This is a genomic window from Pseudomonas sp. LB3P93, from assembly GCF_054898025.1.
Map to the genome: position 1 here is coordinate 3,611,179 of NZ_CM142713.1, position 55,839 is coordinate 3,667,017.

55 protein-coding genes (2 of these 55 cut by a window edge) are annotated in these 55,839 nt (G+C 60.6%); 25 read left to right on the plus strand and 30 right to left on the minus strand.

The features are described from left to right. The 10 genes from pqqC to ACYZT8_RS16280 all read right to left on the minus strand — a co-directional run. Positions 1-704, minus strand: partial view of a pyrroloquinoline-quinone synthase PqqC gene (gene pqqC / locus ACYZT8_RS16235; protein ID WP_461974151.1) — the 5' portion only. 49 nt of this gene lie to the left of the window's left edge; only the first 704 of its 753 coding nucleotides appear in the window; the start codon lies at positions 702-704; its stop codon lies off the left edge, out of view. Between the two features lie 124 nt (positions 705-828). Next, complete coding sequence (gene pqqB, locus ACYZT8_RS16240) at positions 829-1,743, minus strand: pyrroloquinoline quinone biosynthesis protein PqqB (RefSeq protein WP_461974153.1); 915 nt, start codon at positions 1,741-1,743, stop codon at positions 829-831. 53 nt (positions 1,744-1,796) lie between these two features. Next, positions 1,797-1,868, minus strand: coding sequence for a pyrroloquinoline quinone precursor peptide PqqA (gene pqqA / locus ACYZT8_RS16245; protein WP_010455123.1), 72 nt, complete (start codon positions 1,866-1,868; stop codon positions 1,797-1,799). Between the two features lie 291 nt (positions 1,869-2,159). Beyond that, positions 2,160-3,680 carry an acetaldehyde dehydrogenase ExaC gene (gene exaC, locus ACYZT8_RS16250; protein WP_461974155.1) on the minus strand — a complete coding sequence of 507 codons (1,521 nt, stop codon included), beginning with the start codon at positions 3,678-3,680 and terminating at the stop codon, positions 2,160-2,162. A gap of 253 nt (positions 3,681-3,933) precedes the next feature. Beyond that, positions 3,934-5,709 (minus strand): PQQ-dependent methanol/ethanol family dehydrogenase, encoded by a 1,776-nt coding sequence (locus ACYZT8_RS16255; RefSeq protein WP_461974157.1) that lies wholly within the window; start codon positions 5,707-5,709, stop codon positions 3,934-3,936. A 245-nt stretch (positions 5,710-5,954) separates the two neighbouring features. Further along, positions 5,955-6,896: a quinoprotein relay system zinc metallohydrolase 1 gene (locus ACYZT8_RS16260; RefSeq protein ID WP_461974159.1), complete on the minus strand. Its 942-nt coding sequence runs from the start codon at positions 6,894-6,896 to the stop codon at positions 5,955-5,957. A gap of 15 nt (positions 6,897-6,911) precedes the next feature. After that, complete coding sequence (locus ACYZT8_RS16265) at positions 6,912-7,673, minus strand: quinoprotein dehydrogenase-associated SoxYZ-like carrier (protein WP_461974161.1); 762 nt, start codon at positions 7,671-7,673, stop codon at positions 6,912-6,914. Next, positions 7,673-8,548, minus strand: coding sequence for a substrate-binding periplasmic protein (locus tag ACYZT8_RS16270; protein ID WP_461974163.1), 876 nt, complete (start codon positions 8,546-8,548; stop codon positions 7,673-7,675). Before ACYZT8_RS16270 ends, ACYZT8_RS16265 begins: the two co-directional genes overlap by 1 nt. Before the next feature lie 3 nt (positions 8,549-8,551). Further along, a complete protein-coding gene (pedF, locus tag ACYZT8_RS16275) occupies positions 8,552-9,013 on the minus strand; it encodes a cytochrome c-550 PedF (protein ID WP_461974165.1) in 462 nt (153 codons plus the stop codon). A 377-nt stretch (positions 9,014-9,390) separates the two neighbouring features. Beyond that, positions 9,391-9,513 (minus strand): hypothetical protein, encoded by a 123-nt coding sequence (locus tag ACYZT8_RS16280; protein WP_461974167.1) that lies wholly within the window; start codon positions 9,511-9,513, stop codon positions 9,391-9,393. 159 nt (positions 9,514-9,672) lie between these two features. On the opposite strand from ACYZT8_RS16280, the gene ACYZT8_RS16285 reads away from it, so the two are divergent. From ACYZT8_RS16285 to ACYZT8_RS16310, 6 genes are all read left to right on the plus strand, one after another. After that, positions 9,673-10,857, plus strand: a complete 1,185-nt coding sequence (locus ACYZT8_RS16285) for an ABC transporter substrate-binding protein (RefSeq protein WP_461974168.1) — start codon at positions 9,673-9,675, stop codon at positions 10,855-10,857. Between the two features lie 40 nt (positions 10,858-10,897). Then, the gene (locus ACYZT8_RS16290) at positions 10,898-11,872 is read left to right on the plus strand and encodes a YVTN family beta-propeller repeat protein (RefSeq protein WP_461974170.1); all 975 of its coding nucleotides are present in this window, start codon (positions 10,898-10,900) and stop codon (positions 11,870-11,872) included. Beyond that, positions 11,869-12,600, plus strand: a complete 732-nt coding sequence (locus ACYZT8_RS16295; protein WP_461974172.1) for an ABC transporter ATP-binding protein — start codon at positions 11,869-11,871, stop codon at positions 12,598-12,600. The genes ACYZT8_RS16290 and ACYZT8_RS16295 overlap by 4 nt, the downstream gene beginning before the upstream one ends. Then, positions 12,597-13,388, plus strand: coding sequence for an ABC transporter permease (locus ACYZT8_RS16300; RefSeq protein ID WP_461974174.1), 792 nt, complete (start codon positions 12,597-12,599; stop codon positions 13,386-13,388). The genes ACYZT8_RS16295 and ACYZT8_RS16300 overlap by 4 nt, the downstream gene beginning before the upstream one ends. 229 nt (positions 13,389-13,617) lie before the next feature. After that, positions 13,618-14,175 (plus strand): PQQ-dependent catabolism-associated CXXCW motif protein, encoded by a 558-nt coding sequence (locus ACYZT8_RS16305; protein WP_461974176.1) that lies wholly within the window; start codon positions 13,618-13,620, stop codon positions 14,173-14,175. Between the two features lie 56 nt (positions 14,176-14,231). Continuing rightward, positions 14,232-14,897: a response regulator transcription factor gene (locus ACYZT8_RS16310; protein WP_094471953.1), complete on the plus strand. Its 666-nt coding sequence runs from the start codon at positions 14,232-14,234 to the stop codon at positions 14,895-14,897. A gap of 140 nt (positions 14,898-15,037) precedes the next feature. On the opposite strand, the gene nahK is transcribed toward ACYZT8_RS16310, so the two are convergent. From nahK to ACYZT8_RS16330, 4 genes are all read right to left on the minus strand, one after another. Further along, on the minus strand, positions 15,038-17,632 hold the full coding sequence (gene nahK / locus ACYZT8_RS16315; protein ID WP_461982490.1) for a hybrid sensor histidine kinase/response regulator NahK/ErcS': 2,595 nt from the start codon (positions 17,630-17,632) through the stop codon (positions 15,038-15,040). Beyond that, complete coding sequence (nosP, locus tag ACYZT8_RS16320) at positions 17,601-18,764, minus strand: nitric oxide-sensing protein NosP (RefSeq protein WP_461974178.1); 1,164 nt, start codon at positions 18,762-18,764, stop codon at positions 17,601-17,603. Before nosP ends, nahK begins: the two co-directional genes overlap by 32 nt. Before the next feature lie 278 nt (positions 18,765-19,042). Continuing rightward, positions 19,043-20,227 (minus strand): porin, encoded by a 1,185-nt coding sequence (locus ACYZT8_RS16325; protein WP_461974180.1) that lies wholly within the window; start codon positions 20,225-20,227, stop codon positions 19,043-19,045. Between the two features lie 209 nt (positions 20,228-20,436). After that, positions 20,437-21,243, minus strand: coding sequence for a sulfite exporter TauE/SafE family protein (locus ACYZT8_RS16330; RefSeq protein ID WP_461974182.1), 807 nt, complete (start codon positions 21,241-21,243; stop codon positions 20,437-20,439). Positions 21,244-21,405: 162 nt separating this feature from the next. Here ACYZT8_RS16330 and ACYZT8_RS16335 point away from each other — a divergent pair, with 162 nt between their 5' ends. Continuing rightward, complete coding sequence (locus ACYZT8_RS16335) at positions 21,406-22,269, plus strand: MBL fold metallo-hydrolase (RefSeq protein WP_461974184.1); 864 nt, start codon at positions 21,406-21,408, stop codon at positions 22,267-22,269. 46 nt (positions 22,270-22,315) lie between these two features. On the opposite strand, the gene bkdR is transcribed toward ACYZT8_RS16335, so the two are convergent. Beyond that, positions 22,316-22,804, minus strand: coding sequence for a Bkd operon transcriptional regulator BkdR (bkdR, locus tag ACYZT8_RS16340; RefSeq protein WP_025111414.1), 489 nt, complete (start codon positions 22,802-22,804; stop codon positions 22,316-22,318). A 185-nt stretch (positions 22,805-22,989) separates the two neighbouring features. Between bkdR and ACYZT8_RS16345 the strand changes: the two genes are divergently transcribed. The 5 genes from ACYZT8_RS16345 to ACYZT8_RS16365 all read left to right on the plus strand — a co-directional run bounded on the left by ACYZT8_RS16345 (position 22,990) and on the right by ACYZT8_RS16365 (position 29,219). Beyond that, the gene (locus ACYZT8_RS16345) at positions 22,990-24,225 is read left to right on the plus strand and encodes a thiamine pyrophosphate-dependent enzyme (RefSeq protein WP_461974187.1); all 1,236 of its coding nucleotides are present in this window, start codon (positions 22,990-22,992) and stop codon (positions 24,223-24,225) included. Position 24,226: 1 nt separating this feature from the next. Next, positions 24,227-25,285 carry an alpha-ketoacid dehydrogenase subunit beta gene (locus ACYZT8_RS16350; RefSeq protein ID WP_461974189.1) on the plus strand — a complete coding sequence of 353 codons (1,059 nt, stop codon included), beginning with the start codon at positions 24,227-24,229 and terminating at the stop codon, positions 25,283-25,285. Next, positions 25,286-26,557: a dihydrolipoamide acetyltransferase family protein gene (locus ACYZT8_RS16355; protein WP_461974190.1), complete on the plus strand. Its 1,272-nt coding sequence runs from the start codon at positions 25,286-25,288 to the stop codon at positions 26,555-26,557. Positions 26,558-26,573: 16 nt separating this feature from the next. Further along, positions 26,574-27,956, plus strand: coding sequence for a dihydrolipoyl dehydrogenase (gene lpdA, locus ACYZT8_RS16360; RefSeq protein WP_461974192.1), 1,383 nt, complete (start codon positions 26,574-26,576; stop codon positions 27,954-27,956). A 243-nt stretch (positions 27,957-28,199) separates the two neighbouring features. Further along, the gene (locus ACYZT8_RS16365; protein WP_461974194.1) at positions 28,200-29,219 is read left to right on the plus strand and encodes a branched-chain amino acid aminotransferase; all 1,020 of its coding nucleotides are present in this window, start codon (positions 28,200-28,202) and stop codon (positions 29,217-29,219) included. 53 nt (positions 29,220-29,272) lie between these two features. Here ACYZT8_RS16365 and ACYZT8_RS16370 read toward each other — a convergent pair whose 3' ends face one another. The 3 genes from ACYZT8_RS16370 to ACYZT8_RS16380 form a co-directional block, all read right to left on the minus strand. Beyond that, positions 29,273-30,109 (minus strand): TIGR03915 family putative DNA repair protein, encoded by an 837-nt coding sequence (locus ACYZT8_RS16370; RefSeq protein ID WP_461974196.1) that lies wholly within the window; start codon positions 30,107-30,109, stop codon positions 29,273-29,275. Further along, positions 30,106-31,326, minus strand: a complete 1,221-nt coding sequence (locus ACYZT8_RS16375; protein ID WP_461974198.1) for a putative DNA modification/repair radical SAM protein — start codon at positions 31,324-31,326, stop codon at positions 30,106-30,108. The genes ACYZT8_RS16370 and ACYZT8_RS16375 overlap by 4 nt, the downstream gene beginning before the upstream one ends. 80 nt (positions 31,327-31,406) lie before the next feature. Then, entirely contained in the window at positions 31,407-32,156 is a 750-nt protein-coding gene (locus ACYZT8_RS16380) for an ArsR/SmtB family transcription factor (protein WP_461974200.1), read from the minus strand. Between the two features lie 82 nt (positions 32,157-32,238). On the opposite strand from ACYZT8_RS16380, the gene ACYZT8_RS16385 reads away from it, so the two are divergent. Beyond that, entirely contained in the window at positions 32,239-33,363 is a 1,125-nt protein-coding gene (locus ACYZT8_RS16385; protein ID WP_461974201.1) for a cytochrome P450, read from the plus strand. Between the two features lie 183 nt (positions 33,364-33,546). Next, complete coding sequence (locus ACYZT8_RS16390) at positions 33,547-34,290, plus strand: SDR family NAD(P)-dependent oxidoreductase (RefSeq protein WP_461974203.1); 744 nt, start codon at positions 33,547-33,549, stop codon at positions 34,288-34,290. 33 nt (positions 34,291-34,323) lie between these two features. On the opposite strand, the gene ACYZT8_RS16395 is transcribed toward ACYZT8_RS16390, so the two are convergent. Continuing rightward, the gene (locus tag ACYZT8_RS16395) at positions 34,324-35,205 is read right to left on the minus strand and encodes a LysR family transcriptional regulator (RefSeq protein ID WP_461974205.1); all 882 of its coding nucleotides are present in this window, start codon (positions 35,203-35,205) and stop codon (positions 34,324-34,326) included. Positions 35,206-35,321: 116 nt separating this feature from the next. On the opposite strand from ACYZT8_RS16395, the gene ACYZT8_RS16400 reads away from it, so the two are divergent. The 3 genes from ACYZT8_RS16400 to ACYZT8_RS16410 all read left to right on the plus strand — a co-directional run bounded on the left by ACYZT8_RS16400 (position 35,322) and on the right by ACYZT8_RS16410 (position 37,604). After that, the gene (locus tag ACYZT8_RS16400; RefSeq protein WP_461974207.1) at positions 35,322-36,353 is read left to right on the plus strand and encodes a D-cysteine desulfhydrase family protein; all 1,032 of its coding nucleotides are present in this window, start codon (positions 35,322-35,324) and stop codon (positions 36,351-36,353) included. A 369-nt stretch (positions 36,354-36,722) separates the two neighbouring features. Further along, entirely contained in the window at positions 36,723-37,100 is a 378-nt protein-coding gene (locus ACYZT8_RS16405) for a DUF6124 family protein (protein ID WP_461974209.1), read from the plus strand. A gap of 213 nt (positions 37,101-37,313) precedes the next feature. After that, on the plus strand, positions 37,314-37,604 hold the full coding sequence (locus ACYZT8_RS16410; RefSeq protein ID WP_461974211.1) for a pyocin S6 family toxin immunity protein: 291 nt from the start codon (positions 37,314-37,316) through the stop codon (positions 37,602-37,604). 71 nt (positions 37,605-37,675) lie between these two features. On the opposite strand, the gene ACYZT8_RS16415 is transcribed toward ACYZT8_RS16410, so the two are convergent. After that, on the minus strand, positions 37,676-38,014 hold the full coding sequence (locus ACYZT8_RS16415) for an FKBP-type peptidyl-prolyl cis-trans isomerase (RefSeq protein WP_461974213.1): 339 nt from the start codon (positions 38,012-38,014) through the stop codon (positions 37,676-37,678). A gap of 164 nt (positions 38,015-38,178) precedes the next feature. Here ACYZT8_RS16415 and ACYZT8_RS16420 point away from each other — a divergent pair, with 164 nt between their 5' ends. Beyond that, positions 38,179-39,252, plus strand: coding sequence for a diguanylate cyclase domain-containing protein (locus tag ACYZT8_RS16420; protein ID WP_461974215.1), 1,074 nt, complete (start codon positions 38,179-38,181; stop codon positions 39,250-39,252). Between the two features lie 10 nt (positions 39,253-39,262). Here the strand turns inward: ACYZT8_RS16420 and ACYZT8_RS16425 are convergent, their stop codons facing one another. Continuing rightward, positions 39,263-39,571: an RcnB family protein gene (locus ACYZT8_RS16425; protein ID WP_461974217.1), complete on the minus strand. Its 309-nt coding sequence runs from the start codon at positions 39,569-39,571 to the stop codon at positions 39,263-39,265. Positions 39,572-39,720: 149 nt separating this feature from the next. On the opposite strand from ACYZT8_RS16425, the gene ACYZT8_RS16430 reads away from it, so the two are divergent. Together ACYZT8_RS16430 and ACYZT8_RS16435 are read left to right on the plus strand one after the other, a co-directional pair. Continuing rightward, the gene (locus tag ACYZT8_RS16430) at positions 39,721-40,326 is read left to right on the plus strand and encodes a DJ-1/PfpI family protein (protein ID WP_461974219.1); all 606 of its coding nucleotides are present in this window, start codon (positions 39,721-39,723) and stop codon (positions 40,324-40,326) included. Between the two features lie 199 nt (positions 40,327-40,525). Beyond that, positions 40,526-42,337 carry a monovalent cation:proton antiporter-2 (CPA2) family protein gene (locus tag ACYZT8_RS16435; protein WP_461974220.1) on the plus strand — a complete coding sequence of 604 codons (1,812 nt, stop codon included), beginning with the start codon at positions 40,526-40,528 and terminating at the stop codon, positions 42,335-42,337. 120 nt (positions 42,338-42,457) lie between these two features. Here the strand turns inward: ACYZT8_RS16435 and hcnC are convergent, their stop codons facing one another. The 5 genes from hcnC to ACYZT8_RS16460 all read right to left on the minus strand — a co-directional run bounded on the left by hcnC (position 42,458) and on the right by ACYZT8_RS16460 (position 47,449). After that, a complete protein-coding gene (hcnC, locus tag ACYZT8_RS16440; protein WP_461974222.1) occupies positions 42,458-43,708 on the minus strand; it encodes a cyanide-forming glycine dehydrogenase subunit HcnC in 1,251 nt (416 codons plus the stop codon). After that, positions 43,701-45,110 carry a cyanide-forming glycine dehydrogenase subunit HcnB gene (hcnB, locus tag ACYZT8_RS16445; RefSeq protein ID WP_461974224.1) on the minus strand — a complete coding sequence of 470 codons (1,410 nt, stop codon included), beginning with the start codon at positions 45,108-45,110 and terminating at the stop codon, positions 43,701-43,703. The genes hcnC and hcnB overlap by 8 nt, the downstream gene beginning before the upstream one ends. Continuing rightward, positions 45,107-45,421: a cyanide-forming glycine dehydrogenase subunit HcnA gene (hcnA, locus tag ACYZT8_RS16450; protein ID WP_461974226.1), complete on the minus strand. Its 315-nt coding sequence runs from the start codon at positions 45,419-45,421 to the stop codon at positions 45,107-45,109. Before hcnA ends, hcnB begins: the two co-directional genes overlap by 4 nt. Positions 45,422-45,665: 244 nt before the next feature. Further along, positions 45,666-46,205, minus strand: coding sequence for a hypothetical protein (locus tag ACYZT8_RS16455; RefSeq protein ID WP_461974228.1), 540 nt, complete (start codon positions 46,203-46,205; stop codon positions 45,666-45,668). Between the two features lie 305 nt (positions 46,206-46,510). Beyond that, positions 46,511-47,449: a hypothetical protein gene (locus ACYZT8_RS16460; protein ID WP_461974230.1), complete on the minus strand. Its 939-nt coding sequence runs from the start codon at positions 47,447-47,449 to the stop codon at positions 46,511-46,513. Positions 47,450-47,827: 378 nt separating this feature from the next. Between ACYZT8_RS16460 and ACYZT8_RS16465 the strand changes: the two genes are divergently transcribed. Both ACYZT8_RS16465 and ACYZT8_RS16470 read left to right on the plus strand, forming a co-directional pair. Next, complete coding sequence (locus ACYZT8_RS16465; RefSeq protein WP_010455216.1) at positions 47,828-48,511, plus strand: response regulator transcription factor; 684 nt, start codon at positions 47,828-47,830, stop codon at positions 48,509-48,511. After that, positions 48,489-49,883 (plus strand): sensor histidine kinase, encoded by a 1,395-nt coding sequence (locus ACYZT8_RS16470; RefSeq protein WP_461974233.1) that lies wholly within the window; start codon positions 48,489-48,491, stop codon positions 49,881-49,883. The genes ACYZT8_RS16465 and ACYZT8_RS16470 overlap by 23 nt, the downstream gene beginning before the upstream one ends. Before the next feature lie 134 nt (positions 49,884-50,017). Here ACYZT8_RS16470 and ACYZT8_RS16475 read toward each other — a convergent pair whose 3' ends face one another. Genes ACYZT8_RS16475 through ACYZT8_RS16485 form a run of 3 tightly spaced genes read right to left on the minus strand, consistent with a single transcriptional unit; the run spans position 50,018 to position 52,272 of the window. Further along, complete coding sequence (locus ACYZT8_RS16475) at positions 50,018-50,428, minus strand: SRPBCC family protein (protein WP_461974235.1); 411 nt, start codon at positions 50,426-50,428, stop codon at positions 50,018-50,020. Positions 50,429-50,455: 27 nt separating this feature from the next. Further along, a complete protein-coding gene (locus ACYZT8_RS16480) occupies positions 50,456-51,253 on the minus strand; it encodes an SDR family NAD(P)-dependent oxidoreductase (protein WP_461974237.1) in 798 nt (265 codons plus the stop codon). Positions 51,254-51,264: 11 nt separating this feature from the next. After that, positions 51,265-52,272, minus strand: a complete 1,008-nt coding sequence (locus ACYZT8_RS16485; RefSeq protein ID WP_461974239.1) for an aldo/keto reductase — start codon at positions 52,270-52,272, stop codon at positions 51,265-51,267. Positions 52,273-52,389: 117 nt separating this feature from the next. On the opposite strand from ACYZT8_RS16485, the gene ACYZT8_RS16490 reads away from it, so the two are divergent. The 3 genes from ACYZT8_RS16490 (at position 52,390) to ACYZT8_RS16500 (ending at position 55,419) form a co-directional block, all read left to right on the plus strand. Next, complete coding sequence (locus tag ACYZT8_RS16490; protein ID WP_461974241.1) at positions 52,390-53,277, plus strand: LysR substrate-binding domain-containing protein; 888 nt, start codon at positions 52,390-52,392, stop codon at positions 53,275-53,277. Positions 53,278-53,878: 601 nt separating this feature from the next. Next, a complete protein-coding gene (locus ACYZT8_RS16495; RefSeq protein WP_461954462.1) occupies positions 53,879-54,238 on the plus strand; it encodes a DUF6124 family protein in 360 nt (119 codons plus the stop codon). A 260-nt stretch (positions 54,239-54,498) separates the two neighbouring features. Next, positions 54,499-55,419: a LysR substrate-binding domain-containing protein gene (locus ACYZT8_RS16500; RefSeq protein WP_461974243.1), complete on the plus strand. Its 921-nt coding sequence runs from the start codon at positions 54,499-54,501 to the stop codon at positions 55,417-55,419. On the opposite strand, the gene ACYZT8_RS16505 is transcribed toward ACYZT8_RS16500, so the two are convergent. After that, positions 55,340-55,839 carry the 3' portion of a DinB family protein gene (locus ACYZT8_RS16505; protein ID WP_461974245.1) on the minus strand. Its footprint extends 94 nt past the window's final position, so 500 of the gene's 594 nt are visible here — the last part of the coding sequence; the start codon falls outside the window, past its right edge; its stop codon occupies positions 55,340-55,342. The two genes, ACYZT8_RS16500 and ACYZT8_RS16505, sit on opposite strands and share 80 nt — an antisense overlap.

The window sequence follows — 55,839 nt, forward strand, 5'->3', positions numbered from 1 at the left end:
TACGGCGGGCGACCTAGCTCGTAGGCCATGCTCATCGCGTCGAGCATGCTCCACAGCACGTCGAGCTTGAATTGCAGAATCTCCAGCATGCGTTGCTGGCCTTCGACCGTGACGTAGTGCGCCAGGGTAATGCGCAGACCATGCTCGACATCGCGCCGCGCCTGGCTCAGGCGCGTGCGGAAATAGTCGTAACCGGCCGGGTCGATCCATGGGTAATGCGTGGGCCAGGCATCTAAACGGGACTGGTGGATCTGCGGCGCGAACAGCTCGGTGAGCGAACTGCTCGCGGCTTCCTGCCAACAGGCACGACGGGCGAAATTGACGTAGGCGTCCACGGCGAACCGTACGCCGGGTAGCACCAATTCCTGAGACAGGATTTGCTCACGGTCCAACCCCACCGCTTCGCCCAGACGCAGCCAGGCTTCGATGCCGCCCTCGCTGCCGGGGACGCCGTCGTGGTCGAGGATGCGTTGCAGCCATTCACGGCGCACGTCGCGGTCCGGGCAGTTGGCGAGGATCGCGGCATCCTTGAGCGGGATGTTCACCTGGTAATAGAAGCGATTGGCGACCCAGCCCTGAATCTGCTCGCGGGTGGCGCGGCCGGCGTACATGGCTTGGTGGAAGGGGTGGTGGATGTGGTAATAGGCGCCTTTGGCGCGCAGGGCGGCTTCGAATTCGCTGGGGGACATCGGGGTGTCGGTCATTGCGCGGCTCCGGGAAAACTGCTGTGTTTGGTCTGGCCTCATCGCTGGCAAGCCAGCTCCCACAGGTTTTTGTATACACCGCAGAACCCGGTGGGAGCTGGCTTGCCAGCGATGGGGCCAGCGGCTACAGCACAAGACTCATGCCATCAAAGGCCACCTCAATCCCCCGCCGCTCCAGCAACGCCCGCTCCGCCGAGTCTTCATCGAGGATCGGATTGGTGTTGTTAATGTGGATCAGCACCTTGCGCTGATGGGTAAACCCCTCCAGCACCTCAAGCATCCCGCCAGGACCACTTTGCGGCAGATGCCCCATTTCACTGCCGAGGCTCTGGCCGACTTCGCACACGCGCATCTCATCGTCGCGCCACAAGGTGCCGTCCAGCAGCAGGCAATCAGCGCGCTGCATCCAGCTCAAGACTTCGTCGTCGACTTGCCCAAGGCCCGGGGCATAGAACACGCTGGCGCCATTGCGCAGGTCTTCGATAAACAAACCGATGGTGTCGCCCGGCTGCGGATTGCCGCGATTGGGCGAGTACGGCGGTGCGTTGCTCACCAAGGGAATCGCGCGAAATTGCAGGTGCTCGCAGGCCGCGATGCTGAACGGTACACGGTCCAGCCCCACCGGTTGCCACCGCAACCCGCCGTTCCAGTGCTCGAGCATGGTGAACAAGGGAAAACCACTGCTCAGGTCTTGATGAACGCGTTCCGTGCACCAGACCGAATGCGGGCAACCTTCGCGCAGGCTCAACAGGCCGGTGCAATGGTCGATCTGGCTGTCCAGCAGCACCACCGCGGCGATTGCCGTATCGCGCAAGCGACGGGCCGGTTGCATCGCCGGGAAACTTTCAAGCTGCGCGCGAATGTCCGGTGAAGCATTGCACAGCACCCACTCCACTCCGTTGTCGCTCAGGGCAATCGACGACTGCGTGCGACGTTGCGCCCGCAGGCTGCCATTGCGCATTCCGGCGCATTGGCGGCAGTTGCAGTTCCATTGCGGGAAACCGCCACCAGCGGCGGAACCGAGAACGCGGATGTGCATGGGAGCCTCCAGAAGGCAGGCCCGGCCAACGCTGCGGCTGGCCGGGTGAACAATCAACGGTTGGCGAAATACATCGTCACTTCAAAACCAATACGCAGATCGGTAAACGCGGGTTTATTCCACATGGGTCAATCCTCTTCTTGTGCCGGGCAATTCCGGTAAAGCCATTAATGCACGGGGCGCGAGACGACCGAATGCTACTTTCGAACGAGGTGGCGGCGTGCGTTGGTAGGGGGTGTTAGAAGGCGTAGGCGTTACACAAAACAGTGTGGCGAGGGAGCTTGCTCCCGCTGGGTCGCGGAGCGACCCCATTCCCGACAACCCGGTGCATCAGGCACACCGGGGGTTCCGCGGGATTGCGACGGCTTCGCCGCCGAGCGGGAGCAAGCTCCCTCGCCACAGGTCCCCGTGTAGGGTTAGAAGAACCCCATCGGGTTGATGTCGTAGCTCACCAGCAGGTTTTTGGTCTGCTGGTAATGGTCGAGCATCATCTTGTGGTTTTCACGGCCGACACCGGACTTCTTGTAACCGCCGAACGCGGCATGAGCCGGGTACAGGTGGTAGCAGTTGGTCCAGACGCGTCCGGCCTTGATCGCCCGGCCCATGCGGTAGGCACGGTTGATGTCGCGAGTCCACAGGCCGGCGCCGAGGCCGAACTCGCTGTCGTTGGCAATCGCCAAGGCTTCGGCTTCGTCCTTGAACGTGGTGACGCCCACCACCGGCCCGAAGATTTCTTCCTGGAACACGCGCATTTTGTTGTGGCCCTTGAGCAGGGTCGGCTGGATGTAATAGCCGCTGGACAAGTCGCCCTCCAGACGCTCGGCCGCCCCGCCGGTGAGCAGCTCGGCACCCTCCTCCTGAGCGATTTTCAGGTACGAGAGGATCTTGTCGTATTGCTGCTCGGACGCCTGGGCGCCGACCATGGTTTCGGTGTCCAGTGGGTTGCCGCGCTTGATCTTGACGATCTTCTGCATCACCACTTTCATGAAGTCGTCGTAGATCGATTCCTGAACCAGCGCTCGCGATGGACAGGTGCAGACTTCACCCTGGTTAAAGAACGCCAGCACCAAACCTTCGGCGGCCTTCTCGATGAACTGCGGTTCGGCTTGCATGATGTCTTCGAAGAAGATGTTCGGCGACTTGCCGCCCAGCTCGACGGTGCTCGGAATGATGTTCTCGGCCGCGCATTTCATGATGTGCGCGCCAATCGGGGTGGAACCGGTGAAGGCAATCTTGGCGATGCGCTTGCTGGTGGCCAGCGCCTCACCGGCTTCGCGACCGAAACCCTGGACGATGTTTAGCACGCCGGCCGGCAGCAAGTCGGCGATCAGCTCGGCGAAGACCATGATCGACAGCGGCGTCTGCTCGGCGGGTTTGAGCACCACACAGTTACCGGCAGCCAGGGCCGGGGCGAGTTTCCACGCGGCCATCAGCAGCGGGAAGTTCCACGGAATGATCTGCCCTACCACGCCCAGCGGCTCGTGGAAGTGATAGGCGGTGGTCAGCTCGTTGATTTCGGCGGCGCCGCCCTCTTGGGCGCGGATGCAGCCGGCGAAATAGCGGAAATGGTCGGCGGCCAGTGGTACGTCGGCGTTCAGGGTTTCGCGCACGGCCTTGCCGTTGTCCCAGGTTTCGGTGACGGCGAGAATTTCCAGATTCTGTTCGATGCGGTCGGCGATTTTCAGCAGCACCAACGAGCGATCCTGAGCCGAGGTCTTGCCCCAGGCATCCGCTGCGGCATGGGCAGCGTCGAGGGCTTTTTCGATGTCGGCGGCGCTGGAGCGCGGGAATTCGGCGATTACTTCACCGGTGACCGGCGAGGTGTTGGTGAAGTACTCGCCATTGACCGGCGCAACGAACTCGCCGCCGATGAAATTGCCGTAGCGCGCTTTGAAGGAAACGACGGCGCCGGGTGTTCCAGGTTGTGCATAGATCATGGTGGGCCTCTGTCTGGGTCGATGCCTGTCGGGCAAACAGGCGATGAACCGATAGTAGAGAGCCCTGCGCGTCAGACGAATGCGCCGTTGGCAGGAGGACTCTCGTTATTTGGTAGTAGAAAACGCCTCGGTTCATGATCGTTCCCACGCTCTGCGTGGGAATGCAGCCAGGGACGCTCTGCGTCCCAGAGCGGACGCGGAGCGTCCGGTGAGGCATTCCTTTGCTGCGCGTGGGAACAATCAATAGAGGCGATCAGTGTTTGGCGACCAGGTCTTTCGGCAGCTTGAAGGTCCAGAGCATCCCGCCCTGGTTGAAGTCCTTGATGCGCTTGGCCACTTCGCCGCCCCACAGCGGTACGGCGCCGCCCCAACCGGAGAGCACCGAGACGTACTGCTCACCGTCCATTTCCCAGGTCACAGGGGAGCCAAGTACGCCGGAGCCGGTCTGGAATTCCCAGACTTTCTCGCCGGTCTTGGCATTGAATGCTTGCAGGAAACCTTCCGGCGTACCGGTGAATACCAGGTTGCCCTTGGTGGTCAGCACCCCGCCCCACAGCGGCGCGAAGTTCTTGTGACGCCAGACTTCCTTGCCGGTTTTCGGGTCGATGGCGCGCAGCACGCCGATGTAGTCTTCGTTCAACGGCTTGATGGTGAAGCCGGCACCGAGGAACGCCGCGCCTTTTTTGTAGGCGATGCCTTCGTTCCAGATGTCCATGCCCCACTCGTTGGACGGCACGTAGAACAGCCCGGTGTCCTTGCTGTAGGCCATCGGCATCCAGTTTTTCGCGCCAAGGAACGCCGGGGCTACGAACACCGAACTGCCTTTGGCTTCGGTGCCTGGCGCACCAGGTCGGCTGGCTTCGTTGTAGATCGGCCGCCCTTCCTTATCGAGGCCGGTGGCCCAGGTGATCTTGTCCACGAACGGGAAGCCGCGAATGAATTTGCCGTTGGTGCGGTCCAGCACGTAGAAAAAACCGTTACGGTCAGCCGTCGCAGCGGCTTTGATCTCTTTGCCGCCTTCGGTGTAGTTGAACGAGACCAGTTCGTTCACGCCGTCATAGTCCCAACCGTCGTGCGGCGTGCTCTGGAAGTGCCACTTGATGGTGCCGTCGTCCGGGTTCAGCGCCAGACGCGACGACGAGTAGAGGTTGTCGCCAGGACGCAGGTGCGAGTTCCACGGCGCCGGGTTGCCGGTGCCGAACAGCAGCAGATTGGTTTCCGGGTCGTAATACCCGCCGAGCCAAGGCGCTGCGCCGCCGGTTTTCCACAGATCGCCGGGCCAGGTCTTGCCGGCTTCACCGCCGGAGATGCCGTTCTCTACCGCTTTGCCGTCCTTGTAGGTGTACCCCATGTGGCCTTCGACGGTGGGCCGGGTCCACAGCAGGTCGCCGTTTTTCGGGTCGTAGGCTTCGATCTTGCCCACCACCCCGAACTCGCCACCGGCCACGCCGGTGATCAGTTTGCCGTTGATCACCAACGGCGCGGCGCTGATCGAATAGCCTTCCTTGTGGTCGGCGACTTTCTTGCTCCAGACGACTTTGCCGGTGTCCTTGTTCAGGGCTACGAGCTTGGCGTCGAGGGTGCCGAAAATCACCAGGTCGCCGTACAGCGCGACACCGCGGTTGATCACATCGCAGCAAGGACGGATGTCATCGGGCAGGCGCGCATCGTATTGCCAGAGCTTCTTGCCGGTGCGCGCATCCACCGCAAACACCCGCGAATAGGAACCGGTCATGTACATCACGCCGTCCTTGATCATCGGCTGTGCTTGCTGACCGCGCTGTTTTTCCCCGCCGAAGGAAAACGCCCAGACCGGACGCAGGTCCTTCACGTTGTTGACGTTGAGGGTGTCCAGCGGGCTGTAGCGCTGACCCTGGACGCCCAGACCGTTGGTGACGATCTGCTCCGGGTTCTTGGGGTCCTGGAGAATGTCTTGATCGGTGACGCCGGCCAGCGCGGAGCCGGACAACAGCATGGCACTGAGCAGCACACTTAGGACGAAGGGTTGGCGACGTGCGGGGTGGGTCATGACAGCTACCTCTGCGGTTTTTGTTATACCCGGGAAATTTTCCCGGTCTGGTGCAGATTCTTCGGCGCTGCCGCCCTTGGGACAATTGCCCGCAGTGCTGAGATTGCTAGTTCCTTAGTACCGGGTCCCTTGAGCGGATCGTTCCCACGCTCTGCGTGGGAATGCCTCAACGGACGCTCCGCGTTCGGCTCTGAATGGGACGCGGAGCGTCCCGGGCTGCATTCCCACGCGGAGCGTGGGAACGATCATTTCGTGTCCGCAGCGGAATCGACTCGGGTCATTTGTGTGCGCTCGTAGCGGGGATACAGATGGCTGACGCTGCGGATCAGCTCGTAGCGACTCAGGCTGATCCCGGCGAAACGTTCGGGAATCGGGCTGCGGATCATCTCGCCCATGTCGCTGCCATTGGCGGCGCCGTCGCGCATGAGCTGATCGAGCCAGCCGAGGTAGTCGCGCATTTGCTCGAACGGTTTCGTGTCCGTAGCCACCGGCCCATGACCGGGAACGATAAGCGTCCACGGCAAGCCCTGCAGGGTCGCAATGTCCGCCAGCCACACCGACAGCCCCGGACTGTTGGGCGTGGTCAGCGCCCGTTGATAAAACACCAGGTCCCCGGCAAACAGCACGCCGGTTTTCTGGTCGAGAACAGCCAGATCCGCGCCGGTGTGCCCACCCAGGCTCAGCAGGCGCAGATCGTGATTCCCAAAACTGTGTACGCCGGGCGTCAGCGTTTCGGTCGGCAGCAGCACCTCGGTGCCACGCATCCAGTCCCCCACCAGCCGATACATGTTTTCGGCCATGGCATCGCCCTGCTGATGCAACAGCTCGGTGGTGCCGGCCAACGCACCGATCGGCACGTCGCTGAAGGCCTGGTTGCCCAGCACATGGTCGGGATGGTGATGGGTCAGCAGCACCTGGATCACCGGTTTATCGGTGACCGTGGCAATGGCTTTGCGCATCGCTTCGCCGTAGCGTTTCGACGGCCCGGTGTCGATCACCACCACGCCACGTTCGGTGACGATGAACGCGGTATTGACGATGTTGCCGCCATTTACCTTGGCAAAATTATCTGTGCTGCCTTCCAGCAGCCAGGTGTCTTCGGCGATTTGCCGAAGTTTGAGTACGTAGTCGAGGTCGGCCAGGGCCGGCAGGCTCAGACTCATAAACAACAGCAGCATCCAGCGCATCACGCGCTCCTTGGGTCAGGGTATGGCCGCATCGAATTGATTGCCGCTGTTGTCGCGCAGCAACAGGCGCGTCTGCCCTGCCCCTTCGATGTCGAAGGCCAGGTTGGGGTTTTCGCTGACGGCGGGAAACAGCTCGAGTCGGGCCAGCAGCTGATCGTTTTGGTCCCGCAGCTCGGCATGGTTGATAAAGAATTCGGGGATGCCGCTGACCATGCCGTTGTCCATCGGGTGTGCCACTTGCAAGCGCACACGGCTGAACTCGCCACGGGGATAACGACCGCCCAGCACCTCGCCGATGTGGTCTTCCCAGCCCGGCTGCGTACGCACCACACTCGGTGCCGTGCAACCGCCGCCCGCCGCATCAATCAGGGTCGAGCCGACATGCCACAGCCCATCACGGGTCAGCACCGCCGCACGCAACGGCGTGGCTTGCTCGATACGGATACGGATCGACAGCCACGGCAAAACGCGATCCAGCGGTTCGAAGTCGACGATTTTCGGCAACGGATTGAGTTCAGCCCAGGCAAGGATTTTCACCACCTCGCCCTTGAACGCCCGGGCGTCGATTTCCAGCGGCACCTGCCGGGCGTCTTCGGCAAACGGCGGTGCCAGCAGCTTGACCCGGTCATCGAACACGAACGGTGCATCGCCGAGCATCTGCTTGTGGTAGAAGGCCCACATCACCGAGGGCACCGGGTCTTTGCCCGGCTCGATGTCGGCCGCGTGCACCGCCAAGGGTAACCAGCAGAGCAACAGACAACTCGCTCGCCAGTTCACTACTGATACATCTCGGGCACGTCATAGCGCAGGCCGTAATGACCATAAATGGTTTTGACCGCCCCCTCGCGAATCAAGGCCTCCAGCGCCTCTTCCACGGCATAGGCCAGTTGACGGTTGCTTTCATGCACCGCCATGCCGATCTCCCAGAGCTGCTTGCCCATGTTCGGGTAGGCGTTTTCCGCCAGCGCCACTTGTGGATCGTTGGCTTCGTGAACTTGCCAGTCGATCTCGCCACGCATCGCCATGACCGCGTCGACCTCACCGGCCTTCATCGCCGCGAAGGCTTGAGGCACACCGGGATAGTGATGGGTTTTGCCGGCGAGCATGCCGTTGAACACCGAGGTCAGGTAGAACGACGGCACGCTGTCGACTTCGACGCCGATCGGGTGATGTTCGAACACCGCGACGCTGCCCACTGATTCCAGACGGCGGCGATCATAAGCGACCTGCCACTGTTCGTTCTGGTACGGCCCGAACATCACCACATGGCCGTTTTCCAGCTCACCCAGTTCATTGCGTTTTTGCGCGTAATCGCGGTCGTAGGGTACGCGCATCATCAGGTCGGCCAATCGCAGATCGTGCAGCTGACTGGCACGCCAGATGTAATCGCGCAGGTCGTCATCAAGCTTCTCGCCGGCGGGTGCCCAGATCAAAGTCAGGTGCACGCCGAGGGCCTTGGCCAACGCCTCGGCGAGCTCGACATCCACCCCTCGGGCCTGGCCGGCGTCTTCGAAACTGTAGGGGGCGAAATCCTTGTAGACCGCCACTTTCAGCTCCCCGGCGGCGATCATTTCGTCATAGGTACGGACCTGCGCCTGCACTGCCTGGCAGCACAGCAACACAGCGCTGATCAACACAGCGAGCAGGCGCATGGGTTACTCCTCGACGTGGACGCTGTCCAGGTAAGTGCGCACGGCCCACAGGGCTTCCTGACTCAGGTAATCGGCCATCTTCGGCATGTAGACCCGACCGTCCCGCACGGCACCGTGGCGCACGCGTTCGACGAACCATTCATCACCCGCCTCAGCGACATCGAGCATGCGCAAATCGGGGGCGATGCCGCCGGATTTGGCTTCCAGACCATGACAGGCCGCGCAGTTCTGGTTGTACGCCGACGAGCCGATTTCCACGGCCTTATCGCGTTCCGCAGAGGTGCGATACGGGTTCACCGCTGCCCAACCATCGGCATCCACCTGCACGCCGGCGTCCTTGATCGGGGTCAGCCCGTTGGTTTCGATCGCCTGCGGCACCACGTTACCGTGGGCCCAGACGGAGCCTGCACTGATAAAACCGGCCAGCAGTCCGGCAACGAGCAAGGCGTTGCGTTTTGTTGTCATTGTTATGCCCTCGAGATTGCACGCAAAACCTCTTTGAAGAGGCTATGGCACCCATCTTAGGAACGGCTTCGCACAATCCCCATGCTGCTTTGGTGGCCGCCGTCTAGTCCCTTGGTAGTAGGGCTTGTGGCGCACACCCAAATCAGGTGCCGTTCGGGAAGTCTTCCCGGCAGACTTCGTCGATTCCATCCCGCGAATTGACCACGACTGATCGTTCCCACGCTCTGCGTGGGAATGCAGCCCGGGACGCTCCGCGTCCCTTCCAGAGCCGAACGCGGAGCGTCCGCTGATGCATTCCCACGCAGACGGTTCGACGCCTCGACGTGGGAACGATCATCCGCAAACCCAGAAATTGATCCGCCACAGGGCCGACACGCCTAGCGCCCCGCAGGCGCGGGCAAGACCGACAACGGCCCGGGACGCGGGCCATGGAGCTTGTCGACGCCGATCAGGGTCAGGATCAACAGCAACGGCAGGAGCAGCGCCTTGAGAATTCGCATGGTCGATCTCCTCCAATGTGATGGCCGTTACAGCCCATGCTAAAACCGCGCCGTCCCGGGCGAGCTACTACCTTGGTACTGCCTGACTGGTACTTTCTGCATATTTCATTCTGCCGCGCAGGCTTCCTATGCTGGCGCTACCTGTAATGGAGTGCCTTTATGCGCCAGCTTGCCCCTTACGCCCTGATCTACCTGCTGGCGATTGCCTGCGCCTCCGGGCTGGCGACTCAGAGCCAGGCCGCAGACGCGCCGTTGCAGGTGCAGATCGGCTACCTGGGCTATCGACCCGACCCCGGCCCGCTGCTTTCGAACGTCATTCCCGAACCGGTCGATGCCGGACTTCGCGGCGCTGAATTGGCGATCACCGACAGCAACAGTACCGGGCGTTTTCTCAGCCAGAGTTACAGCCTGGTCAACGTCAATGCCGACAGCCCGGAGGCCCTGATCGAAGCGGCCAAGGCCCAGCATGCACAGGGTCTGCGCCTGTTTGTGGTGAATGCACCGGTGGAGAGTCTGCGCCGGCTCAGCGCCGTGCTGCCCGACAGCTTGCTGTTCAACGCCGGCAGCCCGGATGACAGTTTGCGCACCACCGATTGCCTGCCGAACGTGCTGCACAGTTTGCCGAGCCGGGCGATGCTCGCCGATGCCCTGGCGCAGTTTCTGGTGGTGCGTAAATGGCAACGGGCGCTGCTGATCGTCGGCCCGACCCCGGACGATCAGGCCTATGCCGCCGCCCTGCGCCGCGCCGCCAAACGCTTCGGCTTGAAGCTGGTGGCGGAAAAAGCCTGGAGCTTCGATAACGACCAACGTCGTAGCGCCCAGGCCGACATGCCGCTGTTCACCCAGACTGCCGAGTACGACGTGGTGCTGGTCGCCGATGAACGCGGTGATTTCGGCGAATACGTGCCGTACCAGACCTGGTACCCACGGCCGGTCGCCGGCACCCAGGGCCTGACCCCGGTGGGCTGGCACAAAACCGTGGAAACCTACGGCGCCGCCCAATTGCAGAAGCGCTTCGAAGCCCTGGCCGGGCGCTGGATGAATGACCGTGATTTCGCCGCCTGGATCGCCGTGCGCAGCATCGCCAGTGCGGTGAGCAAACTGCGTCAGGTCGATCCGATGGCGATCCGTGCGCTGGAAATCAGCGATCAATTGCCGCTGGATGGCTTCAAGGGTCGCAAGCTCAGTTATCGCCCGTGGAACGGCCAGTTGCGCCAACCGATTCCTATCGTCCAACCCCGAGCGCTGGTCAGCACCTCGCCGCAGGACGGTTTCCTGCACCCCTTCAACGAAATGGACAGCCTCGGCTACGACAAGCCCGAGGTCACTTGCAGCTTTCCCTGATATCGCCTCCAGACAACGACAACAAAAAAAGGAATCCGCCATGCGCCGCCCCCTGCTTTGCCGCTCCCTACTTTTCTGGGCCCTGCTGCTCGCCGCCGGGCACGCCGCGGCCAGCACCGCCTGGGTCTCCAACGAAAAAGACAACAGCCTGAGCCTGATCGACCTGCAGACCCTGCAAGTTACCGACACCCTGCCCGTCGGTCAGCGCCCGCGCGGCTTGCTGCTGTCCCACGACAACAAGCTGCTGTACATCTGCGCCAGCGACTCGGACCGGGTCCAGGTGATGGACGTCGCCACGCGCAAGATCATCAAGGAACTGCCCTCGGGCAAAGATCCCGAGCAGTTCGCCCTGCACCCCAATAATCGCTGGCTATACGTTTCCAACGAAGACGATGCGCTGGTGACGGTGATCGACACCGAAACCTCCAAGGTGCTGAGCCAGATCAGCGTCGGCGTGGAACCCGAAGGCATGGCCGTCAGCCCCGATGGCAAGTGGGCGGTGAACACCAGCGAAACCACGAACATGCTGCACTGGATCGACACCAGCACCCAGACCCTGGCCGACAGCACCCTGGTCGATCAGCGGCCGCGTTTCGTCGAGTTCGCGCCGGATGGTTCCAAGCTCTGGGCCTCGGCGGAAATCGGCGGCACGGTGACCATTCTCGACGTCGCCACCCGACAGGTCCTCAAGACCCTGACCTTCCAGATCAAGGGCGTGCACCCGGACAAGGTCCAGCCGGTGGGGATCAAGCTCAGCGCCGATGGCAAGTACGGTTTCGTCGCCCTCGGTCCGGCCAACCATGTGGCGGTGGTCGATGCCAAGACCTTTGAAGTGCTTGATTACCTGCTGGTCGGCCGGCGCGTCTGGCAAATGTCATTTACCCCGGATCAGAAGCAGCTGCTGGCCACCAACGGCGTCAGCGGCGATGTGTCGGTGATTGATGTCGACAGCCTCAAGGTCACCAAGTCGGTGAAGGTCGGGCGCTATCCGTGGGGCGTGGTGGTGACGCCATGAACGCACTGGAAGTCAGCGAGCTGAGTTTTTCCTATGGTGCGCGGGAGGCATTGCGGCAGGTGAGTTTCAGCCTGGCGCCGGGGCGATTTGCAGCGTTGCTGGGGCCGAATGGTGCGGGGAAATCGACGCTGATTGCGTTGTTGACCCGGCTCTATGATGTGCAGCGTGGTGACATCAGGGTCGGTGGTTGTTCGTTGCGTAATGCGGCGCGCCCGGCACTCAAGCAACTGGGCGTGGTGTTTCAGCAAAGCACGCTGGACCTGGACCTCAGCATCGAGCAGAACCTGCGCTATCACGCCGCGCTGCACGGCATGTCCCGGCGCCAGACCGGCCTGCGAGTCGACGCCGAACTGGCGCGCCAGGCCTTGACCGAACGCCGTCGCGAGCGGGTGCGCGAACTCAATGGCGGTCACCGTCGCCGGGTGGAAATCGCCCGCGCCTTGCTGCATGAGCCACGGCTGTTGCTGCTCGACGAGGCCAGCGTCGGCCTCGACCCGGCCAGCCGCCTGGCGCTCAATCAACACATTCGCGGTCTGTGCCGCGAGCAGAACATCAGCGTGCTCTGGACTACCCATTTGCTGGATGAAGTGCAGCCGAGTGACGACTTGCTGATTCTCCATCAGGGACGCCTGGTCGCCAGCGGGCAAGCTGATGCCTTGAGCCAGGAACATGGCGGCGACCTTGGTTCGGCCTTCTCCCGTCTGACCACATCAGGAGCCGCCCAATGACTGCTTATTGGCAATGTTTCAGCGGCATCGTGCTGCGCGAATGGCTGCGCTTTGTGCTGCAACGCACGCGGTTTCTCAGTGCGCTGGTGCGCCCGCTGCTGTGGTTGCTGGTGTTCGCGGCCGGGTTTCGCGCGGCCCTCGGGATCGCGATCATCGAGCCCTACGACACTTACATTCCCTATGAGGTCTACATCATCCCGGGACTGGCCTGCATGATCCTGCTGTTCAACGGCATGCAAGGTTCGCTGTCGATGGTCTACGACCGGGAGATGGGTAGCATGCGCGTGCTGCTGACCAGTCCCCTGCCCCGGACTTTCCTGTTGTGCAGCAAACTGTTGGCCACTTCGCTGATTTCGCTGTTGCAGGTGTACGCCTTTCTGGCGATTGCCTGGGTGTATGGCGTGCAGCCGCCGGCCATGGGTTTGTTGATCGCCTTACCGGCGTTGTTGCTGGTGGCGTTGATGCTCAGCGCGTTGGGCCTGCTGCTGTCCAATGCGATCCGCCAGCTGGAGAACTTTGCCGGGGTGATGAATTTCGTGATTTTCCCGCTGTTCTTCCTGTCGTCGGCGTTGTATCCGCTGTGGAAGATGCGCGAGTCCAGCGAGTGGTTGTACTGGCTGTGCGCGTTGAACCCGTTTACCCATGCGGTGGAGTTGGTGCGGTTTGCCTTGTATGAGCGCTTCAATCCGCTGGCACTGGCAGTGTGCGCCGGGCTGACCCTGGTATTCGCCCTTCTGGCCGTACTCACCTTCAACCCGCAACACGCCGCCCTGCGTAAAACCAGCTAACACCCCTGTGACCCTGATCGTTCCCACGCTCTGCGTGGGAATGCCTCACCGGACGCTCCGCGTCCGCTTTGGGACGCGGAGCGTCCCGGGCTGCATTCCCACGCGGAGCGTGGGAACGATCAATTCAAGGGAAATTACTACTTTAGTACTGGTTTCCCTGTCTATCGTCGCATTCCCAATGCACCGAGACTGGCATGTAATGGGTTCATAACTATAAGGATTGAACCCCATGCCGCGTGCCCAACGTCGTCTGTTGCGCCCTTCTCTCGCTGCGCTGTCGCTGAGCCTGTTGCTGAGCGTCGCGCACGCCGACACACCGCTGTTCTCCGCCGACGGTTATCGCATCGGCCTCTACCGCAGCCCGACGCCGAACCAGCTTGAAGGTGCGGCCATCATCGACACCGCTGCCCTGCAAACCCTGCTCACCCAGACACCGCGCCCGGTGCTGATCGACGTCTACCGCCGCCAATGGCTGCAAGGACAATTCATCGAAGATCAGCCCCACGAGAACCTGCCCGGCAGCCATTGGCTGGCCAATACCGGGGACGGCGACCTGACACCTGACTGGCAGGGCTATTTTGCGCGTAACCTGAACACATTGACCGCAGGCGACCTCGCGCAACCGCTGGTCTTCTACTGCCGCTCCGACTGCTGGCTGAGCTGGAATGCGGTCAAACGCGCCGCCGCCATAGGCTATAAAACACTGTATTGGTATCGCGACGGCCTGGACGCCTGGCAAGCCGCGAACCTGCCCGTTGAACCGGCCCGGCCCGAGCCCTTCCCCTGACCTTTACGCGTATGTGTTGTTGCCACACCATAATGAAAATAATGAGGTGAAAGGCTATGTACAAAATTCTGATTGCCGACGATCACCCGCTGTTTCGCGAAGCCATCCATAACGTCATCAGCGACGGTTTTCCGGGCAGCGAGGTGATGGAAACCGCCGACCTCGACAGCGCCCTGCTGCTGACTCAGGAACATGACGACCTGGACCTGATCCTGCTCGACCTGAACATGCCCGGCATGCACGGCCTCAACGGCCTGATCAACCTGCGCAACGAGGCGCCGACCATTCCGGTGGTGATCGTCTCGGCCGAGCAGGACAAACAGATCGTGCTGCAAGCCATCACTTATGGCGCGGTGGGTTTCATCACCAAATCCTCGCCAAGGGTGCAGATGACCGAGGCTATCCAGCAAATTCTCAATGGCAATGTGTACCTGCCGCCGGACATCATCCGCACGCAAAAATGCGGCACCCACCGACGCATGAATGACAACCCGAGCTTCCCGCCGGAACTGCTCCAGGCCCTGACCCGCAAGCAGTTGCTGGTGCTCGAACGCATGACCAAGGGTGAATCGAACAAGCAGATCGCCTACACCCTGGAAATCGCCGAAACCACGGTCAAGGCGCATGTCTCGGCGATCCTGCGCAAACTCAACGTGCACAATCGGGTGCAGGCGATATTGAGTGCCGGGGATATTGATTTCGGCTCTTACTTACGGCGTTGAGGCCGCGTGATGATCGTTCCCACGTCGAGGCGTCGAACCGTCTGCGTGGGAATGCCTCACCGGACGCTCCGCGTTCGACTCTGGAAGGGACGCAGAGCGTCCCGGGCTGCATTCCCACGCGGAGCGTGGGAACGATCACCTCAAGGCCTGCCGAGCAAATGACTCATCGCCGTCTTGAGTTTCATCGGCCTTACCGGCTTATGCATCAACGTATGCCCCAGTTCACGAATCTGCTGCTTGAGCTCGTTGCTGTAGTTGGCGGTAATCATCATCGCCGGGATCGCTGAACCGCGGCGGGCGTTGATCCGGGCCACGGCATCGACGCCGTTCTGATCATCGTCCAGGTGATAGTCGGCGATCAGCAAGTCGGCTTCTTCATGATAATTGTCCACCTGCCGCGCCAGGTCCTGCTCCGACAGTGCCGTGACCACCCGACATCCCCACCCTTCAAGCAGCGTGCGCATACCGGCGCAAATCGCCGCGTCGTTATCCAGCACCCACACCCGCGCGCCGCGCAGACGTTCCAGCATCGGCTCACTCATAAGAAGTGCCGGTTGAGCCGTGGGAGCGGTGGCGCTCAATGGCACCTCGACGGAAAACATCGAGCCCTTGCCCGGCCACGAACGCACGTGAATCCGGTGGCCGAGGATCCCGGCAATCTTCTCGACAATCGCCAGCCCCAGACCCAACCCGCGATCCTGATCGGGACGCTGCACGTCACCGCGCTTGAACTCCTGGAAAATCTCTTCCAGCCGATTTTCGGCAATGCCCATGCCGCTGTCCCACACCTCGATGGTCAACCGCTGATGATGACGCCGACACCCGAGCACCACACGACCGCTGTAGGTGTAACGAATGGCGTTGCTCAGCAGATTGCGCAGGATCCGCGCGAGCAACTGGATGTCACTGCGCACCAACGCCGAACACGGGATGAAATGCAGCTCAAGCCCTTCACTGCGGGCCACTTGGGTGTATTCGGCCGCGAGGTTTTCCAGCAGCTCGCTCAGGGCGAACGGTGCAATGTCAGCCTTGATCACCCCGGCATCCAGCTTGGAAATGTCCACCAGCGTGCCCAGCAGGTTTTCCACGTCTTCCAGCGAATTGCTGACATTGCGCACCAAAATCGCATTGGCCACCGGCTCGCGGCGTTCCAGCAAAGCGCTGGTAAACAGTCGCGCAGCGTTCAGCGGTTGCAGCAAATCGTGGCTCACGGCGGCGAGAAACTTGGTTTTCGACAGGTTGGCCTGCTCGGCCTCAAGTTTGGCCTCGCGCAAGCGCGATTCGACGCGCCGACGCTCGTCGATTTCGCGCAGCAGTTGGTCATTGAGGGTGGTCAGTTCGGTGGTGCGTTCGCGCACTCGCAACTCGAGATTCTGATAAGCCTGATGCAGCGCCTCGGCCGTGCGACGACGCTCGGTGATGTCGCGGATCAACACAAAGATCCCCACCACTTCACCGGTGGCCAGGCGATTGGGCACGTAGGAACGCAGCATGTAGCGCTCCTGATTATTGATGTTGGTTTCGGCGAACTCGAACGTCACGCTCTCACCGGCCAGGGCCCGGGCCACATAGGCTTCGAGGCGCTGGTAATGCTGCTCGCTGTGGACTTCGCGCAGGCTCTGCCCGAGCATCACGCCGCGCGGCCAGCAGTACCATTCTTCGTAGACCTTGTTGGTGAACTCGTAGACCAGATCGGCATTGAGGTAGGCAATCAGCGCCGGCACATGGTCAGTGATCAGGCGAATCCAGCGCTCGCTTTCGCTCAACGCTTCGGCATGCTGATAACGTTCGGTGATGTCAGTGAAAGTGTTGACGAAGCCGCCGGTGGGCAACGGATGGGTGCGGATTTCCAGCACACGGCCATCGTAGAGGCGCTGCTCTGATTCCTGCACGTGCCGCCCGTTGGCATCGCGGCTGGCCGGGGTCAGCAGGTTCAATTCGCTGTCGGCGATCACTTCGGCAAACGGCCGATGGGCCGCCACCGGGGCCAGCCCGCTGAGTTCGAGGAAACGCCGGTTCCACAGTTCCAGAATGCCTTCGGCATTGACCATGGCCACGCCTTGGGACAGGTTGTCGACCGCCCGCTGCAGCAAGTGCGACTTCTGCGCCACCGCCTGTTCGCGGCGCACGGTTTCGCTGAGTTTGACGTCGGTAATGTCGGTGAACAGGATCACCCGCCCGCCTTCTTGGGTCGGCCGTTCGCTGACTTGCAACCAGCGGCCATTCTGCAGGCGATAAAACAGGTTTTCGTCGGCATGCCCGCGCGGTTCTTCAGTGAACAGTCCGGTGGCACTCATCAGGCGCTTGACCTCGGCCAGGCGCATGCCCGCATTGATGCGCACCCGGCTGTTGCTCCAGAACGCCTTGAAACGGCTGTTGAACAAGACGATGCGCTGGTCGGCATCGAACAGCACAAAGGCGTCGGAAATGCTCTCGATGGCATCGATCAAATGTTGGTGGGCGGTTTCCGCGCGCAGGCGCGCTTCGCTGAGCAAGTGATTGCCCGACTTGAGTTCGGCCATGGCCTGATTCAAGGCGTCGGTGCGCTCACGCACCTGTTCGGCCAGCACCACCGAATGCTGGAAGGCCGCGTACGGGTCGTTGCCGCGAGTAATGCCGGATTCGATCCGCTCGATCAGCGCGCCATTGATGCGCTGCAGCTTTTGATTGTCGTGGCGCAGGCTGGCGAGCTGTGCCTGGAGCTCAACGATGTCCAGGGGACCGGCCTCGGGCAATGGCAACGCCGGTGAAGGTCTGGTTGATGTGCATGCCATTGAACTGTTCTCCGTAGGTGTTGAAACCCATCACCCGTTGGTCGCGCAAAAACGTTCCGATCTGCTCCAGGCTGCCGCCGTCTTCCAGTTCCAGACGCCTGAGAAAGCAGTCGCAGCCGATGGTCAGCAGTAGGTCGCCAAGACGCGCCTGCAAGCCTTCAAACAAGGTTTGCAGGTTCGGCAGCATCGGCCCGGGGGTCATGACGGTGAGGACGATGCCGTTTTCCACCGCACAGTAAAAACTCAGGCTCAGGTCCGGATGAACCTGCTGGATTGCCCGCACGTAATACTGATCGTTGATCCGCACGGCCAACGGGTGCGCGGCGAAGACCCGGTGATCAAGCTCGGCCACGGGCACGCCGATGTGTCGGGCGTACTCCTCGGCAGCGGGCTCGGCATTGAGTTCAAAAACCCGGCGCGAGGCGCTGTCGGCCCCGGTGACCACCAGTTTCTCGGCCCTCGGCAAGATGTGGTGAGTGGTGAACACCTCGAAATCCAGCCAGGTATTGACCAGCACCACTACAGCCGCGCCGCTGTGAAACTCGCCGCCAAAATAGACGTGGGTGTGGGTCAGGTAGTTGTCGTCGCCGGCCGAACCGCCGAAATGCGGGATGTCGCCCAAAGCTGCGCTCAAGGCGGCGAGGACCATTTCTTCACGGCTGGACAGACCATCGAGCAAGGTCAGGGCAAAGCTGTTGCCCTTGATCGGCGCGAGCGTGTTGCTGCGACAGCCACTGACCAGGCGCTCGACCATTTGCTGGGCGTCGATCAGGCTGAAGCGCTCCATCTCGCAGATCAGTTCGGCGTCGATGGAAAAATGCCGATGATCGAAACCGACCGCCGTCACGCAGTTGCGACCGTAGCCCAACGGGGTGATTTCCCCGGCGCTGGTGCAACCCACCAGGCGAATCCCGCCGAAGCTCTGTTGCAAGGCCTGGCCCAGCGCCTGCAAGTCGTACTCGGCGGAACAGAAGAACAGCACGAAGCCCAGATGCGGGTGCAATAGCTGACGCGCGAGTTCCTGAGCCACTTGTTGGGCATCGGTCGCCTGGGACATGCCACTGACCACCCCTTCACTCTGGACCTGCTGCATGGTCGCCCCCCGCAGGTGCGCGTGTATGAGGCACGAGTGTACGAAGCTTGCGGGCGGCGACGTATGCTACTTGGGTAGCGGTCAGGCGCTTCGATGGGATGAGAGCCGGCGAATTGGGTGCTTGATGGCTGATGCTTTTGTGGCGAGGGAGCTTGCTCCCGCTGGACTGCGCAGCAGTCCCCCAAAATGGCCGATGCGCGACCAGAATCGGGACCGCTTCGCGGTCCAGCGGGAGCAAGCTCCCTCGCCACAGGGGAAGGGTTCACAGATCGACTCTATTACCAGTTCAACACCGCCCCCACCGCAAAGGTGTCGGTGTCTTCGTTCTGGGCGCTGGTGTCGTGGCCGTTGATTTCGAACTGGTTGTACTCGGCCACAAGCTTGAGGTTGTCGTTGACGTCATGGAACAGCGCCACCCCGCGTGTCTCGTAATCCGCACCGCTGCCAACCACGCCGTTTCCGTCGTCATTGGTCTTGCCGTACGACAACGCCAAACGGTTTTTGCCCAGCTTGTAGGAGCCCTGCAGCAAGTAACCGTCGCTGTCGACGTTGCGCAGGGTCGGTTCGCCGGCATTGTTGGTGAAAAACGGGTTGATGCCCTTGGCCTGGAAACCGGATCCGGTCAGCGACAACCCACCCATCTTCGCCTGCACACCGTAGCCGACGCCTTTGGAGGTGACAGACTGCACGATGGAGTCGGTATTGTCCGAGGTCTGGTAACTGCCGTTGACCCAGCTGTAAATCTTCGCCCCACTCACATCGAACTGATAGGTGACTTCACTCTCGGTGCGCGGGTTTTCCTGATAAGCCTTGCCCAATGGGCTGCTGTCGTTGGTGTCGACCGGGTCGAGAATCCCCACGGCGACCCGCAACCCCTCCATCACCGGGGTGCGGTAGGTGATCTGCGACGTCGGGAACGGATACGGATAACCCGTGCCGATATTGCCGAACGACACCCCGCCACCGTCCACCAAACCCAGGGTATCGCTGACCTGGCCGTAACCGGCGAGCATTTCATCGAGCAGAATGTTGGAGCGGGCGAACAGGCCGAAGTCCTTGCCGATCAGCACTTCGCCCCATTCCGGGTTGGCCACGGTGCCGTAGAACTGCCGCACGTCGATGGCGGTGTCGGTGCCGTTGGTCTGGCTGTCGTTGATGGTCACCCAGAAGGAAGCCCGGGCGCCGAGTTTGAGGTCATCGATCTGTTTGCCCATGTTGAAACCCAGGTAGTTGGGCAGATAGCCCATTTTCACCCGTGCCTGACGCCGGTCGTATTGATCGCCGGCACGGTCCACATCGCTGTTCACGTAGAAGGCGTTGATGTAGCCGTCGGTTGAGAACGTGGTCTGGTCCTTGTCGTAAAGCACGATCTCGGCTTCGGCCATTGAACTCAAACCAAGGGTCGACAGGCTGGCGATAAAGGCAGGCAAGTAACGATGCTTGAAATTCTTATTGTTGTGCATGACGCGCTCCGCAGCGGGGGACTGGATGTCGGAGGCGATTATCGAAAGGTGACCGGCGGCGGCATACGCTGCCTTGGGGGCGGTTTTGAAGTGCTTTGGGTTGGCGGGTGATGCGCGGCAAATTCGGTGTAAGACCGGGTCGCGCCAAGACCCGGAACTTATGATGTACGCCTGACCGGCAGACCGGCGGCCACAGGAACCGGTACTCCCTAGACGCCCGCCCTGAACAGCATGTAAGCGGCGACCACCACACAGACGCTGGCGAAGCCGATTTGCAGGGCACGGGCCGGAACTCGTGCGCACAGGTGTCGGCCAACGATCATGCCGACGATGCTGGCGACAATGAACGCCACGCCCAATGCGTCAATCCTGACCCCGGCATGAAACGCGCCGATCACGCCGATGGCCGAGATAAGGCTGATTACCATCAAGGAGGTGGCGACAATGCCGCGCATCTGCACATCCGTCAGTTGCTTGAACGCAGGCACGATCAGGAAGCCACCACCGACGCCCAGCAACCCCGACACCACGCCCGTCACCGCGCCAAGTGCCGCGAGGGTCGCGGTGCATTTCGCGGTCCAGGAAAAACGCCCGGTCTGCTGATCGAGCATGCAGTTCTTCTGGCCCCAGTTGGCGTGGCCGTGGTCGCTCGGCCCTTCGTCCTGGCGTTCACGACGCAGCATCCGCCAGGCCACCATGACCATCAGCAGACTGAACAGGATCATCAGGATTTTTTCCGGCAACTGATGGGCAAAGTAGATGCCGACCGGCGAAAAAATCGCCCCCAGCAGTGCGATCAGCAATGCCGCACGATAGCGCACCAGGCCATGGCGCAAACCATCAATGGCCCCGACCGCCGCCGCACTGCCCACCGCAAACAACGCCACCGGCGCGGCCTGGGTCATGGTCAAACCCAGCCCCAGCACCAGGGCCGGCACCGCGAGAATGCCGCCACCTGCCCCGGTCAATCCAAGGACCAGGCCCATCACCACACCAAAAAAACTCGCCAACAACATAAAACGCTCGTGATCCGCGAAAAAAAGCCGGGAACGCCCGGTATCGATGAGTGACAGGATAGAGCCCGTGCGGATTTTTTCCTTCATGAATTAACGCAGGGCTGGTCATCGCAGGGAAAATGAAACTACCCTCATGGCTTGTCCTGAAAGAAAACGGCCACCATGCCTGCCTTGATTGAAGCTTTTCTAGACCCTGCCTCGTCGACCTACAGCTACGTGATCTACCAAGGTGATGGTGGTCAATGCGCCGTCGTCGACCCGGTGCTCGATTACGACCCCGCCGCCGGACGCACCGCCACCACCCAGGCGGATAAAATCATCGCCTTCGTTCGCGACCATAAGTTGCAGGTGCAATGGCTGCTGGAAACCCACGCCCATGCCGATCACCTGTCCGCCGCTCCGTATCTGCGTCGGGAGCTGGGTGGCAAAATCGCCATCGGCCAGTCGATCAGCAAGGTGCAGGGCGTGTTCAAGACCCTGTTCAACCTTGAGCCAGAGTTTCACAGCGACGGGTCGCAATTCGACCATCTGTTCGCCCCGGACGAATCGTTCATGATCGGCCACCTCAAGGCCACGGCCCTGCATGTACCGGGCCACACGCCGGCAGACATGGCTTATTTGATCGACGGTGATGTGATCCTGGCGGGCGATACCTTGTTCATGCCGGACGTGGGCACTGCCCGTTGCGACTTCCCCGGCGGCAACGCCAACCAGATGTTCGCCTCGATTCATAAACTGCTGGCCTTCCCCGCCAGCGTTCGGCTCTACGTCTGCCACGACTACCCGCCCGAAGGCCGCGAATCCCGGTGCATGACCACGGTTGGCGAACAGCGCAAAAGCAATATCCACATTCATGACGGCATCGATGAAGCGGCCTTCGTCGCCATGCGCACCCAGCGTGATGCCGGGTTAGGTATGCCGACGCTGTTGCTGCCGGCGATTCAGGTGAATGTGCGGGCGGGGAATTTGCCGCCGGCGGAAGATAATGGCGTGACCTACCTGAAAATCCCGATCAACAAACTCTGACTTACCCTTGTCGATCGTTCCCACGCTCTGCGTGGGAACGAGCACTCTAGGCCCCCAGGGTCAGGCCGTTGGCTGGCAATGGCAGCGCAGTTTTGTAGCGCACTTGCTTGAGCGCAAAGCTTGAGCGGATGTTGGCCACGCCGGGGACTTTGGTGAGGAAGTCCATCATGAAACGCTCCAGCGACTGAATGGTCGGCACCAGCACCCGGATCAAATAGTCCGGGTCGCCCGCCATCAAGTAACACTCCATCACTTCCGGTCGATCCGAAATCGCTTCCTCGAAATGCTGCAACGCTTCTTCCACCTGTTTCTCCAGGCTCACATGAATGAACACGTTCACGTGCAGCCCCAGCAGGTCGGCATCCAGCAGCGTCACTTGCTCGCGAATCAGCCCCAATTCTTCCATCGCCTTGACCCGATTGAAGCACGGTGTCGGCGACAGGTTGACCGAGCGTGCGAGGTCGGCGTTGGTGATGCGGGCGTTCTCCTGAAGGCTGTTCAAAATGCCGATATCGGTACGGTCCAGTTTGCGCATGAGACAAAACCACCTGTTTTTTATGTTTATGCAGATTTTTTATCCTCAAATGATCTCCAACGCAACGAAACAGAGATAAATATTCTTCTGCGCCGGGCCTATGATTGTTGTAGGACAAGAATTCTTTTATCGAAGAATGACGGTCAGCTCACTACAAGAAATTCACAAGATCGAGCGTAGAAGCCATGAACCAAGCGTACGAACCGCTGCAACTGCACGTTCCCGAACCATCGGGCCGTCCTGGCTGCAAAACCGACTTTTCCTACCTGCGTCTGACCGATGCCGGTACGGTGCGCAAACCCCCAATCGACGTTGAACCGGCCGACACCGCTGATCTGGCCAAGGGCCTGATTCGCGTGCTCGACGACCAGGGCAATGCCCTCGGTCCATGGGCTGAAGGCGTACCCGCCGAGATCCTGCGTAAAGGCATGCGCGCCATGCTCAAGACGCGGATCTACGACAACCGCATGGTGGTCGCCCAGCGTCAGAAAAAAATGTCGTTCTACATGCAGAGCCTTGGCGAAGAAGCCATCGGCAGCGGCCAGGCCCTGGCGCTGAATGTCGATGACATGTGCTTCCCGACGTACCGTCAGCAAAGCATCCTGATGGCCCGCGAAGTACCGCTGGTGGGCCTGATCTGCCAACTGCTGTCCAACGAGCGCGATCCGCTCAAGGGACGTCAGCTGCCAATCATGTACTCGGTCAAAGACTTCGGCTTCTTCACTATTTCCGGCAACCTCGCCACCCAATTCGTACAGGGTGTGGGCTGGGGCATGGCGTCGGCGATCAAGGGCGACACCAAAATCGCCTCGGCGTGGATTGGCGACGGTGCCACCGCTGAATCCGACTTCCACACCGCCCTCACCTTCGCTCACGTTTACCGTGCGCCCGTGATCCTCAACGTGGTCAACAACCAGTGGGCGATCTCGACGTTCCAGGCGATTGCCGGTGGTGAAGCCACTACGTTCGCCGGTCGTGGCGTCGGTTGCGGCATTGCCTCCCTTCGGGTCGACGGCAACGATTTCGTCGCGGTCTACGCGGCCTCAGCCTGGGCTGCCGAACGCGCTCGCCGCAACCTCGGCCCGACCATGATCGAATGGGTCACCTACCGCGCCGGCCCGCACTCCACTTCCGATGATCCGTCCAAATACCGTCCTGCCGACGACTGGAGCTACTTCCCGCTGGGCGACCCGATTGCGCGCCTGAAGCAGCACCTGATCAAAATCGGTCAGTGGTCCGAAGAGGAGCACGTCGCCGTCAGCGCCGAACTGGAAGCCGAAGTGATTGCCGCGCAGAAAGAAGCCGAGCAGTACGGCACCCTCGCCGGTGGCCAGATTCCGAGCGCCGCGACCATGTTCGAAGACGTCTATAAAGAGATGCCGGAGCACTTGAAGCGCCAGCGTCAAGAGTTGGGGATCTGACATGAACGATCACAACAACAATATTCAGCCGGAAACCGCCATGACCACGACCACCATGACCATGATCCAGGCCCTGCGCTCGGCCATGGATGTGATGCTTGAGCGTGATGACAACGTCGTGGTGTTCGGCCAGGACGTGGGCTACTTCGGCGGCGTGTTCCGCTGCACCGAAGGCCTGCAGAACAAGTACGGCACCTCCCGGGTGTTCGATGCGCCGATCTCCGAAAGCGGCATTGTCGGCGTTGCCGTGGGCATGGGCGCCTACGGTCTGCGTCCGGTGGCCGAGATTCAGTTCGCCGACTACGTGTACCCGGCGTCGGACCAGATCATTTCCGAAGCCGCGCGCCTGCGTTATCGCTCGGCCGGCGAGTTCACCGCACCAATGACCCTGCGCATGCCTTGCGGCGGCGGCATCTATGGCGGTCAGACCCACAGCCAAAGTATCGAAGCAATGTTCACCCAGGTCTGCGGCCTGCGCACGGTCATGCCGTCCAACCCTTACGACGCCAAAGGCCTGCTGATCGCCTCTATCGAAAACGATGACCCGGTGATCTTCCTTGAGCCAAAACGCCTGTACAACGGCCCGTTCGATGGCCACCACGACCGTCCGGTAACCCCGTGGTCGAAACACCCGGCCGCACAAGTCCCGGACGGTTACTACACCGTGCCGCTGGACGTTGCCGCCATTGCCCGTCCGGGCAAAGAAGTGACCATCCTGACCTACGGCACCACCGTTTACGTCTCGCAAGTCGCTGCGGAAGAAACCGGGATCGACGCTGAAGTCATCGACCTGCGCAGCCTGTGGCCGCTGGACCTGGAGACCATCGTCAAGTCGGTGAAGAAAACCGGCCGCTGCGTGATCGTTCACGAAGCGACCCGCACGTGCGGCTTCGGCGCCGAACTGGTCGCCCTGGTGCAAGAGCACTGCTTCCATCACCTGGAAGCGCCGATCGAACGCGTCACCGGTTGGGACACTCCCTACCCGCACGCGCAAGAGTGGGCGTATTTCCCTGGTCCGTCCCGTGTGGGCGCGGCTTTGAAACGGGTTATGGAGGTCTGAATGGGCACGCACGTTATTAAAATGCCGGACATTGGTGAAGGCATTGCAGAAGTTGAGTTGTCGGTGTGGCACGTCAAGGTCGGCGACATGGTCGTCGAAGATCAGGTGCTGGCCGATGTCATGACCGACAAGGCGATGGTTGACATCCCTTCGCCGGTGCATGGCAAGGTGATTGCGCTGGGCGGACAGCCTGGCGAAGTCATGGCGGTTGGCAGCATCCTGATCAGCATCGAAGTCGAAGGCGCGGGCAACGTTAAAGAGTCGGCCCAGCCTGCACCTGTTAAAGAAGCGCCGGTTGCAGCGCCGAAAGCTGAAGCCGTGGTGGCAAGCAAACCGGTCGCGGCCGCAGCGCCACGAGCCGCCGTTTGCCAAGGCCCAATGGTGGCTCGCGAAGCCGACGAACGCCCGCTGGCCTCCCCGGCCGTGCGCAAACATGCGCTGGACCTCGGCATCCAGTTGCGCCTGGTCCGTGGCACCGGCCCTGCCGGTCGCGTGCTGCACGAAGACCTCGACGCTTATCTGGCTCAGGGCCAGTCGAATGCATCGAGCGTCGGCAGTGCTTACACCCAGCGTAACGACGAAGAACAAATCCCGGTGATCGGCATGCGCCGCAAGATTGCCCAGCGCATGCAGGACGCCACGCAACGCGCCGCTCACTTCAGTTATGTCGAAGAAATCGACGTGACCGCCGTGGAAGAACTGCGCGCGCACCTGAACGAAAAACACGGTGCGACCCGCGGCAAGCTGACCTTGCTGCCATTCCTGGTCCGAGCGCTGGTCGTCGCCCTGCGCGACTTCCCGCAGATCAACGCCCGTTACGACGACGAAGCCCAGGTCATCACCCGCCTCGGCGCCGTCCACGTGGGCATCGCCACGCAAGCCGACATCGGCTTGATGGTGCCGGTGGTGCGTCACGCCGAAGCCCGCAGCCTGTGGGACAACGCTCAGGAAATCTCCCGTTTGGCCACTGCCGCGCGTAATGGCAAGGCTGCCCGCGATGAACTGTCCGGCTCGAGCATCACCCTGACCAGCCTTGGTGCGTTGGGCGGCATCGTCAGTACCCCGGTGCTGAACCTGCCGGAAGTGGCGATTGTCGGCGTCAATAAAATCGTCGAACGCCCGATGGTCGTCAAAGGCCAGATCGTGATTCGCAAGATGATGAACCTCTCCAGCTCCTTCGATCACCGTGTGGTCGATGGCATGGACGCGGCGCAATTCATCCAGGCCGTTCGTGGTCTGCTCGAACAACCCGCCACCCTGTTCGTGGACTGATTTTAGAGGAGCATGCATGCAAACCTTGAACACCACGCTGCTGATCATCGGCGGCGGCCCTGGCGGTTATGTGACGGCGATTCGTGCCGGCCAGCTGGGCATCTCGACCATTCTGGTGGAAGGCGAATCACTGGGCGGTACCTGCCTGAACATCGGCTGCATTCCGTCGAAGGCGTTGATTCACGTCGCTGAACAGTTCCACCAGACGCAACACCACAGCCAACACTCGGCCCTGGGCATTAGCGTGTCCGCGCCAACCCTCGACATCAGCAAGAGCGTCGAGTGGAAGGACGGCATTGTCGATCGCCTGACCACCGGCGTCGCGGCCCTGCTGAAAAAGAACAAAGTCCAGGTCATTCAAGGCTGGGCGAAAGTGATCGATGGCAAAACCGTTGATGTGGGCGACACGCGGATCCAGTGCGAACACCTGGTGCTGGCCACCGGTTCGAAAAGCTTGAACCTGCCGATGCTGCCGATTGGCGGGCCGATCATCTCCTCCACCGAGGCCCTGGCGCCGACCTCCGTGCCGAAACGGCTGGTCGTGGTCGGTGGCGGCTACATCGGTCTGGAGCTGGGGATTGCCTATCGCAAGCTTGGCGCTGATGTGAGCGTGGTCGAGGCGCAGGAGCGCATTCTGCCGGCCTACGATGCCGAACTGACCCAGCCGGTACACGACGAACTGAAAAAACTCGGCGTGAAGCTTTACTTGAAGCACAGCGTCCAAGGCTTTGATTCTGCTAGCAATACACTGCAAGTTTTTGAGCCGGGTGGCGACACCCTGAACCTGGAAACGGATCAGGTGCTGGTGGCCGTCGGTCGCAAGCCGAACACCCAGGGCTGGAACCTTGAAGCACTGAATCTGGACATGAACGGCTCGGCGATCAAGATCGACAACCGCTGCCAGACCAGCATGCGCAACGTGTACGCCATCGGCGACTTGAGCGGCGAACCGATGCTCGCGCACCGGGCCATGGCTCAGGGTGAGATGGTTGCCGAACTGATCAGCGGCAAGTCCCGCGAGTTCAACCCGACCGCCATCGCCGCCGTGTGCTTTACCGACCCGGAACTGGTGGTCGTCGGCCAGACCCCGGACGACGTCAAGGCTGCAGGTCTGGACTGCATCGTTTCCAGCTTCCCGTTCGCGGCCAATGGCCGGGCGATGACGCTGGAATCCAAAAGCGGCTTCGTGCGTGTCGTGGCACGGCGTGACAATCATGTGATTGTCGGCTGGCAAGCGGTGGGCGTGGGCGTGTCGGAGCTGTCGACGGCGTTCGGCCAGAGCCTGGAAATGGGCGCTCGGCTGGAAGACATCGCCGGCACCATCCATGCGCATCCGACGCTGGGCGAGGCGGTGCAGGAAGCGGCGCTGCGCGCTCTGGGGCATGCGCTGCACCTGTGATTCAGAACAATGGATGGCGGCATAGATGGCCCCATCGCTAGCAGGCTAGCTCCCACATTTGGAATGCGTTCTCCTGTGGGAGCTAGCCTGCTGGCGATTTCTTGAGGTCAACTCGATTTATCTGTCTGTCATCCGATAGTCCGGGCTGCGAATTGGGCCCGGAATGAAGTATTGTTGTCCCCATCCAGAAAAACGTCAGAAGCCTTGAACCGTTTCGGCGGTTGTTAAGTGATAGAGGGTGTCATGGGTAACGAAAGCATCAATTGGGACAAGCTGGGTTTTGACTACATCAAGACCGACAAGCGCTATCTGTCGTACTGGCGTAATGGCGAGTGGGACAAAGGCACCCTGACCGAAGACAACGTGCTGCACATCAGCGAAGGCTCCACTGCCCTTCACTATGGTCAGCAATGCTTCGAAGGCATGAAGGCCTATCGTTGCAAGGACGGCTCGATCAACCTGTTCCGTCCGGATCAGAACGCCCTGCGCATGCAACGCAGCTGCGCACGCCTGCTGATGCCGTTCGTGGAAACCGAGCAGTTCATCGAAGCCTGCAAAGAAGTGGTTCGTGCCAACGAGCGTTTCATCCCGCCTTACGGCACCGGCGGCGCGCTGTACCTGCGTCCGTTCGTGATCGGCGTGGGTGACAACATCGGTGTGCGTACCGCGCCCGAGTTCATCTTCTCGATCTTCGCCATTCCGGTCGGCGCCTATTTCAAGGGTGGCCTGACGCCGCACAACTTCCTGATCTCCAGCTACGACCGCGCCGCCCCACAAGGCACCGGTGCAGCCAAAGTCGGTGGCAACTACGCGGCCAGCCTGATGCCAGGTTCCCAGGCCAAGAAGGCGCATTACGCCGACTGCATCTACCTGGACCCGATGACCCACACCAAAATCGAAGAAGTCGGCTCGGCCAACTTCTTCGGGATCACCCACGACAACAAGTTCGTCACGCCGAACTCGCCGTCGGTGCTGCCGGGCATCACCCGTCTGTCGTTGATCGAGCTGGCCAAATCGCGTCTGGGCCTGGAAGTGGTTGAAGGTGACGTGTTCATCGACAAGCTGTCCGACTTCAAGGAAGCCGGCGCTTGCGGCACTGCTGCCGTGATCACCCCGATCGGCGGCATCAGCTACAACGACCACCTGCACGTGTTCCACAGCGAAACCGAAGTCGGCCCGGTCACCCAGAAGCTCTACAAAGAGCTGACCGGTGTACAGACTGGCGACATCGAAGCGCCAGCGGGCTGGATCGTTAAGGTTTGATCTGACCCCTGCTGCATCGAAGCCCTCCATCGCATTGGCGATGGGGGGCTTTTTTATGAGCGATGCCCGGCATCTGCCCGCGCAATACGTTTACCGCCCCTGCCCTTGATTCCGCTCGCCTGGCCATCCTGTTGCTTACCCGTGCGTGCCTGGGTGATCAGCCCCGGAATCAGCGCGCCTTCAGGCAGGTTTTTCCAGAACCGTGCCGGTAAATGCCCTTGCATGACTTTCGGGTTCAAACGCGCAGGATTGAAGATGTGGCTGTAGTAGGTCAACCACATGTCGCTGTGCGGGTCGTCGACGTTTTGTGCCAGCTGCTGCCATTCAACCGGGCACTGCCGTTGGTGGATCAACTGCTCGCCATCGTAGTAAACCCCGTCTCGGGGCGTCGCGATCAACCAGCGATGCCGGCCCATGCGCCCGATAAAATGTTCACTGGCACTGTGCAGGATGTCGTGGGCAGGTTCATGCCACGCGACGTATTGCGGCCCCTCACCTTCAGGCATTGCCACGAAGCGTACAAATGCATGTAGATGATGAGCTTCACGCTGTACCTGTTTGATTCTTCTATGAAATTCACTGCCAAGATTGTCACCGGCCAGCATCGCGGTGTGGTCACCATGGCTGACCCGCCACAGCACTTCGTACAGCAGACTCCAGCGTTGATCACCGCGATAACGGGCGGCGCGCTCAAGGGTGTCCAACAGCGTTCGCGGTATCCGAGCCTGAAACGGGCCCTGGGTTGGGGGTGGTGCATCGTCACTGGCGAACAGATCGGGCACGCCTTCACTGGCCCAGCTCACGCGGCTCGGGTCCACCTCATGACTGAGCAGCCAGCGAGCCTGCTGGCGCCAGGTGTCGAACAGGTCGTCGCAATCCAGACTGATCATCCCCATAACCCCATTTGCTGCGGCTGCGGCCGGTCGCGCAGTTGCTGATAAAGCAAATGACTGGTGACCTCGGCCTGCTGCGGGTGGTAGTCGCTGGTGATGAAGAACGGCTTGGCCTTGGCCAGCACGCAGCGCATTCGGGCCAGGTCTTCGTAGCGAATGCGGCGCTGACGGCGCAACTCCACCAGCCGCTCGGTGGTGCGCAGGCCGATACCGGGAATGCGCGCGATCAACGATGCCTCGGCGCGATTGAGGTCCAGCGGAAACACTTCGCGATTCTCCAGTGCCCACGCCAGCTTCGGGTCGATGTCGAGCGCCAGGTGCCCAGGCCCTTTGAACAGCTCGCCCGCGGTGAAGCCGTAGCTGCGCAACAGGAAGTCCGCCTGATACAAGTGGTGCTCGCGCATCAGCGGTGGCGCGGCCAAAGGCACGCTTTTCGGGCTGTTGGGGATCGGGCTGAATGCCGAGTAATAGACCCGGCGCAAACTGAAGTTGCCATATAGCGCCTGGGCGCTGTGGAGAATGGTGCTGTCATCGGTGTCATCGGCGCCGACGATCATTTGCGTGCTCTGCCCGGCAGGGGCAAATTTTGGTGCGCGCGGTTCGTTGAGTACGGTTTGTACGCCGGTGTAGATGGTTTTCATCGCTTGCTTGATCGAGCCCAGCTGTTTCTCCGGGGCCAGGGTTTGCAGGCTGGCGTCGGTGGGCAATTCAATGTTCACGCTCAAGCGATCGGCGTAGCGCCCCGCCTCCTCGATCAGCGCCGGGTCGGCTTCGGGGATGGTCTTGAGGTGGATGTAACCGCGGAACTCGTGGTCTTCGCGCAGCAATTTGGCCACGCGGATCAGCTGCTCCATGGTGTAGTCCGCCGAGCGAATGATCCCGGAACTGAGAAACAGCCCACTGACGCAGTTACGCCGGTAGAAATCCATGGTCAGCGTCACCACTTCTTCTGGCGTGAAGCGTGCGCGTGGCACGTCGCTGGAGCGTCGATTGACGCAATACTGGCAGTCGTAAAGACAGAAATTGGTCAGCAGCACCTTCAGCAACGAAACACAGCGCCCGTCCGGTGTGTAGCTGTGGCAAATGCCCATGCCGTCGGTCGAGCCCAGGCCGCTCTTGCCCTCGGAACTACGCTTCGGCGCGCCACTGCTGGCGCAAGACGCGTCGTACTTGGCGGCGTCGGCGAGAATGCTGAGCTTGTCGATGAGTTCCATGGGATACGCCTTTTACTGTGTGGATATACAGTATAGGGTCGCCCTTCATGGCACAAGCGATCAACGAACCCTTGGTCGGGTCAAATCACATCATGCGCTGGCAGCGGTTGGCGCTGCGCCCGGACGGGCTGTACGTCTGGCAGTGACAGGCCGAACCGCGCGCCAAGCTCCCTGCGTCCCAGCGCCGTCAACGCCAGCGCCCGGCTGTCCAGATCCTGCGTCACCCATTTACGCTTGATCGCCGCTTGCAACAACGCAGCCCCCAGCGAACCACCCAAATGTGGCCGGCGCATGCTCCAGTCCAGGCACGGGCAAGCAAAGCGGCGGCGCAAGGTGTTCAGGTCGTTGGCTTCGATACCCAATCCTTCCATCAACGCCTCGCCGCTGTCGCTCAGGCGATAAACCTGCTCATCGGTTTCCAGCAACCAGCCTTTTTCCAGCATCCGGTCATGCAGCAACACCGCCAGCGTCCCGGCCATGTGGTCGTAGCAGGTGCGGGCGAATTGCAGGCGATCCGGCGTTCGCGAACTAAACGTCGGCGAGGTGTTCTGGCCGATCACCATCAGCGCTTCCAGTGCCTGGGCCACGCGTTTGTCCGCGAGGCTGTAATAGCGATGGCGGCCCTGCACGTGCAAACGCAGCAGCGCCAGTTCCTTGAGCTTGGCCAGGTGCGCGCTGGCGGTGGAGGCGCTGACTTCGGCAATTGCCGCGAGCTCGGTGCTGGTGCGAGCGTGGCCGTCCATCAGCGAACAGAGGATTTTCGTCCGGGCCGGTTCCGCGATGGCTGCGGCCACTTGAGAGACGCCGATGTCGTGTTGTTCAACGTTCATATTTCGCTCCCGGACGAATCAAGGCCCTTTCGGACTGGAGATAGTAGCAACACTTTCCTCTCCACGAAAAAGGCTACGACCCATGGACCCGATCATCGCTGCGACTCATGCCGATCCCTATCCCTATTACGCCGGGCTGCGCGCCGAGGGTGGGTTGGTGTTTCACCAAGGGCTGAAACTGTGGGTTGCGAGTAGCGCCCAAGCGGTTGCGGCGGTGCTGGCGCATCCGGATTGCCATGTTCGGCCGGCCGCTGAGCCGGTGCCCAAAGCGATTGCCGACGGCATGGCCGGCAAGGTGTTTGGTCAATTGATGCGGATGAATGAGGGCGAACGTCAGCGTTGCCCGAGGTCGGCGATCGAGCCGGGTTTGGCGCTGATTGATCAGAACGAGGTCAATACGCTGGTGGCCGCGCGGTTGATCACGCCGGATGCCGATGGGTTGTACAACGCCATGTTTCGCGGGCCGGTTTGTGTGGTGGCGGCGTTGCTGGGGTTCTCACCGGCTCAGGGTCGGGCGATCAGTGAGCTGACGGCGGATTTCGTCGCGTGCCTGTCGCCGCTGAGTGATCAGGCACAACTGAAGGTTGCCCATGCTGCGGCGGAACAGTTGAGGGGTTATTTCATTGAGCTACTGGATGATCCGGACAACAGAAGCGCACTGCTCGCCGGGATTCGCTCACGCTTCGCCGGCGACACTGAAACGCTGATTGCCAATCTGATCGGGCTGTTCTCCCAGACGTATGAAGCCACCGCCGGGCTGATTGGAAACTCGATAGTGGCGCTGATTCGAAACCCGTCGTTACTGCGCGATACGACGCACGTTGACCACTTGATCGCTGAAATTCAGCGCTTCGACCCGTCAGTACAGAACACCCGCAGGTTTGTCGCGGCACCCTGCGAAATCGAGGGTGTAAACCTCAATTCAGGCGATGTGATTATGGTGCTGCTGGCTTCGGCCAACAGGGATCCGCAACTCAATGACAGTCCCGACACCTTTATTCTAAATCGCCCGCATTGGCGCAGTTTCACGTTTGGCGCCGGGCGGCATCAATGTCCGGGGCAAATGCTGGCGTTGGGAATTGCCAGTGCCACGTTGAGCGCGATTCTGCTGCATCTACCTGCTCTGGATCGATTGGTCTGGAAGTACCGGCCTTCACTGAACGGGCGTATTCCGGTCTTTAGCGATCTGATGGTGCGGCAGTCCTAATGACTAGAACGCAGTCATTAGGACTACCCCCCAAAAGAGTCAAATTAACAACGACCCTCCCACAACCCGCTCCCTGCCTGACATCCCGGACTGGCCCGTATTTTGATCGTAAACCTACGCTTTCAATCAACTAACGATCGCACCCTAAAAGACCGGCTGACTTATCAGGAAGAGGATTGCTGCATGCTCAACGAATTTCACAATCGCTTGGCCGTTGTTACTGGCGCAAGTTCCGGCATCGGCCTGACGGTCACCGAACGACTATTGGAGCAAGGTGCTCGCGTATTGGCGATGTCACGCCAGCTCGGCGGCCTGGCCGAATTGGCGGAACGCTTCAATGACCAACTGGCCTGGGTGGCTGGCGATGTCACTTGCCAAGAGGACCTCGCCCGGCTGGGCAATCGCGCCGAAACCTTGGGGCCGGTGGATTTCGTGGTACCCAATGCCGGCATCGCCCAACTGGCCGATGGCCTGGATGTAGCCGCCTTCGACCGTCAGTGGGCGGTCAACGGCGCCGGTGCGCTGAACACCTTGGCCTGCCTGCGCGGCCACTTGGCGGCGTCCGCTTCGGTAGTGTTCATCGGAACGTTCCTGGCCAACGTGACCTTTCCCGGACTGGCAGCCTACATCGCGTCGAAAGCAGCGCTGATCGCCCATGCCCGGACCCTGGCTGTAGAGTTGGCCCCTCACGGTATCCGAATCAACACCGTATCGCCCGGCCCCACGGCCACCCCGATCTGGTCGACCCTTGGCTTGAAGCCTGCGGAACTGGGCGATGTCGCCAACACGGTCAACCAACGGCTGCTCGGCGGAAGTTTTCTGGAACCGGGTGCCGTGGCAGACGTGATCCTGTTCCAGTTGAGCCGCGGCGCACGTAGCGTGTACGGCCAGGATTGGGTGGTCGACAGCGGTTACACCGTGCGCTAGCCCTGCATGTGTCTGCGCTTCAGGACGCCAAATTCACGCCAGTCGAGCCGCTACAAAGTGGACAAAGGCTTGCAACTTGGGCAGCGATTTCCTGGAGCGCGGATACACCATCTGCACCGGTTTGGGTGGCGGAACATAGGCGTCCATAATCCGGACCAGTTCACCTTTGGCCAACGCTGCCGACACCAGGAAATCAGGCTGCATCAAGATTCCCTCTCCCGCCACGGCCGCCTGCAACAGCACCTGACCATCATTGCTCTTCAGCACCGCGCTGTCAGGCCAGGGCACTTCGCTGGCGCCGTTTCTCAGCGGCCAGGCAAACCGGTTGTTCCAGGACGTATGGGTGAGAATTCTGTGTCGGTGCAGGTCTTCGGGGCACTGGGGCTCCTGCCACTTTTCCAGATACCGGGGTGAGGCGCAGATCACCATTCGATACGGCGGCAACGGCGTGGCCAACAGATTGACGCCGATCAGTTCGGAAATCCTGAACGCCAGATCGAATGACGTTTCGTACAAGTCCACCACTTCATTGCTCAGAATCAGCTCGACCTGAATCTGCGGATAACGCTGCATGAACTCGGCCACCAGCGGCCCCACCAGGGAAACGCCGAGGCTCATCGGCGCGGTGATTCGCAGCAGGCCGCTGGGCTCCGGGCTGGACGCTTCGACCCGACTGAATGCGTACTTCACTTGTTCCAGCGCCAATTTGGCTTCTTCGTAAAACAATCGGCCCTCACCCGTGATGGATTGCCGCCGGGTAGTGCGTTTAATCAGCTGGGTATTGAGGGTTTTCTCCAGGCTCTGGATATGCCGCCCGACCATGACCGCCGACATGCCGACTTCATGGGCCGCATCGGCGAAGCTACCCGCCTCGACGACCGCGACGAACACTTCCATTTGCCTGAGTTTGCTCATCACCCTGCCTTGCATTCGATACATCAGGTTAAAGGAGTAATAACCGGCGATGCGTTTATCACCCGGGACTTTGTCCCTAGAGTCACTTTAATAAAGTGCATAACGAGGCGCCATTGATGCAAACCCTACTGGACACGTCACTGAGTTCTTTCGCGCGGGCAGACCTGTTGCAAGGTCCCACGCCGATTCAGCGGGCCGAACGCCTGGAACAGCTGCTGGGTTTGAAGACGCAGGGCATCGGCCTGTTTCTCAAGCGCGATGATCACATGTTGATCGGCGGTGGCGGCAACAAACTGCGCAAACTCGAATTTCACCTCGGTGCGGCGCTCGCGGCCGGGGTCGACACGGTCATTACCATCGGCGGCCTGCAGTCCAATCATGCGCGCCTGACGGCCGCGGTGTGTGCCCGTCTGGGCATTGCCTGCGAATTGATCCTGACCCGGTCGGTGCCCAAATCCGAAGTGGATTACGAACTTAACGGAAACGTCCTGCTCGACCAGTTGTTCGGCGCCGAAATACGGGTGCTGGCCGGGGGCAGCGACTCACTCGCCGAGGCCGAGAAACGGGCCGCGCAACTTCGGGATGCCGGGCGAAAAGTGTTGGTGATACCGACCGGGGGCTCAACGCCGCTGGGCAGTCTTGGTTATGCGCGTTGCGCAGCGGAAATCGCGCAGCAGGAAACGGAACTCGGCCTCAACTTTAATCAGGTTGTCGTGCCCAATGGCAGCGCTGGCACCCACGCGGGGCTCGCCGCAGGCTTTCAGTTGCTGGGTCGGGGGACGTCGATCGTCAAGTCGTATTCGGTCTTGTCTGATCGGGACACGTCAGCGGACAGAACCGTGCGATTAACTCAGGATGCACTGACATTGCTGGGCAGCGACGCGGTTGTTCAGGCTTCCGAGATTGTCATTGATGGCAGTCAGCTGGGCGACGGGTACGGTCTGCCGACCCCCACCATGCTCGACGCGGTGCGCCTGATGGCTCGGGCCGAAGGCTTGTTGATTGACCCGGTGTATTCCGGGAAAGCATTTGCCGGGTTGCTGGGTGATCTCAGGCAAGGACGCTTCCAGCGCGGTGACAATGTGCTGTTTGTGATGACGGGTGGAACGCCGGGATTGTATACGTATCGGGAGACGTTTCAGGTCTGATCGTCAGTCATAACGGGGGTTGGTGACGGCCAAATCACTACATCATTTGTAACTGTCGCAGGAGGCTACATCACCTTGCGCCATTGCCTACAACTGCGCCAGAATCCGCCGGCTTGTGCGCCTTGGGGCTCGTCGGTAACTTGGTTCCGGTCACAGCTCATCAGTGATCGGGTCTGCAAGCCCGACGGAACTATTCGCATAGCGTTGCCAAAAGGACACTTTTTTTGTCCGTTTTGATGGCGGCTTTGCGCGGGAGACTTTCGGGTCTGCCGGGTTCCTGGTTCCCCGGTCTTGCAGACCCGCGCATAGCTGCCACCCCATCATCTGCAAGTGATGTTGGCAGCTCCTAATGGACCAAGGAGCATCACGATGATTAAAGAAACACCAAATCCCCCAGAGTCAGAAACCGATACAGACCCGGCCTCCCCCTACGAATCCCTCGATTCAAAAAAACTCCACGAAGCCGCCGAACGCGCCCTCGATCACTACCTCAACCCCGCCGCACTCAAAGACGCCAAAACCCCGCGCAAGCCCAGCACCATGTTCATGGTCGCCCCCGACATGGACAGCGAAAGCCTGCTGGCCAATGCCTGCGAATCCATGGCCTCCGCGAGCGTCATGCTCAGTGACTTCGCCGACCTTCTGGAAGGCCCGCATCGCAACAAGGCGCTGGGGATTGCGCAGGTCGTCATGCTGGGCGAACTGCCGGTAAACCGGGCGCTGGATAACATCGACCCGCAAGGCTAGTGATGTCCTGTGGTGAGGGGCTTGCTCCCTTGCCACAGCTAATGCCTGACTTTTCTGTCTACCTGCATGGCCGTTTTTTGTTTCAACTCAGCGCATAACAACAAGCTGACGCCATTTGTAACAACGGCCAACGCTTCAGAAAAGCCCTACATCCATCCAAGTCCTATTCGTATAGCGTCCACATCGCCTTCAAAAGTTGAAACAAGGACGCTCATGACTCACAACACCCAGCAAGACCACCTGAGAATAAATCAGGAGCCGAATCATGTTTTTTGGATCAGCGGATTTTTAAAAGGTGATGACGAAGGTGACTTCTTAAAGTATGAACTGACAGTTCCACCTGAATTTGAAGCCACGATAGTGGGTGTACTAGGCTGGAAAAATCTTGATGAAAGCGCGTACGGCGACTGCTTACTGACTGCCGAGCAAATACAACAAACCGCCAAAGCGCTCAACGTGCAGCTACCGACTGACCTGGACCTCTTCATAGGGCTGCGGGAATAGCGGGAAAAACTGTTAACTGCGGCGAGGGGCTTGCCCCCTCGCTTCACCTGCCATTTCAGCCCACGCGTTTATCAATCATCCCGCGTCAGCACTTCCAGCAACTCAATCTCAAAAATCAGGTTCGAATTCGGCGTGATCTTGCCCATCGTCCGCTCGCCGTACGCCAAATGCGCCGGCACCAGTAATTTGCGCTTGCCGCCGACCTGCATCCCCATAATCCCCTGATCCCAGCCCTTAATTACCCTCCCCGTGCCAATCACGCACTGGAAGGGTTTGCCACGGCTGTAGGAAGAATCGAATTCGGTGCCGTCCTCGAGCCAGCCGCGATATTGGGTGGTGATCAGCGCGCCTTTGACGGCGGCTTTGCCTTCGCCGACTTCAAGATCGATTACCTGCAATTCATCATTCATCACGTTCACTCTATTGTTCACTCACCCAACAGGGCGTAATGGGCGCCGTTTTCCCAGAAATGTGCGCCGTTGGCAACCCATACACACTGTTTCCGGCATCAACCTCAACTAAGATAACCAACACCAAGGCTTACGGATCAAAACGACACGATGGCAATTTTTGAATGAATGACGTCTGGACCAGCGCAGCCATCGGCTCAGTGATGCTTGCCCTGATTGTCGCGCTGATTTGCCGCGAGCGCTCGCTGCAAAAACAGTTGGCCGAGCATCGCGCACTGATCACCAGCCTCTCCGAAGGCCTGCACATCCGCCAGGACGGCGACGCCGAGCGTTTCAAACGCAGCCAATACTTCGCCCGCATCGGCACCTGGGACTGGGATGTCGACACCGACAAGCTCTACTGGTCGGACGCGATCTATGGAATGTTCGGCTTCAAGATCGGCGAGGTGACGCCCTCCTACGCGCTGTTTTGCGCCTGCGTACACCCGGACGACCGGGTCAAAGTCCGGGCCGGGGAATTGCGTTGCCTGGAAACCGGTGAAAACCATGACGAGGAATACCGCGTTGTGTGGCCCGACGGCAGCATTCGCTGGCTGCGGGAAACCGGCAACGTGGTGAAGAACGACCATGACGCCACCGTCAAGATGATGGGCGTCGTGCGTGACATCACCGAGGAAAAAGCCTCGGCCAGTTACCTGCAACATTTGGCACATTACGACCCGCTGACCGGCCTGCCCAATCGCCTGGTGCTTGAAGAGCGCCTCTGCGAAGCGCTGGAACAGGCACGCGTCAGCGCCACACGGGTGGCGTTGGTGTTTGTCGACCTCAACGGGTTCAAGGCAATCAACGATCATTACGGTCACGCGGCCGGCGACCGGGTGCTGATCACTACCGCTACGCGATTGAAGAAAATCCTGCGCTCAACCGATACAGTCGCCCGGATCGGCGGCGACGAATTCGTGGTGATTCTTCAGGGCCTGCCCCAAGGCGTCAGCCTGCAAGACGAGGCTCGTACCATCTGCCAGAAAATCTTCGTCGAGCTGTCACCGCCAATCACCATCGGCAACGACCAGCGCCACATCGGCACCAGCCTGGGCGTGGCGGTTTTCCCGGACCATGCGCCGAGCATGGACCGGTTGATTCACATTGCGGACCTGGCGATGTATGAGGCGAAGCGCAGCGGGAATAATCAGTATCGGTTGGGCGAACAAACGATGAGTCCTAGCAGGGTCGAATGACCCTGGCGGTCTAACGCTCTATCGGCGTGATCTCCACAATCGTCCCGTTGGTCACCATCACCATCATGTACTTGTCAGCGATCTGCACCCATTGCGCCTGTTCCTTCGGCGCTTTCAGGCCTTTCGCTTTCCAGTTGCCGAGCGCTTTTTCGCTGCGCTGGTAAATGTCCGGGGCGCGGTCGCCGACCACCAGTTGACGGGAGTTGTTGATCCCGGGCTGGACGGTTTTTGCGGGGGGATCATCCGCCTGAACGATGGGGCTGATACCGGCGAGGCCTGCGACGAGGGCAAGGCTGGCGATAAAGGTCTTGTTGTTCATCGATGAACCTCCAGTAAATTCGTGGCACCTGAACTCCGACTGCGCCCGTGTGGAATCATTCCTTACTGTTACGATGATTCTGCCGCGGACTGTACGGGGAACCGGGCATTCGCCGGGCGTAGGCTTGGCAAAAACCAGCAGGATTAGCCATGCACATCGCCATTCTGACCTTCGACGGCTTCAACGAACTCGATTCCCTGATCGCCTTCGGCATGCTCAGCCGTATCTCCTTGCAGGGCGACAAGGACTGGCGCGTGAGCATCGCCTCGCCGACGCCACGCGTCACGTCGATGAACGGTTTGACCATCGATTCGCACATCGATCTGGCGCAAGCCTGTCAGGCTGACGCGGTGTTGGTGGGCAGTGGCCGCAAGACCCGTGAAGTGGCCGCCGACCCGGCGATCATGGATCAGTTGCGCTTCGACTCAAGCCGGCAGTTACTGGCGGCACAATGTTCCGGCACCTTTCTGCTGGCCAAGCTCGGGCTGCTCGGTGATGCACCGGCGTGTACCGACAACATCAGCAAGCCTTGGGTGCAGGCGGCTGGCGTCAATGTCGTGAATCAGGCGTTCTATGCCAATGGCAATATCGCTACGGCGGGGGGGTGTCTGTCGGCGCAGTATTTGGCGGTGTGGTTTCTGGCTCGGCTCAAGAGCACTGAAGCGGCGCGGGAGGTGTTGCACAATTTCGCGCCGGTGGGTGAGAAGGACGAATATGTGGCTCGGGGGATGGCGCATATTGAGGCGTTTATTTGAGTCATCAGTTGCTCATTCGGACGCCATCGCGAGCAGGCTCGCTCCCACAGGGATTGTGTGAACACTGAAGATCCACTGTGGGAGCGAGCCTGCTCGCGATGACGGCATCACAGTCAACATCAATTCATGTTCATGGCTGACGCCTGAAGCCCCACCCTTTATCCTTGGCACTCCGCCGTACCGAGTTCTGGAGTAAGCCATGCCCCATGAAGGCAACCTGTTGCAAGCCGCTGTCGTTTTTCTGTTCGCGGCGGTGCTCACCGTGCCCTTGGCCAAACGTCTGCAGCTAGGGGCGGTGCTGGGTTATCTGTTTGCCGGGGTGATCATCGGCCCGTCTGTGCTGGGCTTGATCGGCAATCCGCAAAGCGTCAGCCATATTTCCGAACTCGGTGTGGTGTTGCTGCTGTTCATCATCGGCCTGGAATTGTCGCCGCGACGTTTGTGGGTGATGCGCAAATCGGTGTTTGGCGTCGGTCTGGCGCAGGTGCTGCTGACCGGCTCGGTGATCGGCGTGCTGGCGTTATTTGTGTTCGGCCAGTCGTTGAACAGCGCCATCGTGCTCGGCCTTGGCCTGGCGCTGTCGTCCACCGCGTTTGGCCTGCAAAGCCTGGCCGAGCGCAAGGAGCTGACCAGCCCCCATGGACGCTTGGCGTTTGCGATTCTGCTGTTCCAGGACATCGCCGCGATTCCGTTGATTGCCATGGTGCCGCTGCTGGCGGGCGGCGATCACACCACCACGGCGGCCGAGGACTTGAATCACGGTTTACGAGTGTTGGGCAGCATCGCGGTGGTCGTGGTCGGCGGACGGTATCTGCTGCGCCCGGTGTTTCGCGTGGTGGCCAGGACCGGTTTGCCCGAGGTGTCCACCGCCACCGCGTTGCTGGTGGTGATCGGCACGGCGTGGCTGATGGACCTGGTCGGTGTGTCGATGGCGCTCGGGGCGTTCCTCGCCGGGCTGCTGCTGGCGGACTCTGAATACCGTCATGAACTGGAAGCGCAGATCGAACCGTTCAAGGGCCTGCTGCTGGGGCTGTTCTTCATCAGCGTCGGCATGGGCGCCAACCTGAGCCTGCTGCTAAGCGCGCCGATCGCGGTGTTGGGGCTGACCCTGCTGCTGATCGCAATCAAACTGCCGCTGCTGTTTGTGGTGGGCCGATTGGCCGGTGGGTTGGGCAAAGTCAGCGCAATTCGACTCGGTATCGTGCTGGCAGCCGGTGGTGAGTTTGCGTTTGTAGTGTTCAAGATTGGTCGCGACCAAGGTTTGTTTGAGCCGCGTCTGTACGACTTGCTGGTGCTGACCATCACCTTGTCCATGGCCGTCACGCCGCTGTTGCTGCTGCTCTGCGCACGCCTGTATTCGCCGAAGGTGCAGCCCGTGGTGGTGCCGGAGAAATTCCGCGAAATCGACACCGACGCACCGCGCGTGGTGATCGCCGGCATGGGCCGGATGGGACAGATCGTGGCGCGGATTCTGCGGGCGCAGAACATCAAGTTCGTGGCGCTGGACACCTCCGTGGAAACCATCGAGCTGTCCCGCAGCTTCGGCGGCGTGCCGGTGTTCTACGGCGACCCGATGCGCCCGGAAATCCTCAGCGCGGCCAAGGTCGAGCAGGCGGAATACTTTGTCATCGCCACCGATGACCCGGACACCAACATCAAGACCGCCGAGGTGGTGCACAAGCTCTATCCGCACATCAAAATCATCGCCCGGGCACGTAACCGTCAGCACGTGCACCGGTTGGTGGACCTCGGTGCCGAGGCGATTCGGGAAACCTACTACTCGAGTCTCGAAATGAGCCGGCGCACGCTGCTCGGGCTGGGTTTGACCCAGGCGCAGGCCGATGCGCGGATCAAGCGCTTCAAGCACCACGATGAACAGGTGCTGGAGGCTCAGCATGCGGTTTATGACGATGCGGCGAAGGTACTGCAGACCGCCCAGGAAGCCCGGGGGGAATTGGCTCGGTTGTTTGAAGCGGATCAGATGGAGGAGCGGGAAGCTGGTAAGGTTTGAGCCTTGTGGCGGCAGATATGCCGCCATCGCAGGCAAGCCAGCTCCCACAGGGATTTGTGTCGTTCACACAATCCCTGTGGGAGCTGGCTTGCCTGCGATGAACGATAACGCGGTTAGATGTCAGGCCATTTTTTTCAATCCAACCTCCTCCACCGCAAACCGATCCGCCAAAAACGGTGTGATATCCAGCGGTAACGCCTCACCATTCACCAGCTTATCCAGCAACACCCCGGTAATCGCCGAGGTCAAAATCCCCGTGCGGAAATGCCCGCAGGCATTGAGATAACCCTCCACCCCGCTCATCGGCCCGAGAATCGGCAACTCATCCGGCGACCCCGGACGCAGCCCCGCCCACGTCCGTTTGAGGTTAACGTCCGCCAACTCAGGAATACAGCGCACGGCACCCTGCACCAACCCGGCAATTTCCGGGTAGGTGGTGGTCACGTCGAAGCCTTTATCCTCCGTCGTGCTACCAATCAGGATCTCGCCATTGTCCTTCTGCGCCACATAACAATCGCTGGTGGTCAGGCAACCGCGCAGGATTTTCGGCATACGTTCGGTCAGCAGGATTTGCCCCTTGACCGGTCTCACCGGAATCCGGATCCCGGTGGCCTGCTCACTCAAATCCGCCGCCCAGGCACCCGCCGCGTTGATCAGGGTGTTGCAGTGAAACACCCCGGCCTCGGCCGTCTGCACGCCGCTGACGCGGGATCCATGGTGCAAAACCCCGGTGACGTTGGTGTTGAAGTACAGGTCGACGCCGTTCTGCCGCGCGCCTTCGGTGTAGGCGTCGGCCAGCCGAAATGGGCTGACCTGATGGTCGCAGAGAAACTCCAGCGCCCCGCTCGCCTCATGGCTGACACTCGGCTCGGCCTCGCGCAGTGCTGCCTGATCGAGCCAGCGCACCTGATCCGCCAGATGCGGAATGCAGGCGACAATGTGCTCGGCGTAGAGGCGGTCTTCATCGTCGTAGATCACGAATTTCAGGCCGGTCTTTTCGAACTTGAAATCCATTCCGTGGTTGTCTTTCAACTCCTGGTGCAGCGCCGGGTACATCGCGTTGGACTGCAAGGCAAAATCGAAGAACGACTGCGGCAGAATGTGCGGTGTGTTGGAATCCACCACCACCGCCGAACCCTGGGCCTCGCGCTTGCGATTGGCCGACATCATGCGAAAGAAAATCACCCCGCAGCCCAGCCCTACCGACTCGCCGATCGCCCACAGGCCGCCGGCTGAAGCGCGGGTGGCGTTGCCCGGGCGCTTGCAGTCGATCAACGCGACCTTGAGGTTTTTGCGCTTGGACAGCTGATAGGCGCAGGACGCCCCGATCACACCGCCACCGGCGATGACCACGTCATAGAACTTACTCATGATTTGTGGCCTCCATGCCGACGGGGTGGAACGCAGAAAAAGGAATCGGATCAATCGGGAAGCGCGGCCGCAACCAGCCTACGTCCTGCCGCCCCGTGACTTCGCGCAAGCGGTCGGTGCAATAACCGACGCACATCCGCCCCTGACAATCGCCCATGCTCACGCGAGTACGCATTTTCAGGCTGGCCAGGTCTTGCACGCCCTGCTCCAGCGCTCGGTCGATGTCGGCGCGGGTCGCGTGTTCGCAGCGGCAGATTACCGTGTCGGCAGCGGGCAGCGCGGTTTGACCGACGCCGCGTTCGGTGTAGCGGTCGACTGCTGCGCGAAAACGCACGATGGCTTTAAGTTTCGATAAATAGCGGTTTCGCCGTACCAGGGCCAGTTCCGCGTCCAGCACGTCTCGTTGCAACAGGATCGACGTGGCCGCGATCCGTCCCGCGAGCATCGCCGCTTCACCACCGAGAATCCCGCCCATGTCACCGGCCAGGTGCACGTGAGGCTCGCTGCTTTGCTGCCAGACATTGGCGCTGGCCCGCAGGTAACCGTCGTCGCTGTACCCATGGTTCAGGCCCATTTGCTGGCTGAGTTGGGTGCGCGGGATAAAACCGTAGCCGACTGCCAGGGTTTGCGCCGCAATCTGCTCGGCACGGCTCAGGTCCGGCACCCAGGTGCTGGAATACGGCGCCACGGTCACGCCATTCAGCTCACCTTCGCCCTGCGCCGCCACCACGCCCCAGCCGTAATGCATCGGGATACCGTGCAGTTTGAGGAACGCGAGCATGCTCAAGCCATCGAGAAACAGCTGCGGTTTGTTCAGCAGCGACAGGCTTTCCCGAGCGATCTTGCCGAACGCGCATGCCTCATAAACACCCGCGACGGTCACACCGGACGCGTGCAGCTGACAGGCCACCAGCGGCAACAAAGGCCCGGTGCCGGCAATCACCACGGGGCCTTGAGGCTTGACCACGCCGCTCTTGATCTGCAATTGCAGGCCCCCCAGCAGGATCACGCCGGGCAAGGTCCAGCCGGGAAACGGCACGCTACGTTCATGGCAACCGGCCGCGAGCACCAGTTGCGGATACTCGATTTCCTGCAAATGTTCGTCGGCGTCCAGCACCACCAAAGCGCGCGTGCCTTCAGCACCGATCACGCGGTGATTCAGGCGCACCTCGATCAGCGCCGAGTGTGCCTCAAACTCGCCATGCAACCTTGCCAGCACTTCCGAATACCGCGGCCCCAGATAGTCGAGTTGCACGCCATCGCGCAACGGTCCGCGATAGACCACGCCACCCAGCCGCGACGCCTCTTCAAGCAACGTGCAACGCACGCCGTGTCGGGCCAGTTCAATGGCCGCAGCCATTCCCGCCGGCCCACCGCCGACGATCAGTGGAAGCAGGCTCATACGTCCTCCTGCTCAACGATGCGGTTGACTTGGGTTTCGACGGTCATGCCGTCACGTACCACGGTCTGGCAGGCACGACGTTTGTGCCGGCCATTGATTTTCACCAGGCAGCATTGGCACACGCCCATGCCGCAATAGGCACCGCTGATTTGGTCGTGATCGTTACGGGCCACCTGGCGCAGGCCAAGGGATTGAATGACCGAGAGGACGGTTTCGCCGATGGCGGCGCTGACCGCCTGGCCGTTGATGTGCACAGTCATATCCGCGCGCGGCAGCGGCTGGATATCAAACGTTCTGTCTAAGCGAGGCATTGCGATGTTCATCCATGATGAGTTCAGGTGAGGTTCCACAGCTCCTTGCTGCACTACACCTTGCAGGCCAACTGATACGCAAAAAACGAGACGGCCTGCACCGGTACTTCGACAGCGCAACAAGTGCGCGTCAAAGCAATGTAGTCGAAGCCGAAGAAGGAGCTTGGAACTTTTACGGTAGGAGATATTGCGTAAGCGAATATTGATCCAGGCCAGTGAAAGACTCCTAACCCCAACCCGTCGATCAGTTGGAGAACACGTACTCGCCCTTGATCTTTTTCGAGCCAATGAAGCCCAGGTCAGGGAACAACAGATTTTTTATCCACGCGGCAAAAATCACAATGCCCAAGGTGATTGCAACGCCGACCACGGTCATCACCGGGTCTTCTTCATAGCCCTCGAACATCCGCGAGATCTGGCTGACGGTCAGAATCACGTAAATGGTGTAGGCCTGCGCCACGTTCTTGTAGAAGCCCCAAGCAAACGCCAGCGGTACCAATGCCGCAAACAGGGTGAAGAACACCACCGCACCGGGGCCGATCATCGAGCCCAGGAAAAACCCTGTGACCGCACCCAGCAAGGCCTGAATGCACGTCAGCGCGATCAAAATGTTGACCTTGAGTGAGTGTTTCTCTCGCAACGCCGGATCCGGCCTGGCACCGATCCAGTAAGCCAGCACCCGATCCTTGACCGCCCCACCGGTGAACGCCTTGAACGTCTCGGTTTTGGAGCGTCCGGCATCGAGCATGGCCACCAGTTGCCGTTTGATTTCCTTTTTGTCCAACGTACGTCTCCCTTTCTTAAGCCAAATGCAAAATAAGTGTGGGAGTGAGCCTGCTCGCGATAGCGGACTGTCAGTCACCGAAGATGCTGAACTTAAGTCCGCTATCGCGAGCAGGCTCGCTCCCACAAGGGTTCATCTTCGCTTCTTTGGATGCCAGAAAGCAAAAAGCCGCTTCCACCCGAGGCGGAAGCGGCAGAGGCATGAGCCTCAGATAATCAATGCATGAACAGGGCGATCAGGATGATGATCGGGATTGGCACGCCAAGAAAGAACAGCAGTAATGAGCGCATGGTAATTCTCCTGGGTTAGCGAACTGGCAGCGAAGTGGTGGTGACGTAGGCGTCGGATTCCACATACTCCACGGCATCCCGACGACGACCGCCGAAGGTAGCGGCGAGGCTGGCGAAAAACGCACCGATCAGCAGCGCAATGAACATCCACAGCGAAGTCCAGGCAGCGACTTTGGCGGCAGTTTCAGCGGCTTGTTGCGCAGCCAGTTTGGCGTCGGCCACGGCTTTTTGGGTACGGGCGTAGACTTCATCGACACGGCGTTCGGCATCGGCCTGGGTCAGGTTGGTACGTTGAGCAACCATTTGCGCCAAGTAAGTCCGGTCCTCGGCAGCCAGTTGACCGTCGTTGCTCAGGGATCGGACGAAGATGCGGGTCACGGTGCTGCGGGCAGCGTCATCGCTGACGGCAGCCGGACGATCATCGCGGAACAGACTGTCGACGAAGTAGCCATACTGGTCGCTGTTGGCATTGCCAGCAGCAGTGCCAGCGGCTTGAGTCGCGACACTCGCAGCACCGCCGACAACACTCGCTCCGGCTTGTACACCACCGCTGACAATGCTGCTGACCGAGCCGACAACCAGCGTCGCGGTCACCAGCGTTGCCACGCACCAGGCCAAGAAGCCATGGGCCGTGTCACGGAAATACACTTCATCACCGTGCATGTTGGCCCACTTCACCCGCAGGCGACCGGCGATATAGCCACCGAGTCCGGACGCCACAATTTGCGTGACGGCCAGCCACACAATGGTTGAAATGCCCAGGCCCTTGGCACTCACGCCCTCATTGGCCCATGGTGAAACAGCCGAGAAACCCAAACCAAAACCCAGCAGCACCAAAATCAGTGACAACGCCGCCGCCGCAGCGGCGCCGGCGAAGATCGCCCCCCAGGACACACCCGAGAGCGTGGTTGATTCTTCTGCGGCAGGATAGAAACCATCAGAGGATCTATTCATTGTTGTATCGCTCCAGGCAGGAAAGATGGTGTTACAACTCTTCAAAGGAGTGATTGCAGTCAACGTGCCAGTCGCAAAAATTTAATAAATCGTTTTATTTCAAAGGTTTATAAATTTTGAACTTCCTATATCCATGCAAAATGCAAGGAAGTGGCAATTGCAGCGGGTTTTATGCATTGGAAGATAAAAAGCACGCAGCCTCGTTTCACTCGACAGCTGCTACATAGAAATGCGAATCCCCTGTAGCAGCTGCCGAGTGAAACGAGGCTGCGTGCTTTCGATCTTTTCTCTACGTGAAGTTTTATTTAGAAAGTCGGCAAGCATTTATAGGCAAAATGCCCCCACACTCCGCCATGAACTGACTATCAGGCACGCCCTATGACCCGCATCTTGACCATCGAAGACGACGCCGTGACTGCCCGGGAAATCGTCGCCGAACTCAGTAGCCACGGCCTCGACGTCGATTGGGTCAACAATGGCCGCGAAGGCCTGGAGCGTGCTGTCAGCGGCAATTACGACTTGATCACCCTCGACCGCATGTTGCCGGAGCTTGATGGCCTGGCCATTGTCACCACCCTGCGCACCATGGGCGTGGCCACGCCGATCCTGATGATCAGCGCCCTCTCCGATGTGGATGAGCGGGTTCGCGGCTTGCGGGCTGGCGGCGATGATTACCTGACCAAGCCGTTCGCCACCGATGAAATGGCTGCCCGGGTCGAGGTCCTGTTGCGTCGTCAGAACACGGTGACCGCTCAGGCGACGACATTGCGGGTCGCCGATCTTGAGCTGAACCTGATCAGCCACGAAGCCAGCCGCGACGATCAGTTGCTGACGCTATTGCCCACCGAATACAAATTGCTGGAATTCCTGATGCGCAACACCGGGCAGATCCTGTCGCGGATGATGATTTTCGAAGAGGTCTGGGGTTATCACTTCGACCCAGGCACCAACCTGATCGACGTGCACATCGGCCGGCTGCGCAAAAAGATCGACCCGCCTGGCAAAGTCCCACTGATTCGGACCGTGCGAGGCTCGGGTTATGTCATTGCTGAACCCCTCTAACGGCTGGCGCTCTTCCAGCAGCCGCTTGCTCGCGCTCTACAGTTCACTGTTCGTGCTCTGGAGCGGGATCCTGATGGGGGTCATGTACTACGAGGTTTCCGCCTATCTGGACAACCTGGCCAAGCACTCGCTGATGCAGCGTCAGCATCTGTTTTCGCACTTTCAGGGCGAACAATTGACCGATGCCCTCGCCGTCAGCATGACCTTCGACATTCGCGGCATCGACGCCTATGGCCTGTTCGATTCGCAGCAACGCTACCTCAGCGGTGCCCTGCGCCACATGCCCAAAGGCCTGCCGCTGGACGGCAAGATCCACATGCTCGGCGACTGCGCCGAGTCTGACGACCCCAGCCTGCCCGCCGACAGTTGCGACGCGGTCGCGACCCAGACAAAGGACGGGCGCTGGCTGGTGCTGGTTCGCGATAACGGTTCGCTGTTTGCCGTGACCCGAATCATTCTGCACGCGTTGTTCTGGGGCGTGACGCTGACCATCCTGCCCGGTATCGCCGGTTGGCATCTGTTGCGGCGGCGCCCGTTACGGCGGATTCGTGCGATTCAGGCCAGCGCCGAAGCCATCGTCGCCGGAGACCTGACCCGGCGCCTGCCACTGTCGAACCGCCGCGATGAGCTGGACATGCTCGCGGCCATCGTCAACGCCATGCTTGAACGCATCGAACGCCTGATGAACGAGGTCAAGGGTGTGTGCGACAACATCGCCCATGACCTGCGCACGCCGCTGACCCGCTTACGGGCGCAGTTGTACCGAATCCAGCAACAGGCGGACGACGGTTCGACGCTGGCCGTGCAGCTGGACTCCGTACTCGGTGAAGCCGATACCTTGATGGCGCGGTTTCGCGGGTTGCTGCGGATTTCCGAACTGGAGGATCGCCAGCGGCGTTCCGGTTTTGTGCAGCTGGACCCGGTGCCGTTGCTGCAAGAGTTGCACGACTTTTACCTGCCGCTGGCGGAGGAAGGTGAACTGGTGTTCACGCTGCAATTGCCGGAGTCGTTGCCGATGTTGAACGGCGATCGGGCGCTGCTGTTTGAAGCGGTGGCGAACCTGTTGAGCAACTCGATCAAATTTACGCAGCCGGGTGGCGAGGTGATTTTGCGGGGGGCAAATGACGGAGGGCGCACGCGAATCGAAGTGCTCGATTCAGGGCCTGGCATTCCAGAAAGCGAACGTGAAGCGGTGTTCCAGCGCTTTTACCGTGCCGAGGGCGGAAATCAGAAAAGCGGGTTCGGGTTGGGGCTGTCGATCGTCGCGGCGATTGTCAGCCTGCATGGGTTTGCGCTTGAAGTGGGCACCAGTGAACTGGGCGGGGCGCGGTTGGTGCTCGATTGCGGGCAGAGCCTGATTCCACAGACCTGACCCGAATATCCGAGTTGACACTAAACCTGTGGGAGCGGGCTTGCCCGCGATGGCGGCCTGACAGACAAAACACTGTCGCCTGACACTCCGCTATCGCGGGCAAGCCCGCTCCCACAGGGGATCTACTGTGTCTGTCAGGATGGGTAGTTCGCCCGCAGGGCCTCTAGTCCACCCTGATAAATCCCGGTAAACAACTCCTCAACCTCTTGATCACTCACCCCGACCGGCAAAAACCGACCCGACCACGTCACCCGAGCTCCCTGCCCTTGGGCCTCAACCTTGATCGTCGCCAGATAATCAGTCGCCGGAAACGGTGCCTGCAAAATCGAGTAACTGTAAGTCTTCCCGGCGTTATCAAACGTCTCCAGCCGTTCAACCACCACCGCCCCGTCGGACGTTTGCAAACTGCGCACCCGCCCGCCTTCACTCAGTTCGCTTTTCGGGATAAACGGCAGCCAGTCCGGCAGCGTGTCGAAGCCGCCAATCAATTGCCAAACCTTGTCGGCCGAAGCCGGAATGTCGATAAACGCTGATGCACTTGCCATGTAATGTTCTCGCTTAATCAATAAAAGTCAGATCGCCATGCTGTCGACAACACCGCCGTCGACCCGCAAGGCCGCACCCGTCGTGGCCGAAGACAGTGGCGAGGCGATGTAGGCCACCAAGTTGGCGACTTCCTCGACATCCGCCACGCGCTGGATGATCGAGGTCGGCCGCGCCTTGCGCACGAACGCATCGGCTTCTTCCTTGACGCTGCGGCCCGATGCTGCGGTGGCGTCCTTGAGCATCTGTTCCAGGCCATCGGTCAACGTCGGACCCGGCAGGATCGCGTTGACCGTCACGCCCGTGCCCGCCAGCCGTTTGGCCAGACCGTGGGACACCGCGAGGTTGGCGCTTTTGGTCACGCCGTAGTTGAGCATGTCCGCAGGGATGGCGATGCCGGATTCCGAGGACAGGAAAATCACCCGGCCCCAGCCCTGCTTGACCATGTCCGGCACGTAATGCCGGGACAGGCGCACGCCGGAGATCACGTTGACCTCATAGAATCGCGTCCACTCGCTGTCGGGCGTGTCGAAAAAATCGACATCGTTGAAGATCCCGAGGTTGTTCACCAGGATGTCGGCGCGCGGTTCGGCGACGAACAGCTGCTCGGCACCTTCGGCGGTGCCAAGGTCGGCGGTCAGGCCACGCAGTTGCGCGCCCGGCACGCTCTGGCGAATGCTCGCCAGCGCCTGCTCGACCTTGGCCGTCTCACGGCCAATCACCACCACCGTGGCGCCGGCTTCGGCCAGCGTCTTGCTGATGCCCAGGCCAATGCCGGCGGTGCTGCCGCTGACAATCGCCAGTTTTCCAGTCAGATCGATCTTCATGCTCAAACTCCTCAGATTGGCAATGGAGCGCGTTCGCTCACCAGTTTCGCGTCGCGCATCGCCTGCCAGAAAGCTGCGGGAATGACGGCCGACAATGCGGCAACATCTTCAGCAATCCGGTCTGGGCGGCTGGAGCCAGGAATCACCGCCGCCACGGCCGGGTTGGCGAGCGAGAACTGCAACGCAGCGGCTTTGATGTCGACACCGTGGGCGGCAGCGATGCGTTTGATCTGCTCGACTTTGTTGACGATCGCCGGGCTGGCCTTCTGGTATTCGAAGTGCGTGCCGCCGGCCAGAATGCCCGAGCTGTAAGGACCGCCGACCACGATTTCGACGTTCTGCGCCAGGGCCGCGTCCATCAGACGTTGCAAGGCACGGTCGTGGTCGAGAAGAGTGTAGCGACCCGCCAGCAGAAAACCGTCCGGTTGGGCTTCGGTCAGATCAAGGGTCAGTTCGCACGGCTCGACCTTGTTCACGCCAAGGCCCCAACCTTTGATCACACCTTCTTCGCGCAAACGGGTCAGCACTTTGAACGCGCCAGTGCGGGCCTGGTTGAAGTATTCCAGCCACTGATCGCCGTAGAAATCCTGTGCGATGTCATGCACCCAGACGATGTCCAGGCGGTCGGTTTGCAGGCGCTTGAGGCTGTCCTCGATCGAACGCATCGTCGCGTCGGCGCTGTAGTCGTTGACGATCTTGTTCGGGCGGCCGTGCTCGAACACGCCGCTTTTTTCACCCAAGTCGCGGGCGGCGACGTCTTCGACTTCATCCAGGATGACCCGGCCGACTTTGCTGCTCAGCACGTAGTCGTCGCGGTTGTATTTAGCCAACGCGGCGCCCAGGCGAATCTCCGACAGACCCGAACCGTAAAACGGTGCGGTGTCGTAGTAACGCACGCCGGCATCCCAGGCTGCGTGGACGGTGGCCTGCGCTTCGTCTTCAGGGATGGCGCGGAACATGTTGCCCAATGGGGCAGTACCGAAACCCAGCGCGCCGGGCAGTTTGTCTTTCAAGCTCATGATTCAATCCTCGTCAGTTTCAGAGGTCAGCTGAGTGACCGTTGAGCAGATCCTAGATTGCGACGGTCGGACCGTCCAAGACATAATGCGCAGCACTTGAGTCCCCAGAGGTCTGACATGATCGACATCCGCCAATTGCGCTACTTCGTCGCCGTCGCCGAAGAAGAACACGTCGGTCGCGCCGCCGAACGTTTGCATATCTCCCAGTCGCCCCTGAGCCGGCAGATCGCCCAGCTCGAAGAACGCCTGGGCCTGACCCTGTTCGAGCGCAGCCAGCAGCGCATCCGCCTGACCCGCGACGGCCAGACCTTCCTCGCCGAAACCCGCGCCCTGCTGACCCACGCCAACCGCCTCGAATCCCTGGGCAAACGCCTCGGTCGCGGTGAAGAAGGCGGCTTGTGCATCGGCTACATTGAAAACGCCATGCACGCTGGCGTGCTGCCCAACGCCTTGCGGGTACTGCGCGTCGACCGGCCGAACGTGCACGTTGCGCTGTACAACCAGAGCTCCGCCGAACAACTCGAAGGCCTGCGTCAGCGTAGTCTCGATATCGCCCTGGTCAGCGAACCGCCCGTCGCCGACGATCCAGACCTGCTGGGTTTTCAAGTGCTGGACGACCCGATGCTGCTGGCCCTGCCCGAGGACCATCGCCTCGCCCACCAAGCCACACTGACCCCGGCGGACCTCGCTGATCAGGAGTGGATAGGTGTGCAGCACCTCACTAGCCGCGCAGACTTCGTCAGCGCCTGCATCCGCGCCGGCTTCACCCCGGACATCCGCATGGAAGCCACCGGTCCCTTCACTGCAATGGCTCTAGTGGCCTCGGGACTGGGCATCGCGATGATTCAGAAAGGTTTGAGCCGCAACGCACCGCCGGGCGTGGTGCTGCGGGAAGTACCGTGGATTGGCTACACCAGACCGCTGTGGGCGGCGTGGCACCGGATCAATTTGCGGCCGTTGGTGGAGACGTTCAGGAAGGTGCTGACAGAGCCGGGGTCGCAATGATCGTTCCCCGCGTGGGGAACGATCAAACCCTGTGGTGATGACACCTTAATGTGTGAAGTTCACAAAAACCCTGTGGCGAGGGAGCTTGCTCTCGCTCGGCTGCGTAGCAGGCGCCAAGCCATCCAACGCGGTCATCCTGACAGCACGCGGTTGCAGGTTTTGGGGCCGCTGCGCGCCCCAGCGGGAGCAAGCTCCCTCGCCACAGGGTCTGGTGATGCGTTCCTTATCCCGCTCAGCTGTTTAACCATAAAACAGAGCTTGTTTAAGCACCCTCAAAGATACTTCCTGAAAGCTACAAAATCTTGCGCCGTTGCCTACGGCTGCGCCAGAATCCGCCGGCTTGTGCGTCTGAGAGTCGCTCGGTAACTTGATTCCCGTCACTGCTCATCAGTGATCGGGTTTAGTCGCCCGGCTAAGTTAAAGCGGTCGCACGAGCATCGTCAGCAGGTATTCGCCTGTATTTATGGCAGCTGTGCGCAAGGCGTCTTCGGACGCGCCGGATTTTTGCTTTTCCTTACCGGTCGACTAACTTGCGCATGGCTGCCACCCCCTCGTTTAGTCGCGAGATGGTTGCGGCCCCTACTACAAAAGGGAAGCATCTATGTTCAAAGTCACACCTAATCCACCAGGCACCGATCCAGCCTCGCCGTACGAACCCGATTCAAAAAAACTCAACGAAGCCGCCGAGCGCGCCCTCGACTTCCACTTCCCATCGAACGCCGACATCAAAGCCACCCCGCGAACACGAAGCACCCTGTTTTCCGTAGACCCGGAAGCCACGGCCGAAACATTGGCGGTGTATCTCGTCGAGACGCTAGCCTCGGTTGATGTGATGGTCCACCAGTTGGTGGATCACCTGGAGGGTGAATCGCGTTATGCGCTGCTGGGTATTTCCAACAGCATCATGATGGCGGAGATCACGGCGAATCGAGTGCTGGATAAAATTGATTTGCCCAAGTAGGTCGTGGGTAGCTGATGTTGGGCTGTGCAATGGTCCCTTTTTTGGGGCCGTTGCGTAGCTCAGAGGCACCAAAACCTAGAACCACGGTCATTCAGATAAACCGAGTGCCCAGGATTTACGACTGCTTCGCAGCCGAACGGGGCGGTGCGGCGCTCCGACAAGCCCCCTCGCCACAAGTAGTCCCTCATCTCAGGCGGCCTCTCACCACAAGGTTTGATGCTTTACTGAAAAGACCCCAAAACCCTGCGAGCCCCCTCAACATGAACCGCAACGACCTGCGCCGCGTGGACATGAATCTGCTGGTGATTTTCGAAACGTTGATGTTCGAGAAGAACCTGACCCGGGCCGGGGAGAAGCTGTTCCTCGGTCAGCCTGCCGTCAGTGCTTCGTTGGCCAAGTTGCGCGATCTGTTTGACGACCCGTTGCTGGTGCGCAACGGTCGGGTGTTGGAGCCGACCCAGCGGGCCTTGGCGATTCTCAAGGAATTGCAGCCGGCGATGGATACCATTTCCGGCGCGGTCAGCCGGGCCAAGGATTTCGACCCGGCCACCAGCCGCGATGTGTTCCGTATCGGCCTGTCCGACGATGCCGAGTTCGGCTTGTTTCCGCCGCTGCTCAAGCAGATTCGCGAGGAGGCGCAGAACGTCGTGGTGGTGGTGCGTCGGGTGAATTACTTGCTGATGTCGTCGATGCTCGGCTCCGGGGAGATTTCCGTCGGGATCAGCTACACCACCGAGCTGCCGGCCAATGCCAAGCGCAAGAAACTGCGGGATTTGAGCGTGAAGATATTGCGTGGCGATGACCGTCCCGGCCCCCTGACCCTGGATGAATACTGCGCTCGCCCTCACGCGCTGGTGTCGTTTTCCGGGGATTTGACTGGGGCCATCGACAACGATCTGGCGCGCATCGGCCGCTCACGGCGGGTGGTGTTGGCGGTGCCGCAGTTCTCCGGGCTGCGCGCCTTGCTGGCCGGCACCGATATGCTCGCCACGGTGCCGGACTACGCGGCGTGTGCGCTGATCGAAGGCAGCAGCCAGTTGCGTGCCGACGACCCGCCGTTTGACATCGTGCTGTCCGAACTGTCCATGGTCTGGAACGGGGTCAACGATAACGATCCGGCAGAACGTTGGTTGCGCTCGCGAATTGCCCAACACATGTCGGCCGAACTGCCGGTGCTCTGAGCGAGTTGAAATCCGGATCGGTCTCGCGCAAGAAGATCGGCATGTCGGTCATCGGTGGCATGGCCGGAATATCGAAGTACATCTGGATCACCCAGCCACGGTGATAACTGGCGTGATTGACCACGTGCAGCAGCATCGCGCCGGCGCTCATGGTGCCGCTCTCGCCCGAGACAAACGTGAACTCGACGGGTTTATCCAGCGACGTCTCGCTCTGCCGGGCGCTCCACCGGCAATACCAGTGATCGATCTCCTTTTGCGCCATGCGCAAGTCGGCCAGGTCGGGATGCAGCAGGTCGTGTGAGGTTTTGAAGCCGTGCCCTCTGCCTTCGAGGTGAGCCTGCCAGATGCAGTCCACGACGTAGATGTGGTTCAGGGTGCCGATCATGTTTCTGAACACCGACACCCGCTCTTTGTTGACCT

Coding starts and splice junctions, on each gene's coding strand:
- pqqB (WP_461974153.1), bottom strand. CDS start 1,743: ATGCACATCCGCGTTCTCGGTTCCGCCGCTGGTGGCGGTTTCCCGCAA.
- exaC (WP_461974155.1), bottom strand. CDS start 3,680: ATGATCTATGCACAACCTGGAACACCCGGCGCCGTCGTTTCCTTCAAA.
- ACYZT8_RS16255 (WP_461974157.1), bottom strand. CDS start 5,709: ATGACCCACCCCGCACGTCGCCAACCCTTCGTCCTAAGTGTGCTGCTC.
- ACYZT8_RS16260 (WP_461974159.1), bottom strand. CDS start 6,896: ATGCGCTGGATGCTGCTGTTGTTTATGAGTCTGAGCCTGCCGGCCCTG.
- ACYZT8_RS16270 (WP_461974163.1), bottom strand. CDS start 8,548: ATGCGCCTGCTCGCTGTGTTGATCAGCGCTGTGTTGCTGTGCTGCCAG.
- pedF (WP_461974165.1), bottom strand. CDS start 9,013: ATGACAACAAAACGCAACGCCTTGCTCGTTGCCGGACTGCTGGCCGGT.
- ACYZT8_RS16280 (WP_461974167.1), bottom strand. CDS start 9,513: ATGCGAATTCTCAAGGCGCTGCTCCTGCCGTTGCTGTTGATCCTGACC.
- ACYZT8_RS16285 (WP_461974168.1), top strand. CDS start 9,673: ATGCGCCAGCTTGCCCCTTACGCCCTGATCTACCTGCTGGCGATTGCC.
- ACYZT8_RS16290 (WP_461974170.1), top strand. CDS start 10,898: ATGCGCCGCCCCCTGCTTTGCCGCTCCCTACTTTTCTGGGCCCTGCTG.
- ACYZT8_RS16295 (WP_461974172.1), top strand. CDS start 11,869: ATGAACGCACTGGAAGTCAGCGAGCTGAGTTTTTCCTATGGTGCGCGG.
- ACYZT8_RS16300 (WP_461974174.1), top strand. CDS start 12,597: ATGACTGCTTATTGGCAATGTTTCAGCGGCATCGTGCTGCGCGAATGG.
- ACYZT8_RS16305 (WP_461974176.1), top strand. CDS start 13,618: ATGCCGCGTGCCCAACGTCGTCTGTTGCGCCCTTCTCTCGCTGCGCTG.
- ACYZT8_RS16310 (WP_094471953.1), top strand. CDS start 14,232: ATGTACAAAATTCTGATTGCCGACGATCACCCGCTGTTTCGCGAAGCC.
- nosP (WP_461974178.1), bottom strand. CDS start 18,764: ATGCAGCAGGTCCAGAGTGAAGGGGTGGTCAGTGGCATGTCCCAGGCG.
- ACYZT8_RS16325 (WP_461974180.1), bottom strand. CDS start 20,227: ATGCACAACAATAAGAATTTCAAGCATCGTTACTTGCCTGCCTTTATC.
- ACYZT8_RS16330 (WP_461974182.1), bottom strand. CDS start 21,243: ATGTTGTTGGCGAGTTTTTTTGGTGTGGTGATGGGCCTGGTCCTTGGA.
- ACYZT8_RS16335 (WP_461974184.1), top strand. CDS start 21,406: ATGCCTGCCTTGATTGAAGCTTTTCTAGACCCTGCCTCGTCGACCTAC.
- bkdR (WP_025111414.1), bottom strand. CDS start 22,804: ATGCGCAAACTGGACCGTACCGATATCGGCATTTTGAACAGCCTTCAG.
- ACYZT8_RS16345 (WP_461974187.1), top strand. CDS start 22,990: ATGAACCAAGCGTACGAACCGCTGCAACTGCACGTTCCCGAACCATCG.
- ACYZT8_RS16350 (WP_461974189.1), top strand. CDS start 24,227: ATGAACGATCACAACAACAATATTCAGCCGGAAACCGCCATGACCACG.
- ACYZT8_RS16355 (WP_461974190.1), top strand. CDS start 25,286: ATGGGCACGCACGTTATTAAAATGCCGGACATTGGTGAAGGCATTGCA.
- lpdA (WP_461974192.1), top strand. CDS start 26,574: ATGCAAACCTTGAACACCACGCTGCTGATCATCGGCGGCGGCCCTGGC.
- ACYZT8_RS16365 (WP_461974194.1), top strand. CDS start 28,200: ATGGGTAACGAAAGCATCAATTGGGACAAGCTGGGTTTTGACTACATC.
- ACYZT8_RS16370 (WP_461974196.1), bottom strand. CDS start 30,109: ATGATCAGTCTGGATTGCGACGACCTGTTCGACACCTGGCGCCAGCAG.
- ACYZT8_RS16375 (WP_461974198.1), bottom strand. CDS start 31,326: ATGGAACTCATCGACAAGCTCAGCATTCTCGCCGACGCCGCCAAGTAC.
- ACYZT8_RS16380 (WP_461974200.1), bottom strand. CDS start 32,156: ATGAACGTTGAACAACACGACATCGGCGTCTCTCAAGTGGCCGCAGCC.
- ACYZT8_RS16385 (WP_461974201.1), top strand. CDS start 32,239: ATGGACCCGATCATCGCTGCGACTCATGCCGATCCCTATCCCTATTAC.
- ACYZT8_RS16390 (WP_461974203.1), top strand. CDS start 33,547: ATGCTCAACGAATTTCACAATCGCTTGGCCGTTGTTACTGGCGCAAGT.
- ACYZT8_RS16395 (WP_461974205.1), bottom strand. CDS start 35,205: ATGAGCAAACTCAGGCAAATGGAAGTGTTCGTCGCGGTCGTCGAGGCG.
- ACYZT8_RS16400 (WP_461974207.1), top strand. CDS start 35,322: ATGCAAACCCTACTGGACACGTCACTGAGTTCTTTCGCGCGGGCAGAC.
- ACYZT8_RS16405 (WP_461974209.1), top strand. CDS start 36,723: ATGATTAAAGAAACACCAAATCCCCCAGAGTCAGAAACCGATACAGAC.
- ACYZT8_RS16410 (WP_461974211.1), top strand. CDS start 37,314: ATGACTCACAACACCCAGCAAGACCACCTGAGAATAAATCAGGAGCCG.
- ACYZT8_RS16415 (WP_461974213.1), bottom strand. CDS start 38,014: ATGAATGATGAATTGCAGGTAATCGATCTTGAAGTCGGCGAAGGCAAA.
- ACYZT8_RS16420 (WP_461974215.1), top strand. CDS start 38,179: ATGAATGACGTCTGGACCAGCGCAGCCATCGGCTCAGTGATGCTTGCC.
- ACYZT8_RS16425 (WP_461974217.1), bottom strand. CDS start 39,571: ATGAACAACAAGACCTTTATCGCCAGCCTTGCCCTCGTCGCAGGCCTC.
- ACYZT8_RS16430 (WP_461974219.1), top strand. CDS start 39,721: ATGCACATCGCCATTCTGACCTTCGACGGCTTCAACGAACTCGATTCC.
- ACYZT8_RS16435 (WP_461974220.1), top strand. CDS start 40,526: ATGCCCCATGAAGGCAACCTGTTGCAAGCCGCTGTCGTTTTTCTGTTC.
- hcnC (WP_461974222.1), bottom strand. CDS start 43,708: ATGAGTAAGTTCTATGACGTGGTCATCGCCGGTGGCGGTGTGATCGGG.
- hcnB (WP_461974224.1), bottom strand. CDS start 45,110: ATGAGCCTGCTTCCACTGATCGTCGGCGGTGGGCCGGCGGGAATGGCT.
- hcnA (WP_461974226.1), bottom strand. CDS start 45,421: ATGCCTCGCTTAGACAGAACGTTTGATATCCAGCCGCTGCCGCGCGCG.
- ACYZT8_RS16460 (WP_461974230.1), bottom strand. CDS start 47,449: ATGAATAGATCCTCTGATGGTTTCTATCCTGCCGCAGAAGAATCAACC.
- ACYZT8_RS16465 (WP_010455216.1), top strand. CDS start 47,828: ATGACCCGCATCTTGACCATCGAAGACGACGCCGTGACTGCCCGGGAA.
- ACYZT8_RS16470 (WP_461974233.1), top strand. CDS start 48,489: ATGTCATTGCTGAACCCCTCTAACGGCTGGCGCTCTTCCAGCAGCCGC.
- ACYZT8_RS16475 (WP_461974235.1), bottom strand. CDS start 50,428: ATGGCAAGTGCATCAGCGTTTATCGACATTCCGGCTTCGGCCGACAAG.
- ACYZT8_RS16480 (WP_461974237.1), bottom strand. CDS start 51,253: ATGAAGATCGATCTGACTGGAAAACTGGCGATTGTCAGCGGCAGCACC.
- ACYZT8_RS16485 (WP_461974239.1), bottom strand. CDS start 52,272: ATGAGCTTGAAAGACAAACTGCCCGGCGCGCTGGGTTTCGGTACTGCC.
- ACYZT8_RS16490 (WP_461974241.1), top strand. CDS start 52,390: ATGATCGACATCCGCCAATTGCGCTACTTCGTCGCCGTCGCCGAAGAA.
- ACYZT8_RS16495 (WP_461954462.1), top strand. CDS start 53,879: ATGTTCAAAGTCACACCTAATCCACCAGGCACCGATCCAGCCTCGCCG.
- ACYZT8_RS16500 (WP_461974243.1), top strand. CDS start 54,499: ATGAACCGCAACGACCTGCGCCGCGTGGACATGAATCTGCTGGTGATT.